Source organism: Pseudomonas sp. KBW05 (assembly GCF_003852405.1).
Classification (GTDB): Bacteria; Pseudomonadota; Gammaproteobacteria; order Pseudomonadales; family Pseudomonadaceae; genus Aquipseudomonas.
Window position 1 is genome coordinate 266,387 of the sequence record NZ_QAJM01000003.1, and the last position, 57,671, is coordinate 324,057.

48 protein-coding genes (1 of these 48 cut by a window edge) are annotated in these 57,671 nt (G+C 61.5%); 21 read left to right on the forward strand and 27 right to left on the reverse strand.

Annotated features, from left to right (window positions below):
• Positions 1 to 278: 278 nt before the first annotated feature.
• Together mprF and DBR46_RS03260 are read left to right on the forward strand one after the other, a co-directional pair.
• Complete coding sequence (gene mprF, locus DBR46_RS03255) at positions 279 to 2,921, forward strand: bifunctional lysylphosphatidylglycerol flippase/synthetase MprF (protein ID WP_124525012.1); 2,643 nt, start codon at positions 279 to 281, stop codon at positions 2,919 to 2,921.
• The gene (locus DBR46_RS03260) at positions 2,921 to 4,207 is read left to right on the forward strand and encodes a virulence factor family protein (RefSeq protein WP_124525013.1); all 1,287 of its coding nucleotides are present in this window, start codon (positions 2,921 to 2,923) and stop codon (positions 4,205 to 4,207) included. The genes mprF and DBR46_RS03260 overlap by 1 nt, the downstream gene beginning before the upstream one ends.
• 139 nt (positions 4,208 to 4,346) lie before the next feature.
• On the opposite strand, the gene recJ is transcribed toward DBR46_RS03260, so the two are convergent.
• Together recJ and DBR46_RS03270 are read right to left on the reverse strand one after the other, a co-directional pair.
• Positions 4,347 to 6,056 (reverse strand): single-stranded-DNA-specific exonuclease RecJ, encoded by a 1,710-nt coding sequence (gene recJ, locus DBR46_RS03265; protein WP_124525014.1) that lies wholly within the window; start codon positions 6,054 to 6,056, stop codon positions 4,347 to 4,349.
• A gap of 192 nt (positions 6,057 to 6,248) precedes the next feature.
• Entirely contained in the window at positions 6,249 to 6,791 is a 543-nt protein-coding gene (locus DBR46_RS03270; protein ID WP_016977727.1) for a YaeQ family protein, read from the reverse strand.
• A 148-nt stretch (positions 6,792 to 6,939) separates the two neighbouring features.
• Here DBR46_RS03270 and DBR46_RS03275 point away from each other — a divergent pair, with 148 nt between their 5' ends.
• Both DBR46_RS03275 and DBR46_RS03280 read left to right on the forward strand, forming a co-directional pair.
• The gene (locus DBR46_RS03275) at positions 6,940 to 8,139 is read left to right on the forward strand and encodes a CaiB/BaiF CoA-transferase family protein (RefSeq protein ID WP_124525015.1); all 1,200 of its coding nucleotides are present in this window, start codon (positions 6,940 to 6,942) and stop codon (positions 8,137 to 8,139) included.
• On the forward strand, positions 8,139 to 9,026 hold the full coding sequence (locus tag DBR46_RS03280; RefSeq protein ID WP_124525016.1) for a TIGR02285 family protein: 888 nt from the start codon (positions 8,139 to 8,141) through the stop codon (positions 9,024 to 9,026). Before DBR46_RS03275 ends, DBR46_RS03280 begins: the two co-directional genes overlap by 1 nt.
• Positions 9,027 to 9,196: 170 nt before the next feature.
• Here the strand turns inward: DBR46_RS03280 and DBR46_RS03285 are convergent, their stop codons facing one another.
• Positions 9,197 to 9,481, reverse strand: coding sequence for a DUF3509 domain-containing protein (locus DBR46_RS03285; RefSeq protein WP_124525017.1), 285 nt, complete (start codon positions 9,479 to 9,481; stop codon positions 9,197 to 9,199).
• 312 nt (positions 9,482 to 9,793) lie between these two features.
• On the opposite strand from DBR46_RS03285, the gene DBR46_RS03290 reads away from it, so the two are divergent.
• Both DBR46_RS03290 and DBR46_RS03295 read left to right on the forward strand, forming a co-directional pair.
• Positions 9,794 to 9,994 (forward strand): hypothetical protein, encoded by a 201-nt coding sequence (locus DBR46_RS03290; protein ID WP_124525018.1) that lies wholly within the window; start codon positions 9,794 to 9,796, stop codon positions 9,992 to 9,994.
• A gap of 149 nt (positions 9,995 to 10,143) precedes the next feature.
• Positions 10,144 to 10,797, forward strand: a complete 654-nt coding sequence (locus tag DBR46_RS03295; protein ID WP_124525019.1) for a response regulator transcription factor — start codon at positions 10,144 to 10,146, stop codon at positions 10,795 to 10,797.
• Here the strand turns inward: DBR46_RS03295 and DBR46_RS03300 are convergent.
• From DBR46_RS03300 to ffh, 12 genes are all read right to left on the reverse strand, one after another.
• Positions 10,766 to 12,010: an EAL domain-containing protein gene (locus DBR46_RS03300; RefSeq protein WP_124525020.1), complete on the reverse strand. Its 1,245-nt coding sequence runs from the start codon at positions 12,008 to 12,010 to the stop codon at positions 10,766 to 10,768. The genes DBR46_RS03295 and DBR46_RS03300 overlap by 32 nt on opposite strands.
• A gap of 73 nt (positions 12,011 to 12,083) precedes the next feature.
• A complete protein-coding gene (locus tag DBR46_RS03305) occupies positions 12,084 to 15,665 on the reverse strand; it encodes a transporter substrate-binding domain-containing protein (protein WP_124525021.1) in 3,582 nt (1,193 codons plus the stop codon).
• Between the two features lie 109 nt (positions 15,666 to 15,774).
• Complete coding sequence (thrC, locus tag DBR46_RS03310) at positions 15,775 to 17,184, reverse strand: threonine synthase (protein ID WP_124525022.1); 1,410 nt, start codon at positions 17,182 to 17,184, stop codon at positions 15,775 to 15,777.
• A gap of 67 nt (positions 17,185 to 17,251) precedes the next feature.
• Positions 17,252 to 18,556, reverse strand: coding sequence for a homoserine dehydrogenase (locus DBR46_RS03315; protein WP_010207988.1), 1,305 nt, complete (start codon positions 18,554 to 18,556; stop codon positions 17,252 to 17,254).
• A 129-nt stretch (positions 18,557 to 18,685) separates the two neighbouring features.
• A complete protein-coding gene (locus tag DBR46_RS03320) occupies positions 18,686 to 19,417 on the reverse strand; it encodes a thioredoxin fold domain-containing protein (protein WP_124525023.1) in 732 nt (243 codons plus the stop codon).
• A 139-nt stretch (positions 19,418 to 19,556) separates the two neighbouring features.
• On the reverse strand, positions 19,557 to 20,453 hold the full coding sequence (xerD, locus tag DBR46_RS03325) for a site-specific tyrosine recombinase XerD (RefSeq protein WP_124525024.1): 897 nt from the start codon (positions 20,451 to 20,453) through the stop codon (positions 19,557 to 19,559).
• A 152-nt stretch (positions 20,454 to 20,605) separates the two neighbouring features.
• Positions 20,606 to 21,019 carry an acyl-CoA thioesterase gene (locus tag DBR46_RS03330; RefSeq protein ID WP_017736774.1) on the reverse strand — a complete coding sequence of 138 codons (414 nt, stop codon included), beginning with the start codon at positions 21,017 to 21,019 and terminating at the stop codon, positions 20,606 to 20,608.
• An 82-nt stretch (positions 21,020 to 21,101) separates the two neighbouring features.
• On the reverse strand, positions 21,102 to 21,452 hold the full coding sequence (gene rplS, locus DBR46_RS03335; protein ID WP_003175895.1) for a 50S ribosomal protein L19: 351 nt from the start codon (positions 21,450 to 21,452) through the stop codon (positions 21,102 to 21,104).
• A gap of 45 nt (positions 21,453 to 21,497) precedes the next feature.
• Entirely contained in the window at positions 21,498 to 22,271 is a 774-nt protein-coding gene (gene trmD, locus DBR46_RS03340; RefSeq protein WP_177413985.1) for a tRNA (guanosine(37)-N1)-methyltransferase TrmD, read from the reverse strand.
• Positions 22,253 to 22,789 carry a ribosome maturation factor RimM gene (gene rimM / locus DBR46_RS03345; protein WP_003175898.1) on the reverse strand — a complete coding sequence of 179 codons (537 nt, stop codon included), beginning with the start codon at positions 22,787 to 22,789 and terminating at the stop codon, positions 22,253 to 22,255. Before rimM ends, trmD begins: the two co-directional genes overlap by 19 nt.
• A 5-nt stretch (positions 22,790 to 22,794) precedes the next feature.
• Positions 22,795 to 23,046, reverse strand: a complete 252-nt coding sequence (rpsP, locus tag DBR46_RS03350) for a 30S ribosomal protein S16 (RefSeq protein WP_003238923.1) — start codon at positions 23,044 to 23,046, stop codon at positions 22,795 to 22,797.
• A 250-nt stretch (positions 23,047 to 23,296) separates the two neighbouring features.
• Complete coding sequence (gene ffh, locus DBR46_RS03355; protein ID WP_003193965.1) at positions 23,297 to 24,673, reverse strand: signal recognition particle protein; 1,377 nt, start codon at positions 24,671 to 24,673, stop codon at positions 23,297 to 23,299.
• A 243-nt stretch (positions 24,674 to 24,916) separates the two neighbouring features.
• Between ffh and DBR46_RS03360 the strand changes: the two genes are divergently transcribed.
• From DBR46_RS03360 to DBR46_RS03370, 3 genes are all read left to right on the forward strand, one after another.
• Positions 24,917 to 25,720, forward strand: a complete 804-nt coding sequence (locus tag DBR46_RS03360) for an inner membrane protein YpjD (RefSeq protein ID WP_177413988.1) — start codon at positions 24,917 to 24,919, stop codon at positions 25,718 to 25,720.
• A gap of 12 nt (positions 25,721 to 25,732) precedes the next feature.
• Positions 25,733 to 26,971 carry a transporter associated domain-containing protein gene (locus tag DBR46_RS03365; protein ID WP_124525026.1) on the forward strand — a complete coding sequence of 413 codons (1,239 nt, stop codon included), beginning with the start codon at positions 25,733 to 25,735 and terminating at the stop codon, positions 26,969 to 26,971.
• A 357-nt stretch (positions 26,972 to 27,328) separates the two neighbouring features.
• The gene (locus DBR46_RS03370) at positions 27,329 to 28,642 is read left to right on the forward strand and encodes an MFS transporter (RefSeq protein WP_124525027.1); all 1,314 of its coding nucleotides are present in this window, start codon (positions 27,329 to 27,331) and stop codon (positions 28,640 to 28,642) included.
• 104 nt (positions 28,643 to 28,746) lie between these two features.
• Here the strand turns inward: DBR46_RS03370 and purT are convergent, their stop codons facing one another.
• The 5 genes from purT to DBR46_RS03395 form a co-directional block, all read right to left on the reverse strand.
• Positions 28,747 to 29,928, reverse strand: a complete 1,182-nt coding sequence (gene purT / locus DBR46_RS03375) for a formate-dependent phosphoribosylglycinamide formyltransferase (protein ID WP_124525028.1) — start codon at positions 29,926 to 29,928, stop codon at positions 28,747 to 28,749.
• Between the two features lie 69 nt (positions 29,929 to 29,997).
• Positions 29,998 to 30,465, reverse strand: a complete 468-nt coding sequence (locus tag DBR46_RS03380) for a VUT family protein (RefSeq protein WP_124525029.1) — start codon at positions 30,463 to 30,465, stop codon at positions 29,998 to 30,000.
• Positions 30,466 to 30,630: 165 nt separating this feature from the next.
• Positions 30,631 to 30,846, reverse strand: coding sequence for a DUF1289 domain-containing protein (locus tag DBR46_RS03385; RefSeq protein ID WP_124525030.1), 216 nt, complete (start codon positions 30,844 to 30,846; stop codon positions 30,631 to 30,633).
• Positions 30,843 to 31,367 (reverse strand): gamma carbonic anhydrase family protein, encoded by a 525-nt coding sequence (locus tag DBR46_RS03390; protein WP_124525031.1) that lies wholly within the window; start codon positions 31,365 to 31,367, stop codon positions 30,843 to 30,845. The genes DBR46_RS03385 and DBR46_RS03390 overlap by 4 nt, the downstream gene beginning before the upstream one ends.
• Before the next feature lie 38 nt (positions 31,368 to 31,405).
• Positions 31,406 to 32,008 carry a CoA pyrophosphatase gene (locus tag DBR46_RS03395; protein WP_017736785.1) on the reverse strand — a complete coding sequence of 201 codons (603 nt, stop codon included), beginning with the start codon at positions 32,006 to 32,008 and terminating at the stop codon, positions 31,406 to 31,408.
• Positions 32,009 to 32,157: 149 nt separating this feature from the next.
• On the opposite strand from DBR46_RS03395, the gene DBR46_RS03405 reads away from it, so the two are divergent.
• The 7 genes from DBR46_RS03405 (at position 32,158) to nagE (ending at position 40,669) form a co-directional block, all read left to right on the forward strand.
• Complete coding sequence (locus DBR46_RS03405; RefSeq protein WP_124525033.1) at positions 32,158 to 32,706, forward strand: NUDIX hydrolase; 549 nt, start codon at positions 32,158 to 32,160, stop codon at positions 32,704 to 32,706.
• A 38-nt stretch (positions 32,707 to 32,744) separates the two neighbouring features.
• Complete coding sequence (locus tag DBR46_RS03410; RefSeq protein ID WP_124525034.1) at positions 32,745 to 33,248, forward strand: murein L,D-transpeptidase family protein; 504 nt, start codon at positions 32,745 to 32,747, stop codon at positions 33,246 to 33,248.
• Positions 33,249 to 33,511: 263 nt separating this feature from the next.
• Positions 33,512 to 34,270, forward strand: a complete 759-nt coding sequence (locus tag DBR46_RS03415) for a GntR family transcriptional regulator (protein WP_124525035.1) — start codon at positions 33,512 to 33,514, stop codon at positions 34,268 to 34,270.
• A 9-nt stretch (positions 34,271 to 34,279) separates the two neighbouring features.
• Complete coding sequence (gene nagA / locus DBR46_RS03420) at positions 34,280 to 35,386, forward strand: N-acetylglucosamine-6-phosphate deacetylase (protein ID WP_124525036.1); 1,107 nt, start codon at positions 34,280 to 34,282, stop codon at positions 35,384 to 35,386.
• Positions 35,379 to 36,389 (forward strand): SIS domain-containing protein, encoded by a 1,011-nt coding sequence (locus DBR46_RS03425; RefSeq protein WP_124525074.1) that lies wholly within the window; start codon positions 35,379 to 35,381, stop codon positions 36,387 to 36,389. The genes nagA and DBR46_RS03425 overlap by 8 nt, the downstream gene beginning before the upstream one ends.
• Before the next feature lie 36 nt (positions 36,390 to 36,425).
• Positions 36,426 to 38,936, forward strand: coding sequence for a phosphoenolpyruvate--protein phosphotransferase (gene ptsP / locus DBR46_RS03430; RefSeq protein ID WP_124525037.1), 2,511 nt, complete (start codon positions 36,426 to 36,428; stop codon positions 38,934 to 38,936).
• 26 nt (positions 38,937 to 38,962) lie between these two features.
• The gene (nagE, locus tag DBR46_RS03435) at positions 38,963 to 40,669 is read left to right on the forward strand and encodes an N-acetylglucosamine-specific PTS transporter subunit IIBC (protein WP_124525038.1); all 1,707 of its coding nucleotides are present in this window, start codon (positions 38,963 to 38,965) and stop codon (positions 40,667 to 40,669) included.
• A gap of 171 nt (positions 40,670 to 40,840) precedes the next feature.
• Here the strand turns inward: nagE and DBR46_RS03440 are convergent, their stop codons facing one another.
• Positions 40,841 to 41,152 carry an NGG1p interacting factor NIF3 gene (locus DBR46_RS03440; RefSeq protein ID WP_124525039.1) on the reverse strand — a complete coding sequence of 104 codons (312 nt, stop codon included), beginning with the start codon at positions 41,150 to 41,152 and terminating at the stop codon, positions 40,841 to 40,843.
• A 4-nt stretch (positions 41,153 to 41,156) separates the two neighbouring features.
• Positions 41,157 to 45,053 (reverse strand): phosphoribosylformylglycinamidine synthase, encoded by a 3,897-nt coding sequence (purL, locus tag DBR46_RS03445; protein ID WP_124525040.1) that lies wholly within the window; start codon positions 45,051 to 45,053, stop codon positions 41,157 to 41,159.
• Between the two features lie 286 nt (positions 45,054 to 45,339).
• Between purL and mltF the strand changes: the two genes are divergently transcribed.
• Positions 45,340 to 46,800 carry a membrane-bound lytic murein transglycosylase MltF gene (gene mltF / locus DBR46_RS03450; RefSeq protein ID WP_124525041.1) on the forward strand — a complete coding sequence of 487 codons (1,461 nt, stop codon included), beginning with the start codon at positions 45,340 to 45,342 and terminating at the stop codon, positions 46,798 to 46,800.
• Positions 46,801 to 46,873: 73 nt separating this feature from the next.
• On the opposite strand, the gene DBR46_RS03455 is transcribed toward mltF, so the two are convergent.
• From DBR46_RS03455 to treP, 5 genes are all read right to left on the reverse strand, one after another.
• Positions 46,874 to 47,146: a PTS transporter subunit EIIB gene (locus DBR46_RS03455; protein WP_124525042.1), complete on the reverse strand. Its 273-nt coding sequence runs from the start codon at positions 47,144 to 47,146 to the stop codon at positions 46,874 to 46,876.
• A gap of 2 nt (positions 47,147 to 47,148) precedes the next feature.
• Entirely contained in the window at positions 47,149 to 49,665 is a 2,517-nt protein-coding gene (gene ptsP, locus DBR46_RS03460) for a phosphoenolpyruvate--protein phosphotransferase (RefSeq protein WP_124525043.1), read from the reverse strand.
• Positions 49,666 to 49,850: 185 nt separating this feature from the next.
• Complete coding sequence (locus DBR46_RS03465) at positions 49,851 to 51,071, reverse strand: carbohydrate porin (RefSeq protein ID WP_124525044.1); 1,221 nt, start codon at positions 51,069 to 51,071, stop codon at positions 49,851 to 49,853.
• A 69-nt stretch (positions 51,072 to 51,140) separates the two neighbouring features.
• On the reverse strand, positions 51,141 to 52,787 hold the full coding sequence (gene treC, locus DBR46_RS03470) for an alpha,alpha-phosphotrehalase (protein WP_124525045.1): 1,647 nt from the start codon (positions 52,785 to 52,787) through the stop codon (positions 51,141 to 51,143).
• 117 nt (positions 52,788 to 52,904) lie between these two features.
• Positions 52,905 to 54,347 (reverse strand): PTS system trehalose-specific EIIBC component, encoded by a 1,443-nt coding sequence (gene treP, locus DBR46_RS03475; protein ID WP_124525046.1) that lies wholly within the window; start codon positions 54,345 to 54,347, stop codon positions 52,905 to 52,907.
• Between the two features lie 216 nt (positions 54,348 to 54,563).
• Between treP and treR the strand changes: the two genes are divergently transcribed.
• The 4 genes from treR to DBR46_RS03495 form a co-directional block, all read left to right on the forward strand.
• Complete coding sequence (gene treR, locus DBR46_RS03480; protein WP_017736802.1) at positions 54,564 to 55,268, forward strand: trehalose operon repressor; 705 nt, start codon at positions 54,564 to 54,566, stop codon at positions 55,266 to 55,268.
• Between the two features lie 89 nt (positions 55,269 to 55,357).
• A complete protein-coding gene (locus DBR46_RS03485) occupies positions 55,358 to 55,858 on the forward strand; it encodes a sigma-70 family RNA polymerase sigma factor (protein ID WP_124525047.1) in 501 nt (166 codons plus the stop codon).
• On the forward strand, positions 55,858 to 56,799 hold the full coding sequence (locus DBR46_RS03490) for a FecR domain-containing protein (protein ID WP_124525048.1): 942 nt from the start codon (positions 55,858 to 55,860) through the stop codon (positions 56,797 to 56,799). The genes DBR46_RS03485 and DBR46_RS03490 overlap by 1 nt, the downstream gene beginning before the upstream one ends.
• Before the next feature lie 115 nt (positions 56,800 to 56,914).
• A protein-coding gene (locus DBR46_RS03495; RefSeq protein ID WP_124525049.1) for a TonB-dependent receptor crosses the window boundary here: on the forward strand, positions 56,915 to 57,671 show its 5' portion. 1,733 nt of this gene lie beyond the right edge of the window; the window shows 757 of its 2,490 coding nt (coding positions 1–757); its start codon is at positions 56,915 to 56,917; its stop codon lies off the right edge, out of view.

Here is a 57,671-nt window from a genome sequence, read left to right on the forward strand (position 1 = left end):
ACATCAAAAAAGGCTACTCGAAAGAGTGGACTTTTTTGTATCCGGTGAAAAAGTCCTTCTGAAACAATGGCATGGCATCTTTCATGAAACCGTACACGGTTTGTAGAGTCCATCTCATTGCAAGCTATGCTCAATGCTCAAGCGCTGCCCTCTACGACCAATGGCCGCAGTCGCCGCCCCCGGCGATCCGCGTTAATATTTGTAATTATTTTGTCCATAGGGATTGGTAACTTGGCTGGATACCTCCATCCTGTCGCGCACAATCCACGAGGTGATTGATGCGCGCCAACTCGTCTGAACCACTAGACACCGTCACAGCAGAACAACCGATCGCTCCCGCCCGTTTGCGCTGGCTGGATCTGTTGAGCAAATACCGCCAGCCCATCGGTTTGGCTGTCACGTTGTTGCTGTTCGCAATCGCCCTGATCGCCTGCCGGCACTTGCTGCTGGAGCTGGACCTTTACGCCCTGCATGACTCAATCCTGGAAGTGCCCAAACCCGCCCTGCTCGGCGCGTTTGCTGCAGCCGTCGCCGGTTTCGTCATTCTGTTGGGCTATGAGTTTTCCGGTGCGCGCTATGCCGGGGTGAAGTTGCCGGCCAAGACCCTGGCCCACGGCGGTTTCACAGCCTTTGCCATCGGCAACGCGATAGGCCTGTCGATGCTGTCAGGCGGTTCGGTGCGATACAGACTCTATGCGCGCCACGGTATCGGCGCTTCGGAAGTCGCCCGCATGACCGTGTTCGCCAGCCTGGCGCTCGGTTGCGCCCTGCCCCCTCTCGCAGCGCTCGCCACCTTGAGCAACCTGCCCGCCGCAGCCACCGCGCTGAATTTGTCGGAAGGTTTGCTCGGCGGCGTCGCCGGCGCAGTGCTGCTGCTGTCAGTGGCATTGTGCATCGGCATCTATCGCCGTCGCTTACCAGAGCAACCCTTCGCCGATAACCTGCTGGTCAAGATCGGCCGTCGCACCCTGCGCCTGCCCGGCGCCCGCCTGACCTTCCTGCAACTGGTCATCACCGCACTCGACGTCGCCGCTGCCGCCACCGTCCTTTATATGTTGTTGCCGGAAGCGCCACCCTTCGGCCCATTCCTGCTGGTATACCTGCTGGCCCTGGCGGCCGGCGTGCTCAGCCATGTGCCGGGCGGTGTGGGTGTCTTCGAAGCCATCCTCCTCGCTGCCTTCGCCGACAAACTCGGTGCCGCACCACTGGCCGCCGCCCTGCTGCTGTACCGCATGATCTATGTGGTGCTGCCATTGCTGATCGCCTGCGTGTTTCTGCTGGTCAATGAAGCCCAGCGCCTGTTCCAGACTCAGCAAAGCCTGCGGGTGGCCTCTGGCCTGGCGGCACCGGTGTTGGCCGTACTGGTTTTTTTGTCCGGCGTGGTCCTGCTGTTTTCCGGCGCCACGCCAGAAATCGACTCACGCCTGGAAAACATCGGCTTCCTGATTCCCCACCGCCTGATTGACGCCTCGCACTTTGGCGCCAGCCTGATCGGTGTGTTGTGCCTGTTGCTGGCCCAGGGTTTGCGCCGACGCTTGTCGGCGGCCTGGATGCTGACCATGGTGTTGCTGCTGGTGGGCGCGCTGCTGTCGCTGCTCAAGGGTTTCGACTGGGAAGAAGCCAGTCTGATGACCATGACCGCGATCCTGCTGGCGATCTTCCGCCGCTCGTTCTACCGCGCCAGCCGCCTGACCGAACTGCCGTTCTCGCCGCTGTACCTGGTGGCCAGCGTCTGCGTGCTCGGCGCATCGATCTGGCTGCTGCTGTTCGCCTATCAAGACGTGCCCTACAGCCACCAACTGTGGTGGCAGTTCACCCTCGATGCCAATGCCCCGCGCGGCCTGCGTTCGTTGCTGGGTGCCGCCGTGCTGCTGGTGATCGTGTCGCTGACCTGGCTGCTGCGCACCGCACGCCCGATCATCCACCTGCCGACCCCGGAAGAACTGGAGCGCGCCAGCAAGATCCTGATGGCCTCGTCCCAGCCCGACGGCGGCCTGGCGCTGACCGGCGACAAAGCGCTGCTGTTCCATCCCAATGATGAAGCTTTCCTCATGTACGCCCGTCGCGGCCGCAGCCTGGTAGCCTTGTATGACCCGATCGGCCCGACCCAGCCGCGCGCCGAGATGATCTGGCAGTTCCGCGACCTGTGCGACATCCACCATGCGCGCCCGGTGTTCTACCAGGTGCGGGCGGAAAACCTGCCGTACTACATGGACATCGGCCTCACCGCGATCAAGCTGGGCGAAGAAGCCCGCGTCGATCTGAAACGCTTTGACCTGGAAGCCAAGGGCAAAGAGATGAAGGATCTGCGCTACACCTGGAACCGTGGCACCCGGGACGGTCTGTCCCTGGAGATCCATGAACCGGGCACGGCGCCGATGGATGAACTCAAAGTCATCTCCGACGCCTGGCTGACCGGCAAGAACGTGCGGGAAAAAGGCTTTTCCCTGGGACGATTCAGCGACGACTACCTCAAGCACTTTCGCATCGCGATCATTCGCTTCGAAGGGCGCCCGGTGGCCTTCGCCAACCTGCTCGAGACTTACAACCACGACCTGGCCAGTCTCGACCTGATGCGTGCGCACCCGGACGCGCCGAAGCTGACCATGGAGTTCATGATGGTCGGCCTGATTCAACACTATAAGAGTCATGGCTACGCCCGCTTCAGCCTCGGCATGGTGCCGTTGTCGGGCCTGCAACCACGACGCGGCGCCCCACTGACCCAACGCCTGGGCTCGATGGTGTTCCGCCGTGGCGAGCAACTGTATAACTTCCAAGGTTTGCGCCGCTTCAAAGACAAGTTCCAGCCTGACTGGGAACCCCGTTACATGGCCGTGCCCGCAGGACTTGATCCGCTGGTGGCACTGGCCGATACCGCCGCCCTGATCGCGGGCGGCTTGACTGGATTGGTGAAACGCTGATGATTCGACGTTCCTGGCGGTATGTATTGGTCGCTGTAGTGCTGCTCGCCCTGATCGCAGGGGGTGGCTTTTGGTACTGGAACCGCCCTGCCCCGCAGCCGACCCTGGCGCAGTTGCCCCAGGCCGATGGCTCGGTGATGACGCTCGTCACCCCGAACGGCACGCCTAAAGCCCGCGTCGCGGTGGCCGTGATGGCCGATGAAACCCTGACCGACAGCCAGTTGATCGCCCTGAGCCAGGGCGGCAAGGCACAAATCGTTCAAGTCGTCCTGCCAAAGGATGACTGCAAGCTGCAGGAACAAGCGCTGCAAAGCGCCCTGGTTCAGCTCAAGGGCCCGGCAACGCTGGTCAGCGGCATCGGCCCTGGCGCAGGCCTTGCCTGGCGCTGGCTGGCCACCCAGAACGACGACAAGGCCAATGCCATCTCCGTCGGTTTCGCCCTGGTGCAGGAAGGCTGCAAGGACCCGCTGCCGAAAACCTCGGCCCATGGCAACTGGCTGGTGGCGTGGAACGACAACCCTGACGATGAAAGCGCCAGTTTCGTACGCGACACACCGCGCGCCACCACCAGCATCAGCGACTACGACATTCACTACCCGCAAGTGCTGAACAACGAACTGCGCAAGCAACTGGTGGGTTCGGACAACGGCGGCCTGGCCATCCCGGTGGTCGAAGTACCGGCCGGCCAAGCCAAGGACACCGTGACCCTGTTCCTCTCCGGTGACGGCGGTTGGCGCGACCTGGACCGCGACGTGGCCGGCGAAATGGCCAAGATCGGCTACCCGGTGGTCGGCATCGACACCCTGCGCTACTACTGGCAGCACAAGACCCCGGAGCAAAGCGCCAAGGACCTCACCGAACTGATGCAACACTACCGGCAGAAGTGGGGCACCAAGCGCTTCGTCCTGACCGGTTACTCGTTCGGCGCCGACGTGCTGCCCGCGATCTACAACCGCATGCCGGAAAACGAACAGCAGCGGGTCGATGCGATCATCTTGCTGGCGTTTGCGCGTACCGGCAGCTTTGAAATCGAAGTGGAAGGCTGGCTGGGCAACGCCGGCAAAGAAGCGGCGACCGGCCCGGAAATGGCCAAGCTACCGCCGGAGAAGGTGGTGTGCATCTACGGTGCGGAAGAAGTCGACGAGAGTGGCTGCACCGACAAGACGGCGGTGGGTGAAGCGTTGAAGCTGCCTGGTGGGCATCACTTTGACGAGAACTACCCGGCGCTGGCGCAGCGGTTGGTGGATATCATCGTGAAGCATCAGGCCAAGGACAAAACCGAGTAACTTAAGGCGGTACGCGGATCAAAAATGTGGGAGCGGGCTTGCTCGCGAAAGCGGTGAATCAGTCACAGCAACATTGACTGACACTCCGTATTCGCGAGCAAGCCCGCTCCCACATTTGGTTTTGCGGTGTTAGTTAGATTTAGCGTGGCTCGATGTGCGCAATCATCAGTTGCACCGTCTCATTACCCCGAAACTCATTCACATCCAGCTTGTAGGCCAACTCCACCCACTTCACCGTCGGGTTTGGCCAGACTTCACGGTCCACGCCAAACGCAATGCCATCGAGCTTCACCGACCCGCATTCACTCTTGAGCACCACCTTCAGGTGCCGCTCCCCTACCACGCGCTGCTCCACCAACTGAAACACCCCGTGAAACAACGGCTCAGGAAAGTGCTGCCCCCACGGGCCGGCGTGACGCAGGGCGCGGGCCAGTTCCAGGTGGAACTCTTCCACCGCCAGGGTACCGTCAGACAATAGACGACCGGTGAGGTCTTCCTCACGCAATTGCCGACGCACTTCAGCATCAAAAGCTTCGGCAAACAGTGGGAAGTTTTCCTCGTGCAGTGTCAGCCCCGCCGCCATCGCGTGGCCGCCGTATTTGGCGATCAGGTCGGGATGCTGGCTCGCGACCACCGCCAGGGCGTCACGGATGTGAAAGCCCGGTACGGAGCGCCCTGAGCCCTTGAGCAAGCCATCACCGGCGTCGGCGAAGGCGATGGTCGGGCGGAAGTAACGCTCCTTCATGCGTGACGCCAGGATGCCGATCACACCTTGGTGCCATTCCGGGTCGAACAGGCACAAGCCGAACGGCATCGACTCCACCGGCAAGTCCTTGAGCTGGGCCAGGGCCTCGCGCTGCATGCCTTGCTCGATGGACTTGCGGTCCTGGTTCATGCCGTCCAGTTGTGCGGCCATTTCCCGCGCCGCGGCGACGTCGGTGGTGAGCAGGCATTCGATGCCCAGACTCATGTCATCCAGGCGCCCGGCGGCGTTGAGCCGTGGGCCGAGGATGAAACCGAGGTCGGTGGAGGTGATACGCGCCGCGTCACGCTTGGCCACTTCCAGGATGGCCTTGATCCCCGGCCGTGCACGACCGGCACGAATGCGCTCCAGGCCCTGGTGCACGAGGATGCGGTTGTTGGCGTCCAGGGGCACCACGTCCGCCACGCTGCCCAGGGCCACCAGGTCGAGCAAGTCGCCGATGTTCGGCTGCGGTTTGTGGGTGTACCAGCCCAGGTCGCGCAAACGCGCACGCAGGGCCATCAGCACATAGAAGATCACGCCCACGCCGGCCAGGGCCTTGCTCGGGAAGCCACAGCCCGGCTGGTTGGGATTGACGATGGCGTCCGCCGCCGGCAATTCATCACCTGGCAAGTGGTGGTCGGTGACCAGCACTTGCAGCCCCGCCGCTTTCGCCGCCGCGACGCCTTCGACGCTGGAGATGCCGTTGTCCACGGTGATCAGCAACTGCGGCTCGCGTTGCAACGCCACCGCGACGATTTCCGGGGTCAGGCCGTAGCCGTACTCGAAGCGGTTGGGCACCAGGTAATCCACATGGGCCGCGCCCAGCAAGCGCAAACCCAGGGTGCCCACGGTGCTGGCGGTGGCGCCATCGGCGTCGAAGTCACCGACGATCAGAATGCGCTGGCGTTGCTCCAGGGCCGTCACCAGCAAGTCCACGGCCGCGTCGATCCCTTTGAGCTGCTGATAGGGAATCAACCGCGCCAGGCTTTTATCCAGCTCGGCTTCTGACTGCACGCCGCGAGCGGCATAGAGACGGGTCAACAGCGGTGGCAATTCACCGAGAAACGGCAAGACGGCGGGCAACGGGCGGGGATCGATACGCATGGGGTGAGGAAGGCTTCTCTTCGATACAACGGTTAAACAGGAATAGTGAAAACGATGCAGATCTAATGTGGAAGCTGGCTTGTGTGGGAGCGGGCTTGCTCGCGAAAGCGGTGTGTCAGTCAGTGCATTTTTAACTGATCGACCGCATTCGCGAGCAAGCCCGCTCCCACACAAGCTCGCGCCTATAGAGGTTCAGCCGCGCTCGCCGACCAGCCATTGCAGCTGCACTTCGTGCTGGCCACGGTCGTCGGTGACGAACATGGTGCCTTCGCTGATCATCACATCCCACTTGATCACGCGCGGCATGTCCTTGGCCAGGGTCTCCAGGACCTCCTGCGGCACCGCTGCGATATGCACGTTTTTCAGGTTGTTAGCCACCGGCACCACCTTGCCTTCCCACACGCGCAGGCTGCCGTAGGCCAGCAGGCTGGTGCGCTCGGTACGGCGTGAGCACCAGGTCAGGCGATCTGCATCCGGCTGGCCGACTTCGATCCAATGCAAAACCCGATCATCCAGGCTTTTTTCCCACAGGGCTGGCTCGTCTACATCTGACAGGCCACGGCCGAACGACAACTGCTCGTTGTACCAGAGGGCGTAGGCCAGCAGGCGCACGGTCATGCGTTCTTCGGTTTCCGAAGGATGGCGGGCGATGGTCTGTTTGACGCTCTCGTACACCGAACGATCGAGGTCGGTGAGGTTGAGTTCGAATTTGTAGGTCGTGGACGGCTGGGCCATGAACGGGCTTCTAGAGACAGGGAAAGGCGGCCAGTCTAACCGATGGCGAGGTCATTCAACGAATACTGCGCTGCATCATCCTTATCCATGGGCCGCTCGCCTATGTTAAAAGGCATCACACCACCGTCCCGTGCTTGTAAGGATCCCCATGTCGCTTAATGCCAAACCACTTGCCGGCCTGAAAGTCATCGAACTGGGCACCCTGATCGCCGGCCCGTTTGCCTCGCGTATCTGCGCCGAGTTCGGTGCCGAGGTGATCAAGGTCGAATCCCCAGACGGCGGCGACCCGCTGCGCAAATGGCGCAAGTTGTATGAAGGCACTTCGCTGTGGTGGTTTGTGCAGGCGCGCAACAAAAAATCGCTGACGCTGAACCTCAAGCACCCGGACGGCCTGGCCATCCTCAAGCAGTTGCTGGCGGATGCCGACATCCTGATCGAGAACTTTCGCCCCGGCGTGCTGGAAAAACTCGGTTTGAGTTGGGAGACGCTGCACGCACTGAACCCGAAGCTGGTGATGGTGCGCCTGTCGGGGTTCGGCCAGACCGGGCCGATGAAGGACCAGCCGGGGTTTGGCGCGGTGGGTGAATCCATGGGCGGGCTGCGCTATATCACCGGTTTCGAGGACCGCCCGCCCGTGCGCACCGGGATCTCCATCGGCGACTCGATTGCCGCGCTGTGGGCGGTAATCGGCGCGCTGATGGCCCTGCGGCATCGCGAGGTCAACGGCGGATTGGGCCAGGTGGTGGATGTGGCGTTGTATGAAGCCATCTTCGCCATGATGGAAAGCATGATTCCCGAGTTCGACGTGTTCGGGTTTATCCGCGAGCGAACTGGCAACATCATGCCCGGGATCACGCCGTCGTCGATCCACACCAGCGCCGACGGCAAGCATGTGCAGATCGGCGCCAACGGGGATGCGATCTTCAAGCGCTTCATGCTCGCCATCGGGCGCGAAGACCTGGCCAACGACCCGGCACTGGCCAGCAATGACGGGCGCGATAGCCGTCGTGATGAGCTGTACGGCGTGATTGATCGCTGGGTCAGTTCATTGCCGCTGGAGCAGGTGGTCGAGGCCTTGAATAAAGCCGAAGTGCCCGCCAGCCGGATCTACAGTGCCGAAGACATGCTGGGCGACCCGCAATTTCTCGCCCGGGAAATGTTCCTCAAGGCGCAACTGCCCGGCGGCAAGGACTTCAAGATGCCCGGCATCGTGCCCAAGCTGTCGGACACCCCGGGCAGCTGCGAGTGGGTGGGCCCGCAGTTGGGTGAGCACAATGGCGTGCTGCTGGAGAGCCTGGGTTACGACTCCGCCGCCATTGCCCGTTTGCGTGAGGAAGGCGCGATCTGATGGTGCTTCGGTGCAAACGCGGGTGGGTGCAGTTCTGCCTTGTCGCCTCGATGCTCAGCGGCTGGCCTCTGTCGGCCCACGCCAGCGAGACGTTGACCTGGTTGTTGCGCGACCTGCCACCGCTGACCATTTTCGAGGGGCCGCGCAAAGGCCAGGGCGCACTGGACCAACTGTTACCGATCCTCATCGAACACCTGCCGGACTATCAACATCAGGTCCTGCACGTCAATCGCGCGCGCGGCATACAGATGATGCGCGAGCCAACAACGCTTACCTGCGATCCCTCATTGCTGTGGACGGCGGAGCGAGCCAAATACATCGTGTTCTCCAGCCAGGCATTTGTGGTCGCCAGCAACGGCATCATGATCCGGCATAGCCAGGAGGACACGATGGCGCCCTATATCGTCGATGGCCAGTTTGACCTGCAAGCCTTTTTCGATGCCCCTAAAGCACGGGCGGGCGCCATCGCCGAACGCAGCTACGGGCCGGTCGTCGATCAACAACTCAAGCTGGCCGATGCGCATAAGCTCGCCCTTCATTACGGCAACGATGCCCTGGGCAGCCTCCTGCAAATGCAACGCCTGGGGCGACTGGAGGCGGTGTTGGGGTATTGGCCGGAAATCCGCTATCACGCCATGCAACAGGGCATCCCGGCTGCGGACCTGAGCTTTTATCCGATCAAAGGCTCAGCGCCCTACCAACGCACCCATATCGGTTGCTCGGATACGCCTCGTGGGCGTCAGATCATTCAACGCATCAATCAGGTGCTGCTGGACATCCCACTGGAACAGGTGCAGCAGTCCTACGCTTCATGGCTGGACCCGGTGATGCGCGAGCATTATCTGCGGGATAACCCAAGCTTCTTCCAGGATTCGCCAGAGCCCTGACAATTCGCAGGCAAAAAGAAACCCCGAAGAGTGGGGAGACACTTCGGGGTTAAACGTGGCCTACAAAGACCAGTACAACAAGGCACAAACACCGGAGCACAATGTTTGCTCTTGCTGTTACAAAATCTGACCGGCCATGTTGTAGGAAGTTTCCATGATTAAACAATTCTTCATGCAGCGGCGGCGCTGCGGGTCTGGGCAGCGTTGCGCAACGCCGCAATGACCGAGGGTTCCAGACGCCCTTCGGCAATCTTGATGTCACGCAGCAGGCAATCCACCACATCCACCAGCACGCGTTTATCCATCAACTGTGCGCGGTCCACTTCTCGCTCGACCATGATGGCGCCAGCAGGGTTCTTCACGGTGACCAGGCACTCGTCCTGCACACCGGAGGTGGTCAGCGTAACCTGATAAGGGCTCAGTGCTTCTTCGAGCAATAGGCTGATACTTTCCATCTCGATCACCACTCAATAGTTCAGGAACAATCGGTTCAACGGGAGCTGCATCTATCCTAAGTGACTGTTTGTGACGTAGGAAAGTTCGCTTTATCGTCTTTATGGGGCCGTCAGGGGTGACGGATTCCAGCATGCGCTTGCAACATGACAAGCAAAAAACGGCGCACATAAATGCTTACGCAATGGGCGACTGTTTTGCGGTTTGCCGACGGCTCGGATCAGAGGTGAATCCTATACTCGGTGAGCGCTGGAGACGCGGCTACGCAGATGAAAGCGCATGTCAAAAGGCCCTTATTGCGAAGGATGAAGACGATGTTGGAACACGACAAAGAGCAGGCAGCATTAGAGAAGATTCATGCTGACATATCACGCATCTATGCGGAGCAACGCAAACTCAACGCCGAAGCACACAAGATAACCCGTGAAAATTTCTGGTATCCCTTGGGTGTCGTCATGGCTATGTTTACAGTTTTCACCAGTGTTGTGGCCCTGGCAGTAAAAATACTCGCATAGCTCATTCGCGCCGCCCGGGCCTGCCAAAAACAAAAAACGCCGCTAACCCAAGGAAGGCAAAGCGGCATTTTTGTGCACCGTTAAAACCCTACGTTCAACCATCCCAGGGTTAACAGGCTAGAATCCCCGAATTGCCCGGGGAACCTATCTTGAGAAGCGCACCTGAAAAACCCTTGCGCATCATCCTGGCCGACGACCATCCGATTTTCCTGATTGGTCTGCGGGCGGTCCTGGAGCGCGATGAACAACTGGAAATTGTCGGCGAAGCCAACTCTCCCCAATCCCTGACCCAATTGCTGCAACACTGCGCCTGCGACCTGTTGATCACCGACTTCATGATGCCTGACGAACCCCAGGCCGACGGGTTGCGCCTGATCGACCAACTGCGCCGCCATCACCCGACGCTGCCCATCGTCGTGGTGACCATGCTCAACAATGCAGGGTTGTTTCACGCCATCCTGGAGCTGGGTGTCATGGGCTTGCTGAGCAAAGCCAGCCTCGCGAATGAACTGCCTGAAGCCGTCCGCCAGGTACGCCAGCAGCGCTGCTATGTGGCCCACACCATTCGCCAGGCGCTGAGCGCGCTGGGCACTGATCGATTGCAGTCCCACGAGCAGCTATCGCCCCGCGAGCTGGAGGTGATTCGCCTGCTGGCGAGAGGGCTGACCGTGGGCGAAATCGCGGCACATCTGCATCGCAGCAAGCAGACCGTCAGCGCGCAAAAAGTCAGCGCCATGCGCAAGCTCGGGCTCAGTACCGACGCGTCACTGTTTATCTACGTGCAGGAGCATGGGTTGGCCTGACCTGGCTGCCGATCCACGCTTTCAATGCCTGAGCGTCCATCGGTGGTGCAATCAGGCAACCTTGCAGCCAGGCTGGGCCCAGCAAAGCGACCGCATCACGATCGGCAGGGGTTTCGATTCCCGTCACCACCACGTTCATGCCCATGCGGCTGGCCATGCTCATGGCGCCCGCGACGACAGCCACTTTGCGCTCATCACCGGCCATGCCACAGGCAAAGGCCGGGGGTATTTTCAGCTCAGTGAACGGCAGCTCCAGCAAACGCTGCAAACTGGTGCCGCCGATACCGAAGTCACCGATAGACAACTTGCAACCGATCATCCTTAAACGCAGCAAGCTGCTGACATGCGCGCTGTCGGTGTTCAATCGCGTGGTTTCGACCAACTCCAGCGTCAGGCTATGGGCTGGCACGGCGTGGCGTTGCAGCAGGCGTTGCAGCGCCTGGGGAAAATGCGCATGTTCGAGCATCCGCCCGGGAATGTTCACCGCCACCGGCAAGATCTCCCCCGTGTCCCACGCGATCTGGCTGACAAAGCCCAGGGCCTCTTCCAGCACATGCCAGGTAAACGCCTCCTCCATGCCGGCAAACTCCAGCACCGGCAGGAACTCATGGGGCAGTAACACTCCCCCGTCAGGCAGATACCAGCGCGCCAGCACCTCAACGCCCTGCAATACACCTGCCTGGCAAACGATAGGCTGGAAACTCGCGCTGGCGTAACGCGCGATGGCCACCTGACAGGCATCCACCGAAGGTGGCAACTCATCCAGCTCATTCAAGCCCAGCAGTTGGCGCACCTTATCCCAGGACACGACCTGCGGCCCCGGACGCAAATGTTGCAGGCAAGCCGTCAGCAGTTGCCCAACCAACTGCGCCGAGGCTGGCTTGGGCAAGCACCGGAGGACATTCAGCCCAGCCTGGCGCGCCATGCTGGCGACCCCTTCCAATACGTCAGGTTGAGCACTGCTTAACAGGATCAGCACCTGAGCCTGGCGCAGTTCGCCCAATTCGCGAATCAGTTCAAGGGCATCGCCCTGTTCCAGATAGAGGTCGCAAATGGCAATGTCCACCGGCCCCTTGCTCGCCAACGACTGCCGGGCGGCCTCTACGGTTTCGGCGGTTATTACATTGAAGACACCGTTGGCATTGAGCATCTGGTGCAGGGCCATCAGTTGGAATGGGTGATCTTCGAGGATCAAGACATTGAGGGAGCGCATGGCAAACTCTGAGACGCAGAAGCAAGGTTGCGCAGGCTACGCAAAAGGTCATGCGCGCCCCATAGGACGCGTCCTATTCTTGCGGACTCAAATGGGTGCCCAGCTCAACCCTGAATGCTGCCAGCGCTTCATTCAGCACGCGCCACAGCGCTTCAACCTCGTCAATGCGCTGCTCACGCAGGCAGCCCTCAAGCCCCACACACGCCTTGGCCAGCGGCAGCGCATCCACCAGGCAGCAAATCCCCTTGAGGCGATGCAACGAGGCCATTACCCCTGGAAAGTCCTGACACGCCAACGCCGTCTTGATCCCATCGTGCTCTTGTTCAAGACTCTTCGCCAACTCCTCCAACATGCGCTGCAGGACCGGCCCATCGGCCTGGGTCATCACCTGCAAGGTCTGGATATTGAAGGTGCGCAATGGGGCCAAGCGGGTGAGGACCGTGGCCCACTGCTCAAGGGTCACCGGTTTGACCAACAACTCATCCATTCCCGACGCCAGGCAACGCTGACGCTCATCCTCCATGGCATTGGCGGTGCACCCCACCAGCGCAGTGCGCGATCGTTGCTCTTGGGTTTCAATACCGCGCACGGCTTCGCTCAAGGCGTAGCCGGACATGCCCGGCATATTGCAATCCGTCACCAGCACGTCAAAGGCGTCATCGCGCCAGCGCTGCAAGGCCAACTCCGCCGAGTCGAAGGCCACCACCCGGTGGCCGAGGAATTGCAGTTGCTGAGCCAGCACCAGGCGGTTGGCCGGCAAGTCATCGACGATCAGCACCGACAAACGGCGACCGGCAGCCGGCAGGACCGCCGCAGGCTCAGTTGGCCTGTCGTCGCCTCTGACCCGCTGCAGATACAGGTCAATGCAAATCGTCGTGCCCTCACCTGCCGCGCTGCTCAGGGAGATCGTGCCGCCCATCAACTCCACCAGTTGTTGGCAAATGCTCAAGCCCAAGCCGGTCCCGCCATGTTGAGCCGCCGTCAGCGGGCTGACCTGGACAAACGGCTTGAACACCCGAGCCTGTTGTTCAACACCAATCCCTGGCCCGCTGTCTTCGACACACAGGTGTAGGTATTCAGCCCCGGCGTCATCGCGCTGAGTCACCACGCTGAGGCGGACCTCACCCTGCTCGGTAAACTTCAACGCATTGCCCACCAGGTTATGCATGACCTGCCGCAAGCGCAGCGGGTCGAACCAATAATCCCCTTGCGCCGCTGGGTCGAACGCCAGGGTCAAACCCAGGCCTTTTTTACTCGCCGTCGCCGCAAACAGCCGCTGGATGCCGTCGAAAAAAACCTTCAGGTCTGTGGTCTGCGGCACCAGTTGCAAATGGCCTGCTTCGATCTTGGCCAGGTCCAGGCTATCGCCCATCAACTCAATCAGCTCACGTGCGGAGCGATGCGCCACCTGCAAGGCTTCGGAGACGCGCTTGCCCTCAGCCAGGGCGCGTTCTTGTTCCAACTCAAGCAGGCCGATGATGGCGGTCATCGGGGTGCGAATTTCATGACTGAGGGTTGAGAGAAACGCACTTTTTGCGTAGTTCGCGTCATCGGCGGCCTGGCGTGCGTCCATCAACTGATGCTCCAGGACTTTGCGCTCATTGATGTCGATCCAGCCGCCCAGCAGCCCCTGCAATTGGCCGCGCGCATCGAAAAACGGCACCGTCCATTGGTAAACGTGGAAAGTCCCGCCGTTGAACTCCAGTTGCCGATCAACAAACAACGATTGCTGTGTCGCCAACTGCTCCATGTGCCCGGCATGCAGGCGCGCGGCCGTGGCCTCTGGCAGCACGCCGCTTTCCATCAAGGTCAGGCCCTGGATCAGCTCCCGTCGGGTGGCCAACTGCTGTTCGTAACGGGTGTTACACGTCACCAACCGGCCGGCCAGGTCCCGTACGAAGACCGGGTTGGGCATGCCATCCAGCAGGGCACGCTTAAAGGCCAACTGATCGCTCAACCGTTGCTCGGCCACCAGGCGCTGCTGGATCTGCCGCTTGAGCCGGCTATTCCAGACCAACGACACCAATACACACAACAGCGCCATGGCAACCGTCCAATAGGCCCATGGCGGCACACGTTGCCAAGCCGACGTCGGGATCGGCACCGTGCCCAGCCAGCGCAAACGCAACGCGCTCAACTCTGCCACCGGCATCGCTTCCAAGGCCTTGTTCACAATGCTCAACAGCTCGGGCTGGTCCTTGCGTACCACCAGGCTGTTGGACGACCACTTGCCCTCCACGCTGCGCCCGATGCGCAAGCCGTCGGACGGGTAGCTCTGCACCTCCACTTCATTCTGGATCGTCGCCGCCGCATGCCCCTGGATCACCTGCTCACGGGCCTGGGTATAGTTATCGACGGCGAGAATCTCGATGTCCGGGTGTTCACGGCGAATGAAATTCTCCAGCACATGCCGGGCCGGCAACGCCAAGACCTGGCCAGAGAGCTCACTCAAACTGGCCACTAACGGCGTGTCGCTGCGCTGGACAAACACCCAACCGGCGCCGCCAAAACCATGGCTGAAATCCAGGAATTGCCTGCGCTCCCGATTCTCCGCCAGCGTGGTGTTCATATCCGCCCTGCCCGCTGCCAGTAACTCCAGGGTCTGCGCGGTGGAAGACACCTCCTCCATCACGAACTGCAAGCCGGTCATGCGGGAAATCCGGTTAAGCAGATCGACGTTCAAGCCGACCCATTGACCGTCCTTGTCCTTGAAGATGTACGGCGACTGTTGCTGGGACACCACCACCACATGGGGATGGTGCAACAACCAGGCTTGCTCCTGGGCCGACAACACAATGCGGTCGGCGGCGATGCCCACTCCCAGGCCGGTGGTCCAGCGCGCGAGGATTTCACGTTGTATCGACTCGTCGATACTCGCCAGCGCCCGGTCCATCATGTCCCCCAACAGCGGGTCGGCCGTACGGGAAGCAAAGGCAAAGCCAATCGGCGCCAGCCGGCTCTCCACGTTGATCTGCAAACCGAGGTAAGGACGCAGTGACTTGTAGGCCCGCACAATCACTTCATTGCCGATAAAGGCGTCGGCATCCCCCTGGTTCAACGCTTCCAGGCCACTGTAGAGGTTCGGAGCCAGCATGATATGGCTGGCGGGATAGGCCCGATGCACGTTGCCGACATTGGCATAGCCCTCCAGCAAGACCACCTTCTTGCCCTCAAGGCCTTCGTTCTGCGTGGTGTCGTCGCGACGCACGACGACTACCGAACGATCCGGCATGTAGTCGCGAGTAAACCGCAACCCAGGCACATCCCGCTCATAGCCGTTGGCGCTGGTCAGAATATCGATGGCGCCACTGCGCAAGGCTTCCACCGCTTGCGCCCGCTCAGCGAAGCCCATCACCTGCATAGGCACATCGAGGCGCGCGCCGACCAGGCTCAGGTAGTCGGCGCTGATGCCTTGGTAGCGATTGTGGTCACGGGTGATATCGATCGGCTGGTAGTCATCAATGGAAATGCCGACCTTCAGCGTTCGATGGCTCGCCAGCCATTGCTGCTCGCCGGCCGTCAGCGGCAAGGGCGCCAGCGGGGTGAACGCCGGCACCAGTTTGAACGGCAGGCTGACGGCGGCCAGGCTTGCCGGGGATTGACCAAGCAAGAGCAAACACAGCAGCCACACGCACCTTCGGCTCAATAAACGCACCGGGTTGGTTTCCTCTCTTTTTTAGTCGATTGCCCACTGGAGTATGGCGTGCCCCAATGAAAAAGCCCGTCACGAAGACGGGCTTGAGCAACCTCGCAAAGCCGTTGAATCAGAGCGGCTTGCCACGATTGCCGTGCTGGCTCACAAACGCCTGCACGGCTTTCAGATCATTGGCCAACACGGTGCAACGCTCTTCACGCTCAAACAGGTCTGCCAAATGCGCTGGCAATTCCAGTGCCTTGCCAACACCGGCCTTCTCCACCGCTTCCGGGAATTTGACCGGGTGCGCGGTGCCGAGGATCACCATCGGGATGTCCAGGCTGCGACGGCATTCGCGGGCGGCCTTCACACCGATAGCGGTGTGTGGGTCCAGCAACTCGCCAGTCTGGGCGTAGACTTCGGCGATGGTTTCGCAGGTTTCTGCGTCGTCCACGGCCAAGGAGTCGAACAGCTTGCGGGTTTCAGTCCAGCGCTCTTCTTCAACGCTGAAACCGCCACCGCTCTTGAAGGTGTCCATCAAGCCGGCAATCGCCGCGCCGTTGCGCCCGTGCATGTCGAACAGCAGGCGTTCGAAGTTCGACGAGACCATGATGTCCATCGACGGCGACAGCGTGGCGTGCAGGGTTTCCTTGACGTACCTGTTGCCGCTCATGAAGCGGTGCAGGATGTCGTTGCGGTTGGTGGCAACAATCAACTGGTTGATCGGCAAGCCCATGTTGCGCGCCAGGTAGCCGGCGAAGATGTCGCCGAAGTTGCCGGTCGGCACCGAGAACGACACCGAACGCGCCGGCCCGCCCAACTGCAGCGATGCATGGAAGTAGTAGACGATCTGGGCCATGATCCGCGCCCAGTTGATCGAGTTCACCGCTACCAGACGCGTGCCTTTGAGGAAGCTCTGGTCAGCGAAGCTGTTCTTGACCATTTCCTGGCAGTCATCGAAGTTGCCTTCGATGGCGATGTTGTGGATGTTCTCGCCAAAGATGGTGGTCATCTGGCGACGCTGCACTTCCGACACACGCTGGTGCGGGTGCAGGATGAAGATGTCGACGTTTTCGCAGTGCTTGCAGCCTTCGATGGCGGCCGAACCGGTATCACCGGAGGTTGCACCGATGATCACCACACGCTCGCCGCGCTTTTGCAGCACGTAGTCCAGCAGGCGACCCAGCAGTTGCAGGGCGAAGTCCTTGAACGCCAGGGTCGGGCCGTGGAACAGTTCCAGCACCCACTCGTTGCCGTTCAGTTGGCGCAATGGTGCGATGGCGCTGTGGGAAAACACGCCGTAGGTCTCTTCGAGGATCTTCTTGAAATCCGCATCCGGGATGCTGCCGGTGACGAACGGGCGCATCACCCGGAACGCCAGCTCGTGGTACGGCAGGCCGGCCCAGGACGCGATTTCTTCCTGGGTGAAGCGTGGCAGGTTTTCCGGCACGTACAGGCCGCCGTCGGTGGCAAGGCCTGCCAGCAGGACGTCTTCGAAATTCAGGGCCGGTGCCTGGCCGCGGGTGCTGATGTAACGCATGACTGGCTCCTCTAAAACATTCTCGAACAGGGGCCGCCGCACACACGGGGCCCCTGGAACAAATCGGTTAGTTCAAGTGCTCGACGCGGATGCGCACCACTGGGCCGACCACGCCTTGCAGGGCTTCCAGGGCGGCGATGGCATCGTTGATGTGCTGCTCGAGCACGCGGTGAGTCAGCAGGATCATCGGCACCTGGCCGTTTTGCTCCTCGACTTCCTTCTGCATGATCGACTCTATGTTGATACCGCGCTCCGACAGGATGCTGGCAACCTGGGCCAACACGCCCGGGTGGTCCTGGGCCTGGATGCGCAGGTAGTAGGCGCTTTCGCAGGCCTCAATCGGCAGGATCGGGTGGGCCGACAGCGAGTCCGGCTGGAAGGCCAGGTGCGGCACGCGGTTTTCCGGGTCGCTGGTCATGGCACGAACCACGTCCACCAGGTCGGCGATCACCGACGAAGCGGTCGGCTCCATGCCGGCGCCGGCGCCGTAGAACAAGGTCGAACCCGCAGCATCACCGTTGACCATCACGGCGTTCATCACGCCATTGACGTTGGCGATCAAGCGGTCGGCCGGAATCAGCGTCGGGTGCACACGCAGCTCGATACCGGCTGGGGTGCTGCGCGCGACACCGAGGTGCTTGATGCGGTAGCCCAGGGCTTCGGCGTAGTTCACGTCGGCGGTGGTCAGCTTGGTGATGCCTTCGGTGTAGGCCTTGTCGAACTGCAGCGGGATACCAAAGGCGATGGACGCCAGGATGGTCAGCTTGTGCGCCGCGTCGATGCCTTCCACGTCAAAGGTCGGATCGGCTTCGGCGTAACCCAGGGCCTGGGCTTCGGCCAGCACGTCTTCGAAGGTACGGCCCTTCTCGCGCATTTCGGTGAGGATGAAGTTGCCGGTGCCGTTGATGATGCCGGCGACCCAGTTGATGCGGTTGGCAGACAGGCCTTCGCGGATGGCCTTGATCACCGGGATACCACCGGCCACAGCGGCTTCGAACGCCACGATCACACCCTTCTCGCGGGCCTTGGCGAAGATCTCGTTGCCGTGCACGGCAATCAGCGCCTTGTTGGCGGTAACCACGTGCTTGCCGTTCTCGATGGCCTTGAGCACCAGCTCGCGGGCCACGGTGTAGCCGCCCACCAGCTCGATGACGATATCGATTTCAGGGTTGGTGGCAACGGCGAAGACATCGTTGGTAATCGCAATACCGGTCGTTTCGAACTGAGGCTTTGGCGAACGCGTGGCAATTTGCGCCACTTCAATCCCGCGACCTGCGCGGCGGGAAATTTCTTCAGCATTACGCTGAAGTACGTTGAAGGTGCCGCCACCGACGGTCCCTAACCCACAGATGCCTACTTTGACCGGTTTCACTGAAGAACTCCCCATGAAACGGCCGACGCTAGGTCGGCCGTGGAAAACAGCCGCACGACTGCGGCTTGCAATTAACGACCCGCCGACGTGTCAGCGAGCCTTGATCGTCGATGCTTCGACGATGCTGGTTTATTTGGCACCGAGCGCCAGTTTGGCAACTTGTGGTGCCGGCTGGTAGCCCGGAATCACTTGGCCGTCAGCCAAAACGATGGCCGGTGTACCGTTCACACCGATGGACTGGCCGAGGGCGAACTGCTTGGAAACCGGGTTGGCGCATTTGGCCGCCTTGATTTCCTTGCCATCGACCATCTTGTCCATGGCCGCCTTCTTGTCGGCCGAGCACCACACGGCTTGCAACTGCTCGTCACCCGGCGAGCCCAGGCCCTGGCGCGGGAACGCTACGTAGCGTACTTCCACGCCCAGCTTGTTCAGCGCGGGCACTTCGGCGTGCAGCTTGTGGCAATACGGGCAGGTGGTGTCGGTGAACACGGTGATGTGGGTCTTGGTCTCGCCAATGGCCGGGTAAACCACGGTCTCGGCCACCGGAATACCATTGATCAGCTTGGACACGCCCAGGCGCTCGGCTTTCTCGGTGAGGTTGACCGGCTTGCCGTCTTTCAACTGGAACAGGTAGCCCTGGACGATGTACTGGCCGTCGGCACTGGCGTACAGCACACGACTGCCCTTGAGCTTGACTTCATACAGGCCGGCCATGGGGCTGGCGCTGATGCTTTCGATTGGCGTGTCTAGCTGCAGGTTGGCCAGGCTCTTGCGGATGGTCTGCTCGGCAGCGTCATCAGCGAAGGCAAAGGTGGAAACCAACGCAATGGCTGCGGCGGCAATAATCTGGGTCAAGCGCATGGGAACTCCTGAAGGCAGATGCAGGGACGGGCATTGACGCCGCTTGGAAACACAGGCCTGGGCCGTCCCCTTTGCTAACCGGCAAAGCCTACCACAGTTGGGCGCAAGGGCAGCCCGCAGCGGGACAAATTGGCGGTTTTCAGCCTCGCGGATGGTGCTTGGCGTGCATATCCTGCAAACGCGCACGTGCCACGTGGGTGTAGATCTGGGTTGTGGATAAGTCGCTGTGACCGAGCAGCATTTGTACGACGCGCAAATCTGCCCCGTGGTTGAGCAAATGGGTGGCAAAAGCGTGACGTAATGTGTGGGGCGACAGGCTCTTGCCGATACCCGCGACCTTGGCTTGATGCTTGATGCGGTGCCAGAACGTCTGACGGGTCATCTGCTCGCCACGCTGGCTGGGAAACAGCACATCGCTGGGGCGCCCGCCGAGCAACTCACTGCGCCCATCGCGCATATAACGCTCGACCCATACGATCGCCTCCTCCCCCATCGGCACCAGCCGCTCCTTGCTGCCCTTGCCCATCACCCGCAACACGCCCTGGCGCAGGTTGATCTGTTCCAGGGTCAGACTGATCAACTCCGTCACCCGCAGGCCGCAGGCGTACAACACCTCCAGCATGGCGCGGTCGCGCTGGCCGATGGCTTCGCTCAGGTCCGGGGCGGCGAGCAACGCATCGACGTCGGCTTCCGACAACGACTTGGGCAACGGCCTGCCGAGTTGTGGCATATCGACTTGCAGGGTCGGGTCGAGGGCGATCAGTTTTTCCCGCAACAGGTAGCGATAGAAGCCACGCACACCGGAGAGAAATCGCGCAGTGGAACGCGGCTTGTAGTTCTGCTCAAGGCGCCAGGCCAGGTGATCGAGGATCAGCTCGCGGCCGGCGTTGAGCAGTTCGAGGTTTTTTTCCTGTAGCCAGCCATTGAACAGCGCCAAGTCGCTGCGGTAAGCCTGGCGGGTGTTGTCCGACAGGCCTTTTTCCAGCCAGAGGGCGTCGAGGAAGCGGTCGATCAAGGGGTGGTCGATGGCGGGCATGGGGGCTCAGGCGGGTTTCCGTAGTGTCTGTTAGATCCTATCGCAGGCAAGCCAGCTCCCACAGGGGTTTTGTGTTGGGCTAGTGATTTGTGCCCAACACCGATCAAATGTGGGAGCTGGCTTGCCTGCGATAGCCGCAACTCGGTCTCAAGTCAGTCAACAAACCCAGGCAATACCGGCACCGGCCGCTTGTCCGCATCAATCGCCACAAAACTGAACACGCCCTGGATCGCCCTTTCACGGCCATCGGCACTCATGCTCTCGACAAACACTTCCACTTCAACCTTGAGGCTGGTGTTACCCACTTTGATCACACGGCCGATCAGCTCAACGATGGAGCCGGCAGGGATCGCATGATTGAAGTCGATACGGTCGGTGGAAACCGTCACCAACGGCAATCGGCAAAACCGCGTAGCCGTGATGAACGACACTTCATCCATCCAGGCCAACGCCGTGCCACCGAACAGCGTGTTGTGGTGGTTGGTGGTCGGCGGGAACACCGCCTTGGTCACATGGGTCACGGAAAGGTCGGTGCGGCGCTGGATTTCTTCAAGGCGAGTGGTCATTAACAAATACCGGCAAATAGACAAATTTCAGGCACAAAAAAGCAGCCCGTAGGCTGCTTTTTTCTGCATCGGGAAGCTGGACTTAAGCCAGTTTTTCCTTGATGCGAGCTGCTTTACCGGACAGGTCACGCAGGTAGTACAGCTTGGCTTTACGTACGTCACCGCGACGTTTAACGGCCATGCTGTCGATTTGCGGGCTGTAGGTCTGGAAAGTACGCTCTACGCCAACACCGTTGGAGATTTTACGAACAGTGAAAGCACTGTTCACACCACGGTTACGCTTGGCGATTACCACGCCTTCGAACGCTTGCAGACGCGAACGGTCGCCTTCCTTCACTTTCACCTGAACGACAATGGTGTCGCCCGGGGCAAAGGTAGGGATCTCTTTGGTCATCTGCTCTGCTTCGAGTGCAAGGATGATTTTGTTAGTCATGCTGTGCTCCTAAGGTAAGTCAATGGACCTACCATCGATACGTTGTTAACTATCGTCCCGCGCGAGGATGTATTCCTCGAGCAGCTTCTTCTCTTCTCCAGAAAGCGAGCGGCTTTCCAGAAGATCGGCGCGTCGTTCATAGGTCCGACCAAGGGACTGCTGTAAACGCCAACGCCGGATGTGTGCGTGATTGCCACTTAGCAATACGTCGGGAACACGCTGATCCGCATACACCTCCGGGCGGGTGTAGTGCGGGCAATCCAGCAAACCATCCGTGAAGGAATCTTCCTCCGCGGAGTCCGCATGCCCTAAAGCTCCAGGCAGCAGTCGTGTAACCGCATCTATCAGGACCATCGCCGGCAGCTCGCCGCCAGACAGGACATAGTCCCCAATCGACCACTCTTCATCGACATGAGCATCAATAAAACGCTCGTCAATGCCTTCGTAGCGACCGGCAATCAGGATCAATGCTTCCTCATTCGCCATGTCGCGTACCGCAGCCTGTTTCAGCTGACGGCCTTGAGGGGACAGGTAAATTACCTTCGCCTTCTCCCCGGCTGCGGCCTTGGCCTGGGCCAACGCGTCTTCCAGGGGCTTGATCTTCATCACCATGCCCGGGCCACCGCCAAATGGGCGATCGTCCACAGTGTGATGTCGATCCGTCGTGTAGTCTCGCGGGTTCCAACAGGTGAGCTGCAACAGCCCCTGTTTCACCGCCCGACTGGTGATGCCGTACTCGCTGATGGCGGAAAACATCTCGGGAAACAAACTGATCACTTCAATGCGCAAATTAGCCACGCTTAGAAGTCCGCATCCCATTCCACCTTCATCTCGCCTGCGGCCAGGTCGACGGCCAACACGCATTGCTCCGTATAGGGCAACAGGCGTTCGCGATCATCCAGGCTGCCAGCGCAAGGCTTGACCACCATTACATCATTGGCGCCGGTTTCCAGAAGATGATCGATTTTCCCGAGCAATTGCCCGAGTTGATCAATAACCTTCAGACCTTCCAGCTGGTACCAGTAGTACTCGCCGTCGGTCAATTCAGGGAACAGGTTGCGCGGCACGCAGATCTCATAACCGGCCAGAAGACGAGCTTCTTCACGATCATCAAGACCCTTGAGCTTTGCGACCAGGAACTTGTCGCTCCCGCGTCCACTGACCAGCTCGACCTGTTTCACACTACCTTCGCGCTTGAGCGTCCAGGTTTTGTACTGCAACAGGTTTTCAGTCGGATCAGTAAAGGAATACACCTTCACTTCGCCGCGAACGCCATGAACAGAGTAGATCTTGCCGATAACGATCAAATCATCAGCAACAGCTGGCGTCGCGTTCATATTGCTCAGGCTGCGGCCTTAGCCGAGTCTTTCAACAGCTTGGCAACGCGCTCGGATGGCTGTGCGCCAACGCTCAGCCAGTAGGCTACGCGCTCTTGGTTCACGGACAGACGAACTTCTTGACCACGAGCGATCGGGTTGAAGAAGCCAACTTGTTCCTTGTGAGAGCCGTCACGTGGGTTGCGGCTGTCAGTTACGGTCAAGTGGTAAAACGGGCGCTTTTTGGAGCCGCCAAGGGCAAGACGGATTGTTAGCATGTGAACATCGTTCCTGTAGTCGGTGCTGCAAATCTAAATGCACAGCGGGCATAGGTGCCCGAAAGGCCGCATATTCTAAGGAATATCCGGACTTTTGCAAATGTCTTTTTCTGGCGCCTATCGGCGTGCCATTCAGATCTGCTATAGAGCCGTCGGTTAAAACGGCAAGTCAGCTCCCGCTAACCGCGGGTTTGCTGGAGATCCCACATCCCTGTGGGTCGGAGCACAAGCGTGCTTGCGCTCGAATACTTTACATTTTCGGCATCCCGCCGCCGGGCAACATACCGCCCATGCCGCGCATCATCTTGGCCATTCCGCCTTTTGCGGAGAATTTCTTCATCATCTTCTGCATCTGCTTGTGTTGCTTGATCAAGCGACCGATGTCCTGCACCTGGGTGCCGGAACCCATGGCGATCCGACGCTTGCGCGAACCGCTGATCAGCTCAGGGTCGCGGCGCTCGGCCGGGGTCATGGAGTTGATGATGGCTTCCATCTGCTTGAACTGCTTCTCTGCCGCGCCCTGGGCATTGCCCATTTGCGCCAGATTCACACCGCCGATGTTCGGCAGCTTGTCCATCAGGCCGCCGAGACCGCCCATGTTCTTCATCTGTTGCAGCTGGTCGCGGAAGTCTTCGAGGTCGAAGCCCTTGCCCTTCTTCAGCTTCTTGGCCAGTTTGTCGGCCTTGTCCTTGTCGAGCGTGGCTTCGGCCTGCTCGATCAGGCTGAGCACGTCGCCCATGCCAAGGATGCGCGAAGCGATACGCTCCGGGTGGAACGGCTCGAGCGCTTCGCTCTTCTCGCCCATACCGATGAACTTGATCGGTTTGCCGGTAATGGCACGTACCGACAGCGCGGCACCACCACGGGCGTCGCCGTCGACCTTGGTGAGGATCACGCCGGTCAGCGGCAGTGCATCACCAAAGGCCTTGGCGGTGTTGGCCGCATCCTGGCCGGTCATGGCGTCGACCACGAACAGCGTCTCGACCGGGTTGATCGCGGCATGCAGCGCCTTGATCTCGCCCATCATCTCTTCATCGATGTGCAGGCGACCGGCGGTATCGACGATCACGACGTCGATGAACTTGAGCTTGGCTTCTTTAATAGCCGCGTTGGCGATATCGACCGGCTTCTGGCTCAGGTCGGACGGGAAGAAGGTCACGCCCACTTCGCCCGCGAGCATTTCCAGCTGTTTAATCGCCGCCGGACGGTAGACGTCGGCCGACACCACCATCACGGACTTCTTCTTGCGCTCTTTAAGGAAGCGCGCCAGCTTGCCGGCGGTGGTGGTCTTGCCCGCACCTTGCAGACCGGCCATCAGCACGACGGCCGGTGGCACGGCGCTGAGGTTCAGGTCTTCGTTGGCCGCGCCCATCAGGCTTTCGAGTTCGGCCTGGACGATCTTCACGAAGGCCTGGCCCGGCGTCAGGCTGCGGGACACTTCGGTGCCCACTGCGCGCTCTTTGACCGAGTTGACGAAGTCCTTCACCACTGGCAAGGCCACGTCGGCTTCCAGCAACGCCATGCGCACTTCACGCAGGGTGTCTTTGATATTGTCCTCGGTCAGCTTGGCCTTGCCGGTTACGTGGCGCAGCGTCTGCGAGAGACGGTCAGTCAAGTTTTCAAACATGCGCGTTCCTTTCAGGCCCTACTCATCGAAATGCAGTGGTAGACCGAGGTAATGACGGCCCAGGCTGTGGTAAATCGCTATTAAAAACAGCGCTCGGCGAGCCTGCGGCGTGGGCAGGTCGCGGATTATAGCGAAGACTGCCGCCATGCACACCCGCTGTCTGGCCTGAGAGTCTTTCGTGTTACGCGGGGGTATGCCAAACTCAGCGCCTTTCGGGCTTGCCTAACAGGATTTATGCTCCCTTTGTCACCCAGTTTGCTACCCAGCCTCGCCGCCGCCCTTTTGTACGCCGCTGCGACTCTCTATCAGGGCACTCGTCTGGCCCAAGGCACCAAGGCGGACAAACGCCTGCTGGTCGGCCTTGGCGTCGCTGCCCTGCTGGCCCACGCTGCCAGCCTGTTTACCCACCTGATGACGCCGGTCGGCCTGGGCCTGGATTTTTTCAGCGCGGCCAGCCTGATCGCAGCGGCCGTGATCGCCTTGACGCTGATCGCCTGCTCGCGCATCCCGGTGGAGAACCTGCTCGTCCTGCTATTCCCCCTGGGCGTGCTGACGGTGCTGCTGTCGCAATTCGCCCCCACCGGCACCGTCCAGGTGATCGATGAGGAGCCGGGCATCCTCGCGCACATCCTGCTGTCGATCCTGGCCTACGGCATGTTCACCATCGCGGTGTTCCAGTCCCTGCTCCTGCTGTTGCAGGACCACCAGCTCAAGCACAAGCACCCGTCCGGGCTGATCAAGAACTTCCCGCCGCTGCAAACCATGGAAAGCCTGCTGTTCGGCTTCCTCTGGGCCGGCTGGACGCTGCTGTCGCTGTCACTGATCTCCGGCTGGCTGTTCGTCGAAAACCTGTTTGCCCAACACCTGGTGCACAAGACCCTGCTGGCGTGCCTGGCCTGGGTGGTGTTCAGTGTGCTGCTGTGGGGCCGCAACCGCCTTGGCTGGCGCGGGCACAAGGCGATCCGCTGGACCCTGGCCGGTTTCTGCCTGCTGATGCTGGCCTATTTCGGCAGCAAGCTGGTCCGCGAATACATCCTGCATATCTGACGGGCAGCGATCATGGACAACTTGCCCCTGGGGCCGATGCTCGCGGTAGTCGCCTTGCTGGTGTTATGGGCGGCGCTGTTTACCGCCATCGAAGCCGCACAACAACACCTGCTGGCCCTGCGCCCCGGTACACGCCAGGGTGACAAGGCGGCGGCGCGCCTGAACTTCCCGCGCAACAGCCTGATCCTGTGCAACAGCGTGTGCCGCGCGGCGGTGGTGATCCTCTGCACGCTGCTGGCGATCTACGCCTGGGCGCAAAACGGCCCCTGGCTGGGCTGGATGATTTCCTGCGCGATCCTGCTGATCCTCGCCGACTACCTGCCCCGTGCCCTCGCCACGCGCTATCCGCAGGCAGTGCTGGGCTTTGGCAATACGCTGCTGGGCGTCCCCCTGAAAATCCTTTACCCCCTGGCCTGGCTGCTCAACGGCATCAGCCTGTTGCTGCTGCGCCCGTTCGCCCGCAAGTCCGGCGTGGTGAAAAAGAGCGACGAGCCGCTGCCGGATCATGATGACGAACCCGAGCCCCAGGCCGACGAAGGCCGCACGCCCGGCATGCCGGGCATCCACGCCTTGGACAACATCACCGTCAACGACATCCTGGTACCGCGCAGCGAAGTGGACGGCATCAACCTGGATGACCCGATCGACGAGATCATCGAGCAACTACGCACTTCCCAGCGCACCCGCCTGCCGGTGTTCCACAGCGATATCAACCAGGTCGAAGCCGTGCTCAACACCCGGCAGATCCAACACCTGCTGCCCGACGCCAGCCTGACCAAAGAGGCATTGCTCGCCGCCTGCCACGAGCCCTACTTCGTCCCAGAAAGCACGCCGCTGCAACTGCAACTGCTGAACTTCCACAAGCAACAGCGCCGCCTGGGCATGGTTGTGGACGAATACGGCGAAGTGCTGGGCATTGTCACCCTGGAAGACATCCTTGAAGAAATCGTCGGCGAATTCGAAAACGAACAGGGTGCGGACAACCCTCACATCGAAGCGCAGCCCGATGGCCGCTACATTGTCGATGGCGCGGCGTCGATCCGCGAACTGAACAAGAGCCTGAACTGGCACCTGCCCAGCGACGGCCCCAAGACCCTCAATGGCTTGGTCACCGAAGCGCTGGAGACGATTCCCGATTGCGCGGTGTGCCTGAAGATTGGGCGTTACCGCCTGGAAATCCTCGAGACCGAAGACAACCGGGTCAGCAAAGTGCTGATCTGGCACACCAGCCGGGTGCCTATCGCCGCCTGACTATCTGGCACAACGCGGTAAAAATGTGGGAGCGGGCTTGCTCGCGAATGCGGTGTATCAGGCAACTTATCAGCGACTGACCCACCGCTTTCGCGAGCAAGCCCGCTCCCACATTTGATTTGCGGTGCATCAGTCCCTCTTGTTGTATTTCAAAACCCCTTCCTATAATCCCTGCGGCTTACCAAAGCCCCGCCCGTCCGCGTGCTACCCGCACTTCCAGCGTCCAGGCACCGCTTTACCGTGTCTGACCGGTGTTCGCTCCCATCCCGAGCCGCCCCGCGCACAACCCATGATCCATGGGTGTTCGACCCATAATAATCCGCGTCCAAACGCGCAATCACCGCTAGGGATACCGCCATGAGCACCACCTATAACGAGGCCGCGACAGACGCCGCCCCGACCAACTCGACCGCACGGGTTGCTACGGCCAGCATCGTCGGCACCGCCATCGAGTTCTACGACTTCTATATCTACGCCACCGCCGCCGCGCTGGTGATCGGCCCGGTGTTCTTCCCGCAGACCTCCGGCACCGCGCAGATGCTGGCGTCGTTCCTGACCTTCGGCATCGCCTTTATCGCCCGCCCGCTGGGCTCGGCGTTGTTCGGCCACTTTGGCGACCGCATTGGCCGCAAATCCACCTTGGTCGCCTCGCTGCTGTTGATGGGCGTGTGCACCACGCTGATTGGTTTGCTGCCAGGCTACGACAGCATCGGGGCCTGGGCGCCGATCCTGTTGTGCATACTGCGCTTCGGCCAGGGCCTGGGCCTTGGCGGGGAATGGGGCGGTGCCGCCTTGCTGGCCACCGAGAACGCGCCGAAAGGCAAACGTGCCTGGTTCGGCATGTTCCCGCAATTGGGCCCCTCGATTGGCTTCCTCGCGGCCAACGGCCTGTTCCTGATCCTGGCCATGAGCTTGAGCGACGAGCAGTTCCGCAGTTGGGGCTGGCGTATCCCGTTCATCCTCAGCGCAGCCTTGGTGATGGTTGGCCTGTACGCCCGCCTGAAACTGCATGAAACCCCGGTGTTCGCCAATGCCGTAGCCAAGGAAGCCCCGGTCAAAGTGCCGCTGGTGGAGCTGTTCAGTCAGCACTGGCTGCCGGTGCTGCTGGGCGCGGCGTCGATGGTGGTGTGCTATGCGCTGTTCTACATCACCACCGCGTTTTCCCTGAGCTACGGTGTGTCGACCTTGGGTTATAGCCGCGAGACATTCCTCGGTTTGCTGTGCTTCGCCGTTCTGTTCATGGGGCTGGCCACACCGCTGGCAGCCTTGGCCAGTGATCGCTACGGGCGCAGGCCGGTGCTGATCGTCGGCGCGATCCTGGCGATCCTGTCTGGCTTTACCATGGAGCCCCTGCTGACCCACGGTTCAACCTGGGCCGTGGCGTTGTTCCTGGCGCTGGAGCTGTTCCTGATGGGCGTGACGTTTGCACCGATGGGCGCGATGCTGCCGGAACTGTTCCCGACTCGCGTGCGTTATACCGGCGCATCGGCGGCGTATAACCTGGGTGGGATCGTGGGCGCGTCAGCGGCACCGTTCTTCGCGACCAAGCTGGTGGCGATGGGTGGGCTGAGTTATGTCGGCGGGTATGTGTCGGCGGCAGCGTTGCTTAGTTTGATTGCGGTGCTGTGCCTGAAAGAGACGCGGGATAATGATTTGAACAAGGTCGCCTGATAGACCGCCTTCGCGAGCAAGCCCGCTCCCACATTTAACCGCATTTTCATGCTGGAACTCGGTCAAGTGTGGGAGCGGGCTTGCTCGCGAAGGGCGCGACTCGGTTACAGCTCTACAACAACAGCCTTCGAAGCACGGGTAGCTTTAGCCCGAGCCGCTTCAATCGACTCATCCCGCGCCAACGCCACACCCATCCGACGCTGACCATTCACTTCCGGCTTGCCAAACAAACGCAACGCCGTGTCCGGCTCGCTCAAGGCCGCGCCAAGGTTGGCGAACGCAGTCTGGGTCGACTGCCCTTCCACCAGAATCACCGCCGAAGCCGAAGGCCCGAACTGGCGGATCAACGGAATCGGCAGGCCGAGAATCGCGCGAGCGTGCAAGGCGAACTGCGACAGATCCTGAGAAATCAGGGTCACCAAACCAGTGTCATGGGGCCGCGGCGACACTTCGCTGAACCACACCTGATCGCCCTTGATGAACAGTTCCACGCCAAACAGACCGCGACCACCCAGGGCCTCGGTCACCGCTTTGGCAACGCGCTCGGATTCAGCCAGGGCAATCGGGCTCATGGCCTGCGGCTGCCAGGATTCCTGGTAATCGCCCTTCTCCTGACGATGGCCAACCGGCGCACAGAAGGTGGTGCCGCCAATGTGGCGCACGGTCAGCAAGGTGATTTCGTAGTCGAAGTCGATAAAGCCTTCGATGATCACCCGGCCTTTACCGGCACGCCCGCCTTCCTGAGCGTAATCCCAGGCTGTCTGCACGTCATCGGCGCTGCGCAGCAGGCTCTGGCCCTTGCCCGACGAACTCATTACCGGTTTGACCACGCACGGGAAGCCCAGGTCTTGCACGGCCTTGCTGTAGTCTTCGAAGGTATCGGCGAAGTGGTACGGCGAGGTTGGCAGGTCCAGTTCTTCGGCAGCCAGGCGACGGATGCCTTCGCGGTTCATGGTCAGCGAAGTGGCACGCGCCGTCGGGATCACAGTGAAGCCTTCGGCTTCCAGTTCCACCAGGGTGGCGGTGGCGATGGCTTCGATTTCCGGCACGATGAAGTGCGGCTTCTCGGCTTCGATCACTGCACGCAGGGCGGCGCCGTCGAGCATGTTGATCACGTGGCTACGGTGCGCAACCTGCATGGCAGGGGCGTTGGCATAGCGATCCACGGCAATCACTTCAACGCCCAGGCGTTGCAGTTCGATTACCACTTCCTTGCCCAGCTCACCGCAGCCACACAGCAAAACGCGGGTCGCGGTTGGCGACAATGGAGTTCCGATTCGGGTCATCTCAGGTCCTCAGGGGAGCGGATCATGGGGAGAAAGGCCGGCATTTTACATGAACTGTAAAAATTGGCCTCAGTTGACGACGGCGCGCTTGCGCACGCGCCAGGCCATGACCAGCCACACCACCGTGACCCCGGCGAATTTCGACGCCAGCGCAGTGCCGGCCACGGCCGGGGTGAGTGCGCCGATCAGGCCGAAAAAGATAAACGTGTCGAGGGGAATGCTCAGCGCCGAACTGATCCACAAGCGGTCGTGGAGCGGGCGCTTGGTGATGCTGAACACCAGCCAGTCGATGCACTCGGACACGGCGAACGCCGTGGCGCTGGCAAGGGCGATGGCCGGATCGGACGTTACATACGACAGCACCAACGCCGCCAGCATGGCAACGATTGCGCCGTGGCCGAAGCGGGTTTGCACCATGTCGCGCAGGATAAAGACCAGGCCACCCCAGGCGGACCAGATGACATCCAGGTGCGGGGCGGTGGAGAAGGCGAAGTTGATCAGCACGACGCTGCTGATGTAGGCGATCAGGAAGAGCATGGGAAAGTGGACCTGTGGGTTATGCCGCACAGGGTACTTCACAATTGGAAATATGTCGTCGGGAAGGGCCCCTTCGCGAGCAAGCCCGCTCCCACAGTTGACCGCGTTTTTCCTGTAGGAACACGGTCCAAATGTGGGAGCGGGCTTGCTCGCGAAAGCAATCTATCAGGCGCTAGATTTCCCCGGAACCATAAACACCATCCCCCCCGCCACCGCCCGCTCATGACACAACCCCAACACCACCCGGCGCTCGGCATTGTCCATGCGCCCCCAGCGCGTGATCTCATCCACCGTACGCTGGCAACCGGTGCAGATATCGTCGTCATCCAGCGCACAAATACTCACGCACGGCGAGGCAACGGGGCGTTCAATCGGGTTCATGCTTCCTGCTCAACCAAGTCACGCGCGTAACGCTGCGAGTTATGCACATAGTGCGCGGCGCTGGCTTCGAGCATCTTCTTCTGCGCCTCGGTCAGCTCACGCACCACCTTGCCCGGCGAGCCCATCACCAGCGACCCGTCAGGAATTTCCTTGCCCTCGCCGATCAGCGAGTTGGCGCCGATGATGCAGTGCTTGCCGATCTTGGCGCCGTTGAGGATCACCGCGTTGATGCCGATCAGGCTGTAGTCGTCCACCGTGCAGCCGTGCAGCATGGCGTTGTGCCCGATGGTCACGCCGGTGCCCAGGGTCAGCGGGTAGCCCATGTCGGTGTGCATCACGCTGCCGTCCTGCACATTGCTGTTCTTGCCGATCAGGATCAGTTCGTTGTCGCCACGCAACACCGCGTTGAACCAGACGTTGGCACCCTCCTCCAGCTTGACCTTGCCCACCAGCGTGGCATTGGGGGCCACCCAGCTGTTGGGGTGCGTCTCGACGCGGGCGTCGCCCAGGCGGTATTTCATGGTTTTTCCTCACGGCTCGCCATTCAAACGATGGCTTATTAGATGTTGATGAAGCTTTTCGGTGGCTGGTGCAGGCTGATCTTGGCATCGTCATAGAGCAGGTTGATCAACTCGACGATCATGATGGCTGTCAGGCCCCAGATCTTGTATTCACCAAACCGATAGCTGGGCACGTACCAACTGCGGCCCTGGTAATCGATCCTGTGGGTATGTTCGCGCGGGTCCTGTCGGAAAAACTCCAAGGGCACGCTGAACACGGCAGCAATCTCGGCATCGTTGGCCAGGTACTCGACGTAATCGGGGATAACGCCGACATAGGGTGTCACCCGAATGCCATGCAGGGAGATCAGTGGACTCAACGGGCCAATCACTTCCACCAGGCCGGGCGGCAGGCCGATTTCTTCTTCGGCTTCACGCAGCGCGGTAAAGATCAGGTCCGGGTCTTCGGGATCGCGGCGCCCGCCGGGGAAGGCCACTTCGCCGCCGTGGGTCGACAGGCCACTGGCGCGCAGGGTCAGGATCAGCTCAGGTTCGTCACTGCGGGTAATCGGCACCAGCACCGCGGCCTCGGGGAAACGCCCGTCGGTCTCCAGGGTGTGGGGAGTGTGATTGCTTACCCGGCGAAGTAGCTCGTCCAGCATGAGTCATCTCGGTCTGTTGGCTACCTTGCATCATGCACCAAAGCGTGCGGGCGCCCAACCCCAAAACCCGGGGGGTGTCGCTAAACGACAACTTGTTGCAGCGCCCTGCCCGCCAAGCCAAGATAGACGCACTTTCCAGGAACCCCAGCATGAATTTCTGCAGCCAGTGCGGTAAACCGGTTACCCAACGCATCCCCGAAGGCGACGGCCGCCTGCGTTTTGTGTGTGATCACTGCTCGACCATTCACTACCAGAACCCCAATATCGTCGCCGGCACTGTGCCAGTATGGGGCGACAAAGTGCTGCTGTGCCGCCGCGCCATCGAACCGCGCCTGGGTTACTGGACCCTGCCCGCCGGCTTCATGGAGAACGGCGAGACCGTCGAACAGGCCGCCGCCCGCGAAACCCTGGAAGAAGCCTGCGCCCGCGTGCGCAACCTGAGCATCTACACCTTGATCGACGTGCCGCACATCAACCAGGTGCACATCTTCTACCGCGCCGAACTGGTGGACCTGGACTTCGCCGCCGGCCCCGAAAGCCTTGAAGTGCAGCTATTCGACGAAGCCGACATCCCTTGGTCCGAGCTGGCTTTCCGCACGGTCGGGCGTACCTTAGAATGCTTTTTCGCTGACCGCCGGCAACAGCAGTTCCCGGTGCGCAGCGAAGCGGTGCCGCCGATGATGCCATCGCCCAAATAACACTCCAGGCTGCACCTTTTTTCAGGGAAGTCGTTTTAATGCGTCTGTTGCTCGCCCTTATCTGCCTGTCGTTCGCTACGTTCTCATCAGCCTCCACGGTGGAAACCCTCGGCGGTAAAACCGTCGAAAAAGTCCTGGTCCTCAAGTCCGCCCACCAATTGCAGCTGATCAACGACGGCAAGCCCCTCAAGACCTACCGCATTTCCCTCGGCAAGAACCCCAAGGGCCACAAACTGATCGAAGGCGACCGCCGCACGCCAGAAGGCCTGTACTGGCTCGACTGGCGCAAGACCAGCGACCGCTTCAACCTGGCCATGCACATTTCCTACCCCAATATCAGCGACGCCGCCCGCGCCCGCCGTGAAGGCGTAAAGCCCGGCAGCATGATCATGATCCACGGCACCCCCGACACCGAGGAATACCCAGAGCAGTGGTTCCACACCCTGGACTGGACCGACGGCTGTATCGGCATGCGCAACGTGGACATGCGTGAGGTCTGGAACCTGGTCAAGGACGGCACCCTGATCGAGATTCGTCCGTAATCTCGTACCGTTCGTAAAATAATTCAAAAAAAATCCCCCCTCCCGAACACGTCTGCCGGTGAATACCAGTTCACCGCGTCGGGCTGCGCTGTTGTGCGCGCGATAAAGACCTCTCTAATACCACTTGATACCAGACCCCATTACAGGGCGTTAAAACCTTGGCCTACACCGTTTTGACTGCATTGACATGGTATTTAAGTGGTATTAATTTCCGGCCATTACCGGGCGACAACACTCCAATAACCGCATCGGAAACCCAACAGATGAACCCCATCCTGGCCCTGCGCCCCGACGACACACAATCCACGCCGCTGTACCTGCAACTGGCGCGCAAACTGGAAGCGGCGATCCATGCCGGCCAGTGGACGTCCGAACAGGCGCTGCCGTCGGAACGTGCGCTCTGCGAGCAGTTGAGCATTTCGCGGGTCACCGCCCGCAAAGCCCTGGAAGTGTTGTTTGCCCAAGGCCTGATCCGCCGCAGCCAAGGCTCCGGCACCTTTATCACGCCGCGCCTGGAACAGCCGCTGTCGCGCCTCTCGGGTTTCAGCGAGATGTTGCGCCTCAAGGGCTTTGTACCCAGCTCCCAATGGCTGGAGCGCGACATCACCCCGCCGACCCACGAAGAACTGATCCGCCTGTGCCTGTCGCCCACCGACAAAGTGGCGCGCCTCAAGCGCCTGCGCAAAGCCGACGACACGGTGATGGCAATTGAAATGACCGCCATGCCCGCCGCCATCTTGCCCAACCCACAGGCCGTCGGTAGTTCGCTGTATGAATACCTGGAAGGCATCGGCAAACCCATCGTGCGCGCCCTGCAACATATCCAGGCGATCAACGCCTCGGACGAATTCGCCAAGCTGGTGGGCATCGCCCCCGGCACCGCCATGCTGCTGATGACCCGCGTGGGCTACACCGCCGACAACACGCCGATTGAAATCACCGACACCTATTGCCGCAACGACTACTACGACTTTGTCGCAGAGCTGCGCCGCTATGACTTTGCCGCCGAGTTGCGGCCCTAGAGAACTGCCATGTCCGAAGACAATATCCTCACGCCCCACGGCTGGATGCGCGGCCGCCTGGTGCACGAACACGGCAAGGTGATCGCCATCGAAGGCACGCCTTGCGACCCGGCCGACAACGATTTGCCCTACCTGCTGCCGGGCTTTATCGACCTGCACGTACACGGCGGTGGCGGCAAGGACATCATGGAAGGCTTCGCCGCCTTCGAGACCATCACCCGCACCCATGTGCGCTTTGGTACCACGTCACTGCTGGCCACGACCATGACCGCGCCGGTGGACGAGATCTCCAGCGTGCTCGATCAACTCGGCACCTTTTGCGAGCAACGTCCTACAGGCTGCGCTCGGGTTCTCGGCGTACACCTGGAAGGGCCCTACATCAATCCGGGAAAACTCGGCGCCCAACCCAACTTCGCCCACACCGCGCTGATGGATGAAGTGGAAGCCTACCTGCGCCTGGCGCCGATCCGCGTGATCACCATCGCGCCGGAAATCGCCGGCCATGACGCGTTGATTCGCGCCCTCAGCCAACGCGGCATTCGCATGCAGATCGGCCACACCCTGGGCAGCTATGAAGAAGGCGTCGCCGCCCTCGCCGCCGGCGCCACCAGCTTCACCCACTTGTACAACGCCATGAGCCCGCTGCATCACCGCGAGCCGGGCATCGTCGGCGCCGCGCTGGCCCACGCCAAGTACGCCGAGTTGATCCCCGATTTGCTGCACGTGCACCCCGGCGCCATGCGCGTGGCCTTGCGCGCGATCCCGTGTTTGTACTGCGTCACCGATTCCACCGCCGCCGCCGGCATGCCCGACGGCGAATACAAGCTGGGCAGCCACACCGTGACCAAATGCCTGGGCGGCGTGCGCCTGGCCGACGGCACCCTGGCCGGCAGCACCCTGACCATGGATCAGGCGTTGCGCAACCTGGTGAAAATCGGCCTGCCGATCAGCGAAGCCTCACAACGCCTATCGCAATTTCCTGCGGACTACCTGGGCCTGGAAGAACGCGGCCGCCTGCAACCCGGCAGCTTTGCCGACTGCGTGCGCCTGGACCGCTCCCTGCAACTCACCGACGTAATGGTCGAAGGAGAAACCATTGACTTCAAAAATGCTTGAAGAGGCCCTGGCCTCCTGCGACGCCGTCGCGGCACAGCTGCAACGCCTGGAACCACAGCTTGCAGAAATCGCCGGCCGCCTGCGCCGCCAACCACCGCAAGTGGCGATGACCATTGCCCGCGGCAGTTCGGACCACGCCGCCAGCTACTTTGCCTATTTGGCGATGCAGCACGTGGGCATCCCCGTGGCGTCGTTGCCGATGTCGGTGGTGACCTTGTTGCAGGCGCCGATGAAAGTCAGCGGCCAAGTCGCGTTCGGCTTCTCCCAATCGGGCCAGAGCCCGGACCTGGTCAACAGCCTGCGCCTGCTGCGCAAACGCGGCGCGCTGAGCATCTCGATGGTCAACGCCGAAGACTCGCCGCTGGAAGCCGCCTGCGAGTTTCACGTACCGCTGTGCGCCGGCCCGGAACAGAGCGTGGCGGCGACCAAGAGCTTTATCGCCACCCTCAGCGCCAGCGCGTTGTTGGTCGGCCACTGGAACGGCGAAGCCGACTTGCTGCAAGCCTGCCAGGCCCTGCCCGACGGTCTGCGCGAAGCCGCCAAGCAAGACTGGAGCGCCGCCATCGACGCCCTGCGCGGCTGCCAGCAACTGATGGTGATCGGCCGTGGCGCCGGGTTTGCCATCGCCCAGGAAGCGGCGCTCAAGCTCAAGGAAACCTCGGCGATCCAGGCCGAAGCCTTCAGCAGCGCCGAAGTGCGCCACGGGCCAATGGCCTTGATCGGCGCCGACTACCCGCTACTGGTCTTCGCCCCACGCGGCGCCGAACAGGCCGGCCTGTTGAGCCTCGCCGCCGATATGCGCCAACGCGGCGCCCGCGTGTTGCTGGCCGCACCGGACGATATCGCCGAGCGCGACCTGACCCTGAGCCGAGCCGAACACCCAAGCCTGGACCCGATCCTGGCGATCCAGAGCTTTTACGTCATGGCGGCCGGTCTAGCGGTCGCGCGGGGCATGAACCCCGACCAGCCGCGCCACCTGAGCAAAGTCACCCGCACTCACTGAGTCGGTTGCCGTGTTTTCCTGATGAGTACCGTGCCCATGTCCTACAACAATAATGAATTGACCCTCAGCGCCCCGTTAAGCGGGCCGGTGCTGACCCTGGGCAACGTTCCTGACGAAGTGTTCGCCAGCGGCGCCATGGGCGACGGCATTGCCATCGACCCGCTGAACGATTGCCTGCACGCTCCCTGTGACGGCGTGATCATCCACGTCGCCCGCACCGGGCATGCGCTGACGATTCGCGCCGAAAACGGTGCCGAAGTATTGATGCATGTAGGCATCAATACGGTGGAGTTGAACGGCGAAGGGTTCGCGTTGTTGGTCAAGGACGGCGCGCGGGTGAGCCAGGGGCAAGCGCTGGTGCAGTTCGATCTGGACCGGATTGCGCGGCAGTGCAAAAGCCTGGTCAGCCTGATCATTCTCACGAATGGCGAACACTTTGAACTACGGTCGGTGGCGGGAAAAACCGTTAAGGTCGGTGAGCCGTTACTGCAGATCGTCGCGCGCTCGGCGGCCTCGATTGAGGCGCCTGTGGATAACTCCACTGCGCAAGCCAGCGCCCACGTGCGCATCACTCATCGTGGCGGTTTGCATGCGCGCCCGGCGGCGTTGATCCGCAAGACCGCCCAGGGTTTCAGTAGCCAGGCGCAGCTGCATTTCGCCGGCAAGTCGGCCGCGTGCGACAGCCTGATCGGCTTGCTGGGCTTGGGCATTGGCGAAGGCGACGAGGTGCGTGTCACCTGCCGTGGCAAGGATTGCGAGGCGGCGCTGCAAGCCCTGGTCGCCGCCTTGTCAGTGGCCGTTGGCGAAGAACCCCACGCGCCCATCGTGGCCGCACCTCGCCGCGCGAATAGCGAAGCCGGTGTGCTGCAGGGCGTCTGCGCAGCACCCGGCCTGGTGTGCGGGCCACTGGTGCGCCTGACCGGCATCGACCTGCCGCAAGACACCGGCCAGCATTCAGCCGACGAACAACTGCAACAGTTGGACGTCGCCCTGGAACAGGTGCGCAGCGAAATCCGCAGCACCCTCGCCCATGCCCGCCAGCGCAAGAACGTCGAAGAAGAAGACATCTTCGCCGCCCACCTCGCGCTGCTTGAAGACCCGACACTGCTGGACGCAGCCACCCGCGCCATCGAACTCGGCAGCGCCGCCACCCACGCCTGGCGCGATGCAATCCAGGCCCAGTGCGAGGTCTTGCTGGCCCTGGGCAAACCGTTGTTTGCCGAGCGCGCCAACGACCTGCGCGACCTGCAACAACGGGTGCTGCGTGCATTGCTGGGCGAAGCCTGGCATTTCGAATTGCCGGCCGGGGCGATTGTCAGCGCCCATGAACTCACCCCATCAGACTTGTTGCAGCTGAGCGCGCAACAGGCCGTCGGCATCTGCATGGCCGAAGGTGGCGCGACGTCCCACGTGGCAATCCTGGCGCGCGGCAAAGACCTGCCGTGTGTCGTAGCGTTGGGCAGCGAAGTACTCGACGTGCCCCAAGGCCAACGCGTGGTGCTGGACGCCGCCAATGGCCGACTGGAACTGGCCCCCAGCGCAGCGCGCCACGCCGAGGTGCACCAGATTCGTGACGCGCAGACACTGCGGCGCCAACAGCAACAGACCCAGGCACAATTGCCAGCCCGCACGGTCGACGGCGTGACGATCGAAGTGGCCGCCAACGCCGCCTCCAGCAGCGAGGCCCAGGTGGCGTTTGAAAATGGTGCAGACGGCGTCGGCCTGCTGCGCACCGAATTCCTCTTCGTCGACCGCCGCACCGCGCCGGATGAACAGGAACAACGCCAGGCCTATCAAGCGGTGCTCGATGCCATGGGCGACAAGGCGGTGATCATCCGCACCATCGACGTGGGTGGCGACAAGCAGCTCGATTATCTGCCGCTGCCGGTCGAAGCCAATCCGGTGCTGGGTTTGCGCGGTATCCGCATGGCGCAGGTGCGGCCCGAGCTGCTCGATCAACAACTGCGTGCGCTGCTGCAAGTCTCGCCGCTGGAGCGTTGTCGCATCCTGTTGCCGATGGTCAGCGAAGTGGATGAGCTGCTGCAGATCCGCCAGCGCCTGGATGAGTTATGCGTGGAGCTTGAACTGACCCAACGCCCGGAACTCGGGGTGATGATCGAAGTGCCCGCCGCCGCGCTGCTGGCCGAGCAATTGGCCAAGCACGCGGACTTCCTCTCCATCGGCACCAACGACCTGTCCCAGTACACCCTGGCCATGGACCGCGACCACGCCGGCCTCGCCGCCCGCGTCGATGCCTTGCACCCGGCGCTGCTGCGGCTGATCGCCCAGACCTGCGCGGGCGCAGCCAAGCATGGCCGTTGGGTTGGCGTGTGCGGCGCCCTCGCCTCCGACCCACTGGCCACGCCGGTGCTGATCGGCCTGGGCGTCAGCGAGCTGTCGGTGAGCCCGCCGCAGATCGGCGAAATCAAGGACCGCGTCCGCCACCTGGACGCGGCGCAATGCCGGCAACTGAGCCAGGGCCTGCTCGACCTGAGCAGCGCCAAGGCCGTGCGCCAAGCCTGTCAACACCACTGGCCGCTGAGCTGAAAACAACAAGAATAGGGAGACACGCCATGTACCAACACTTTATCGAAGGCCTGCAACGCCTCGGCCGCGCGCTGATGCTGCCGATTGCGATCCTGCCCATCGCCGGCCTGCTGCTGCGCCTGGGCGACACCGACCTGCTGAACATCGCGGTGATGCACGACGCCGGGCAGGCGATCTTCGCCAACCTGGCGCTGATCTTCGCCATCGGCATTGCCGTGGGTTTCGCCCGCGACAACAACGGCACGGCGGGCCTGGCCGGGGCGATCGGTTACCTGGTGATGATCTCCACCCTCAAGGTGATGGATACGAGCATCAACATGGGCATGCTCGCGGGTATCGCCAGCGGCCTGATGGCGGGCGGGCTGTATAACCGCTTCAAGGACATCAAGCTGCCAGAGTACCTGGCGTTCTTCGGTGGGCGACGCTTTGTGCCGATTGTCACCGGGTTCTCGGCGGTCGGGCTGGGGGTGATCTTTGGCTTGATCTGGCCGCCGATCCAGCACGGCATCAATGGTTTTGGCGTGTTGCTGATGGAGAGCGGCAGCCTCGGTGCGTTCGTGTTTGGTGTGTTCAACCGCCTGCTGATCGTCACCGGGCTGCACCATATCCTCAACAATATGGCGTGGTTTGTGTTTGGCAGCTTTACCGACCCGCTGACCGGCGCGGTGGTCACCGGCGACCTCACTCGCTACTTCGCCGGCGACCCGAAAGGCGGCCAGTTCATGACTGGCATGTTCCCGGTAATGCTGTTCGGCCTGCCGGCGGCGTGCCTGGCGATGTACCGCAATGCGCTGCCAGAGCGACGCAAGGTGATGGGCGGGATTTTCCTGTCGATGGCGCTGACCTCGTTCCTGACCGGGGTGACCGAGCCGATTGAATTTGCATTCATGTTCCTCGCGCCGTTCCTGTACCTGATCCATGCGCTGCTCACCGGGCTGTCGATGGCGGTGACCAACCTGCTGGATATCCACCTGGGCTTTACCTTCTCCGGTGGGTTTATCGACATGGTGTTGGGTTGGGGCAAGTCCACCAATGGCTGGTTGGTGGTCCCGGTGGGGTTGGCGTATGCGCTGATTTATTACAGCGTGTTCAGCTACTGCATTCGCCGGTTCAATCTGAAGACGCCGGGGCGTGAGGATATCCAGGTGGTGCAGGCCGAGGTGATGACCGATAACCAGCGGGCCAGCGCGTACATCCGTGCATTGGGCGGTGCTTCGAACCTGTTGAGTGTGGGCGCGTGCACGACGCGCCTGCGCCTGGACATGGTGGATCGCAACAAAGCGGTGGATACAGAGTTGAAAGCATTGGGCGCCATGGCCGTGGTTAGGCCTGGGAATGGCGGCAGTTTGCAGGTCGTGGTCGGGCCGATGGCCGATAGCATTGCCGATGAGATTCGCTTGGCCATGCCTTCATTTGTCGCCAGTGCGCCGGTGATCGTTGCGCCTGTGGATAAGCCGGTGGCGGTGAATGTGCAGGAAGCCGAGAAATGGCTGAATGCCTTGGGTGGCCGGGCAAATGTGCGGCAGTTGGAAGCGGTGGCGATGACGCGGTTGCGGGTGGAACTGGGCGATGACTCGGTATTGTCCGAAGCGGATCTGACTGCACTGGGTTGCCAAGGTGTGAGCCAACTGGACAGCGGTGTTTGGCACTTGCTGATTGGTGACAAGGCTTCGGGATTGGGTGAGGCGTTGGAGCGGTTGGTCAGTGGTCGGCAGGTTGGGGCTGGGGCTTAAATCCTGGGTGCCTGAACTGCCGCATTCGCGAGCAAGCCCGCTCCCACATTTTTGATCTGTGAATACGGTCAAATGTGGGAGCTGGCTTGCCTGCGATGAGGCCCTCACAGCCAACAAAAAACCCGCTGGCCAAACTGGCCCAGCGGGTTTCTTGTTTTTGCAGCCTGCGAATCAAAAATCCGCCAACTGCCACACTTCATACGCCGGTGTCTCATACGGGTGGCTGAATTTCAAAGCAGCCACGACAGCCACAATCAACTCATCCGCCACCACCAGCTCCACCTTCCATTCTTCAACCACTTCAACCTGGCCCACCTGCCCGATAAACGGCTGGCTGCCGTCCATCGCGCGGAATTGGCCCTGGCCCAGCACTTGCCAAGCGCAGCTGTCGTAACTGCCGATGCGCCCGCCGCCAGCGGCAAAGACGGCGGTTTTCACCGTCTCCACATGGCTGTCGGGCACAAAGAAGGCGAGCTTGTACACCGTCTTAGTTCACCCACACGCGAGCGTTACGGAACATGCGCATCCAGGCGCCGTCTTCGTTCCACTCTTCCGGGCGCCACGAGTTCTGCACGGCGCGGAATACACGCTCCGGGTGCGGCATCATGATGGTGACGCGACCGTCGCGGCTGGTGAGGCCGGTGATCCCGCGCGGCGAGCCGTTCGGGTTGGCCGGGTAGGTCTCGGTGACTTTGCCGTGGTTGTCGACGAAACGCATGGCCACGCAACCGGACAGGTCGGCTTCCAGCAGCGCTTCTTCGCTTGCGAACTCGGCATGGCCTTCACCGTGGGCGATGGCGATTGGCATGCGCGAACCTGCCATGCCTTGCAGGAAGATCGAGTTGGATTCCTGCACCTGCACCATGGCGACACGGGCTTCGAACTGCTCGGAACGGTTACGCACAAAGTGCGGCCAGAACTCGCTGCCCGGGATCAGTTCGCTGAGGTTGGACATCATCTGGCAACCGTTGCACACACCCAGGGTGAAGCTGTCGTTACGCTCGAAGAAGCCTTGGAACGCGTCGCGGGCACGGCTGTTGAACAGGGCCGACTTGGCCCAGCCTTCACCGGCACCCAGCACGTCGCCGTAGGAGAAACCGCCGCAGGCCACCAGGCCTTTGTACTCGTTGAGGTCAACGCGACCGGCGAGGATGTCGCTCATGTGCACGTCGATCGCATTGAAGCCCGCACGGTCGAATGCGGCCGCCATTTCCACCTGGCCGTTGACGCCCTGCTCACGCAGTACCGCAACCTGTGGGCGGATGCCTTTCTTGATGTAAGGCGCGGCGATGTCCTGGTTGACGTCGAAGCTGAGCTTGGTGCTCAGGCCCGGGTTGTCTTCTTCCAGGATCACGTCGAATTCCTGCTCGGCGCACTCAACGTTGTCGCGCAGACGCTGGATCTGGTAGCTGGTTTCGGCCCACTGGCGTTGCAACAGACGGCGCTGGCCGGCAAACACGGTGTCGCCGTTGAACGAGATGTTGATCTCGCCGTTGTTGATCGGCTGGCCGATCACCGCCACGCAGTCATCCAGGCCGGCAGCGCTGAACTGCGCAAGTACGTCTGGGGTAGCGTCCTGGCGAACCTGGATCACCGCACCCAACTCTTCGTTGAACAGGATGCCGTTGATCTCGGATGCATCCTCGGCAACGCTGTCGAGCACGATGTTCAGGCCGCAGTGACCGGCGAAGGCCATCTCGACCACGCTGGTCAGCAAACCACCGTCGGAACGGTCGTGGTAAGCCAGCAGGTGGCCGTCGGCGTTGAGGCCCTGGATCACGGCGAAGAAGGCCTTGAGGTCTTCAGCGTCATCGACGTCCGGTGCCTGGCTGCCGAGCTTGCCATGGGTTTGCGCGAGGATCGACGCGCCCATGCGGTTCTGGCCACGACCCAGGTCGATCAGGATCAGGTCGGTGGTGCCCTTGTCCATGCGCAGTTGCGGGGTCAGGGTCTGGCGGATGTCGGTGACCGGTGCGAAACCGGTAACGATCAGCGACAGCGGCGAGGTGACGCTCTTGTCGGTGCCGTCTTCGTTCCAACGGGTGGCCATGGACATGGAGTCCTTGCCCACCGGAATGGTGATACCCAGCTCCGGGCACAGTTCCATGCCGACCGCTTTGACGGTGTCGTACAGCCGCGCGTCTTCACCTGGGTGACCGGCAGCGGACATCCAGTTGGCCGACAGTTTGATGTCAGACAATTTACCGATACGCGACGCGGCGATGTTGGTGAGGGTTTCACCAATGGCCATGCGGCCCGACGCCGGGGCGTCCAGCAGGGCCAGCGGCGTACGCTCGCCCATGGCCATGGCTTCACCGGTGTAGACGTCGAAGCTGGTGGCGGTGACGGCAACGTCGGCCACCGGAACCTGCCACGGGCCGACCATTTGATCACGGGCCACCAGGCCGGTGATGGTGCGGTCGCCGATGGTGATCAGGAAGCTTTTGCTCGCCACGGCCGGGTGGTGCAGCACGCGCTCGATGCTGTCGGCCAGTTCCAGCTTGCTTGGGTCGAAGTCATCGCCCAGCTCGGCTTCACGCACGGCGGATCGGTGCATACGCGGGGCTTTGCCCAGCAGCACTTCCAGCGGCATGTCCACCGGGCTGTTGCCGAAGTGGCTGTCGGTGACGGTCAGTTGCGGCTCGGCAGTGGCTTCGCCGACCACGGCGAACGGGCAGCGCTCGCGTTCGCAGATGGCCTGGAAGCGTGCGAAATCTTCAGCACCAACGGCCAGAACATAACGTTCCTGGGATTCGTTGCTCCAGATTTCGTGCGGGGCCATGCCCGGCTCGTCGTTTGGAATGTTGCGCAGTTCGAAACGGCCACCGCGGTCGCCATCGTTGACCAGTTCCGGGAAGGCGTTGGACAAACCGCCCGCGCCGACGTCATGGATGAAGCTGATCGGGTTCTTGTCACCCAACTGCCAGCAACGGTCGATGACTTCCTGGCAGCGACGCTCCATCTCTGGGTTTTCGCGCTGTACGGAAGCAAAGTCCAGGTCCGCCGAGCTGGTGCCGGTGGCCATGGAGGAAGCGGCGCCGCCGCCCAGGCCGATCAACATCGCCGGGCCGCCGAGCACGATCAGCTTGGAGCCGACCAGGATCTCGCCTTTCTTGACGTGTTCTTCGCGGATGTTGCCCATGCCGCCAGCCAACATGATCGGCTTGTGGTAGCCGCGCACTTCATCGCCACGCGGGGTGGTGATGGACTGCTCGAACGTACGGAAGTAGCCGGTGAGGGCCGGACGACCGAACTCGTTGTTGAACGCGGCGCCGCCCAGCGGGCCTTCGATCATGATGTCCAGCGCGGTGACGATGCGCTCAGGCTTGCCGTACGGCACTTCCCACGGCTGTTCGAAGCCCGGGATCTGCAGGTTGGACACGGTGAAACCGGTGAGGCCCGCCTTTGGCTTGGCGCCACGGCCGGTAGCGCCTTCGTCGCGGATCTCGCCGCCGGAACCGGTGGCTGCGCCCGGGAACGGGGCAATCGCGGTCGGGTGGTTGTGGGTCTCGACCTTCATGAGGATGTGCACCGGCTCCTGCACCGCGCCGTACTGGCGGGTTTCAGGGTCCGGGAAGAAACGGCCAGCGACGGAACCGACGATGACCGAAGCGTTGTCTTTATAAGCCGACAGAACGCCTTCGCTGTGCATCACGTAGGTGTTCTTGATCATGCCGAACAGGCTTTTTTCCTGGCTTTGGCCGTCGATGTCCCAACTGGCGTTGAAGATCTTGTGACGGCAGTGCTCGGAGTTGGCCTGGGCAAACATCATCAGTTCGATGTCGTGCGGGTTGCGCTGCAAGCCGTTGAAGGCGTTGACCAGGTAGTCGATTTCGTCGTCGGCCAGGGCCAGGCCGAGTTCGGTGTTGGCCTTCTCGAGGGCGGCGCGACCGCCACCGAGCACGTCAATCGCGGTCAGCGGCTTGGGTTCGGCGTGGCTGAACAGGCCGGCAGCCTGTTCCAGCTGGCTGACGATGATCTGGGTCATGCGGTCGTGCAGGCTGCTGGCGATCAGCTCGGCTTCGGCATCGCTGAACTGGCCAGCGACATAGAAGGCAATACCACGCTCCAGGCGCTGGATTTTCTCCAGGCCGCAGTTGCGGGCGATATCGCTGGCCTTGCTCGACCAGGGCGAGATGGTGCCGAACCGTGGCAGAACCAGGAACAAGCGGCCGGTCGGCTCTTGAACGGGAACGCTTGGGCCGTACTTCAGAAGGCGTGCCAGCACTTGCTGTTCGTCGGCGGTCAAGACGCCGGTGGTTTCGGCGAAGTGAGCAAATTCAGCATACAGGCCTGTAACCGCTGGAACCTTCTGGCTCAGTTGTTCAAGGAGTTTGCTGTGGCGAAAGGCAGAAAGGGCAGGAGCGCCGCGCAGGATCAACATCTTCGGGACAGCCTCGGGAAGGGGTGTGCTTTGAGGCCGTGCATTCTAGCGTAAACCGTCGCCAACGGCACCCGAAACGGCACCGCTGGCGGCTGCCGAACGTCAGTTGGCCGGCTTTGCACGCTATCGGGGCAAAATCCGCGGTCGGTCGCGCAGTTATTTTAACCGTCACAATCCCTCGCCAAGCCCCATTTCTGCGGGCTGCAGCACGCTTTTCCGGCGTCTAGCAGACAACGCCAATGCTGTCGAGATATGGCGCCGTGGGCCGTTTGCGTATACTGCGCAGATGTTCTCCCCAACTGCTTTGCGCCCGCGATGTGCCAAATGGCTCTTCGCAACCGGACTCTTCCTGCTGCTCAGCGCCTGTGTTGATAAACCCAGCACGCTCGAGCGAATCAAGGAGGATGGCGTATTGCGGGTGATTACCCGGAACAGCCCGGCGACTTATTTCCAGGACCGCAATGGTGAAACCGGTTTCGAATACGAACTGGTCAAGCGCTTTGCCGATGACCTGGGCGTCAAGCTGGAGATCGAGACCGCCGACAACCTCGATGACCTGTTCGGCCAGTTGGGCAAGACCAACGGCCCGGTGTTGGCTGCCGCTGGCTTGGTCAGCAGCGAGCAGCGCCAGCAGCAGGTACGTTTCTCCCATCCTTACCTTGAAGTGACCCCGCAGATCATCTACCGCAACGGCCAGTCTCGCCCGACAAACGCAGCGGACCTGGTGGGCAAGAAGATCATGGTGCTCAAGGGCAGCACCCACGCCGAACAACTGGCGGCGCTTAAAAAGCAGAATCCTGCAATCGAATACGAAGAGTCCGATGCCGTTGAGGTAGTCGACCTGCTGCGCATGGTGGACGAGGGGCAAATCGACCTGACCCTGGTGGACTCCAACGAAGTGGCGATGAACCAGGTGTACTTCCCCAACGTGCGCGTGGCGTTCGACCTCGGCAACGCCAGCAACCAGAGCTGGGCCGTGGCCGCCGGTGAAGACAATAGCCTGCTCAACGAAATCAACAGTTACCTGGACAAGGTCGAGAAAAACGGCACCTTGCAGCGCCTGAAAGATCGCTATTACGGGCACGTTGATGTACTCGGTTATGTAGGTGCCTATACCTTCGCCCAGCATTTGCAGCAGCGCCTGCCCAAATACGAGAAGCACTTCCGCGCCTATGCCAAGGAAGAAAAGGTCGATTGGCGCTTATTGGCCGCCATCGGCTATCAGGAATCGCTGTGGCAACCGGCGGTCACCTCCAAGACCGGCGTGCGCGGCCTGATGATGCTGACCCAGAACACCGCCCAGGCCATGGGTGTGTCCAACCGTCTGGACCCCAAGCAAAGCATCATGGGTGGCGCCAAGTACCTGGCCCGGATCAAAAGTGAACTCGACGACAGCATCGCCGAGCCGGATCGCACCTGGTTCGCCCTCGCCGCCTACAACGTCGGCGGCGGCCATCTGGAAGATGCGCGCACCCTGGCCAAGCGCGAAGGCTTGAACCCGAACAAGTGGCTGGATGTGAAGAAGATGCTGCCACGCCTGTCGCAGAAGCAGTGGTACAGCAAGACCCGCTATGGCTATGCCCGTGGTGGTGAGCCGGTGCACTTTGTGGCGAACATCCGGCGCTACTACGACATTTTGACCTGGGTGACCCAGCCGCAGTTGGAAGGCAACCAGGTGGTCGAAGGCAACTTGCATGTGCCGGGTGTGGATAAAACCAAGCCGCCCGAAGACAACCCGAAACTCTAAGACGACTATCTTTCGAACACTGCAAAACCCATGTGGGAGCAAGCCCGCTCCCACATTTGAATCTCCATTGGGCTTAGAGGCCGGTGAGCAGATGCACCACCCCGCCCGTCAGCACCATCACCCCCGGCACACCCGCCGCCTGCAACGCCGCATCATCCAACTTCGTCCCATCCTGCAACTGCACCCGCACCCGCGTCAGCGCAACCCGCTGCTGCGACTTGAGGTTATCCGCGCCACCCAATGCCTTCAGCACCTGCGCCGACAACAACCCCGGCGTTGCCACCGTCTCGGCCACCAGGTCCGGGGTCAAGGCCTTCCAGAACGCCCGCTGTAATTTCTCGAACATGCTCAAAGCTCCACGACAGATGAGGTTTCAACGGTAGCCGCGTGGTACTGGCGCAGGGCCTCACGCACTTGGGCGGCTTCTTCCAGGCCCAGCACCTGGCGGGCGATGATCTGGCAATCGGTCAGGTCCAGCTCGCGCACGGTGGCCTTGATGGTGGGGATCAACGGCACGCTGACCGACAACTCATCCACCCCCATCCCGATCAACACCGGCACCGCCAGCGATTCGGAGGCCAACGCGCCACACACACCGACCCACTTGCCATGGGCATGGGCGGCCTTGACCGTGGTGGCGATCAGGCGCAGTACCGCCGGGTGAAAGCTGTCGGCCTGGCTGGCCAGGCGCGGGTGGTCGCGGTCCATCGCCAGGGTGTATTGGGTCAGGTCATTGGTGCCGATGGAGAAAAAATCCACATGGGGCGCGAACACATCCGCCATCAGGGCGGCGGATGGGACTTCGATCATGATGCCCAGCTTGGGCAGCTCGGTGAGCCCCAGCGCCAGCGCTTCCTCTTGCAGAATTTGCCGCGCCTGGTGCAGCTCCGACAGCAGGCTGACCATCGGCAACATGATATGCAGGCGCGCAAAACCCGCGCTGGCGAGGATCGCACGGAACTGTTCGCGCAACAGTTGCGGGCGTTCCAGGCACAGGCGAATGCCGCGCAGGCCGAGGAAGGGGTTGGTCTCGGCATCCATCGGCACATAGGCCAGCGGCTTGTCGCCACCGACGTCCAGGGTACGCACCACCAAATTGCGCTCGCTGCCCAGGGCACGGGCGATATCGGTGTAGGTCGCCGCTTGTTCTTCGGGGCTTGGCGCGCGATTGCGGTCCAGGTAGAGGAATTCGGAGCGCAGCAGGCCGACGCCCTCGCCGCCCAACGTCAACGACTGCTCGACCTCATGTAGCGAGGCGACGTTGGCGCTGACGTCGACGTGATGACCATCGCGGGTCGTCGCCGGTAAAGCAGCCTGCGCCACCTCGCGCTGACGTCGCAGGATGTGCTGTTGACGTGCCGTTTCCAGCTGTTCGATTTCCGCCAGGTCGGGGTCCAGGTGCAGTTCGCCTTTGTCGGCGTCCAGCAGCACCTGCTTACCGTTGGCGAGTTCCAACACCTGCACCGGCACGCCGCAAATTGCCGGCAAACCCAGGGCACGGGCAAGGATCGCGACGTGGCTGGTGGCACCGCCACCGACGGTGACAAATCCCAACACCTTGCGCGTATCCAGGCTGGCAGTTTGTGAGGGTGTGAGTTGATCAGCGATCAGGATCGCACGCTCCGGCAAGTCCCAGGCGCTGTCTTGAAGGCCAAGGATCAGTTTGAGCACGCGCTGGCCGACATCGGCCAAGTCCGCCGCACGTTCGGCGATCAGCGCATTGCCCAGGCCCTGGAACAGTTTGACGGTGGCCAGCGTGGCGCTGTTCCAGGCAAAGGCGGCGCTCTTGCCTTGCGCCAGCAGGTCGTGGGCATGTTCCAGTAAGGTCGGGTCTTCGAGCAATTCTTGATGAGCGCGGAAAATCTGCGCCTGGGCGCTGCCGCTGGCCTTGTCTTGCAAGGCTTGCAGGGCTTCGCTTGCCGCCAGCAGGCCGCGCTGCAAAGCGCCACGCTCAGCCGCTTCACCGCTGCCCGGTTCCGTGATGTTCAGCACGGGTTCGGTCACTTGCACCACTTGGCCAAACGCCGAGCCCGGCGATGCGCACACGCCGCGCAATAACGTCGACGACGACACCGGCTCAATCACTTCAGCCGGTGCCGCAACCGTCTCGCCGCAGCCTTGCGCCAGCAATTCGACCAAGGCCTTGATCGCGGCGTCGGCATCCGTTCCCGCCGCGCTCACTTGCAGGGTGTCGCCCTGCACGGTTTGCAGGGCCATGATCGCCACCAGCGACTTCGCGTTGGCGCTCTGGGTTTGCTTGTGCAGGTAGATGCTCGCGTTGAAGCCTTTCGCCGCCTGGGCCAATACCGCCGCCGGACGCGCGTGCAGGCCATTGGCGTTGGGCAACGTCAGCGGCTTGGAGAACAGTGCATCACCCTCCTCCTCATCCACTGCGTCAACTGCCGCGCCTGGGGATAACTGCATCAATGACTGGCCTACCTCGACCAGACCGTTCGCCAGCAAGGTGAACGGCTCGCCGCTGACTACCAGCATCAGGGTCAGCAAACTGCGCGCATGCAGCGCCACGTAGTCGGCATCGAATTCGATCAGCGCTTGCCCGGCCTCCACCTGCTGGCCTTCCTGCACCAAGCGGGTGAAGCCTTTGCCTGCGAGGTTCACGGTGTCCAGGCCGATGTGCAGGAGCACCTGCACGCCGTGGTCGTTGGTGATGCTGACGGCATGCCCACTGTCCTGGATATTGCTGATCACCCCGGCCAGCGGCGCGCAGAGGGTCTGCGAAGTCGGGTCGATGCACAGGCCGTCGCCGATCAGGCGGCTGGAGAATACCGGGTCGGGCACCGAGTCCAGCGCCAGCAGCACACCGGACAACGGTGCCAGCAGTTCCAGGGGGTTGGATGGGGTCATGACTTCACCTGTTGTTGTGTTCTGTAAAAATCATAGGGTGGAAACATATTTCAGATTCAGCGAGGGCCCCTGTGGGAGCCGGGCTTGCCCGCGATAGCGGTACATCAGACAAAACACTGCTGGCTGACACACCGCCATCGCGGGCAAGCCCGCTCCCACATAAAGCTCATCCACTTGAGTCCGCGTTACTTCCACCAGTATTCGACTTGCACACCAAAGTTCGACCCATGCCGCGCCGTACCGTACGACCCCGTATCGGACAACGCCGAACCCGCCGCCAGCTCATTCGCCGCACGCTTGGCCGCTTCGTTCCAGGTTGCATAGGTGTAGTACAAACGCACTTCCGGGCGCGCCCAGAAATCCGGGCCTTTGGGCGACCAGGTCGGGGCAAAGGTAAATTTGCTCAGCTTGCGCGTGCCGCCGCTGGCATCAACTTGATCGTGCCCAAGCTCGGTCACCAGCTTGAACTGCTCGCTGATGGCATACGCCGGGCGCACGCCGAGGGACATCCAGGTCTGGTCCTGGCTGCCGGGGCGAATATCCTTCTGGTACACCGCCTCGATCTGCCCACCGAAACGTGGGGTCACCTGCCAGTCGAAAAACTCCACGGCGCGATAACTTTTGCTGCTCTTGTCCAGGAAGGTATCGCCGGTATAACCGAGCCCGGTGCCGGGGCCTTCGCCGTACTGCAAGGCGAACTTGTTCTTGCCGCCGAGGAAGGGTTTTTGCACGTGCTGTGCGGTGATCGCCCAACCGCTGTTGGTGTCGCGCCCGCCGGCTTTTTCGATGTAGCTCAAGCCCAGCTCCAGCTCGCCGCCGGGGTTGGTCTTGAAGCCGGCGACGTTGAAGTCGTGACGGGTGGCGTATTCCTTCTGGTACAGGTTGTCCTTGCGGGAAATCGCGTAGCTGTACTTGAGGTCGCCGATCAGCACGTCCTCGATACCGCCGCCCGTGGCGCTCTGGTTCCAGTAGTAGAAGTCGGAGATATGGATGTCGTTACGCTTGTAGTAACGCCGCCCGGCCCAGATCGAGCCGCCGTTGAGGCTGGGCAGGTTGGACCACTGCGCATACATCTGCGGCATGCGCGCCGAGCCGTTGTTCTCGCCCTGGAATTTCAGCTCGCGGTCGTACTTGTTGTACAGCGACGCCATCGCATCGACGCTGAGCACCGAGCCGTCGTCGAGGGTCAACAGGTCTTGGCGCAATTCCAGCTCGGCGTATTGCTCACATTCGTTGCCCAGGCGGTATTTGGATTGCGCCCCCGGCAACTGGAAACATTGCTGCGGGCCGCTGCCCGTTGACGTCCCCGCGCCACTGCGCAAGTAACCGGCAAATTCCAGGGCCTGAGCGCCAAAGGGCAGGCTCAGACAGGATGCAACGAGGCCCAGCTTTATAGTTGTTTTCATGAAGCACTCCGATATTTTTATTATGGTTTTTGCAGCGCCCCGTGCTCCCACACGGGGGTACAACGGGTCTCAATCCTTGAGGTGCAGCACAAACGATTCGTACGGGCGCAACACCACCGTCGCGGTTTGCCGTGGGCAGTCGGGGTAGTTGCTGATCAACAGGCGTTGCTCGGTTGCCGCGTTGATCACGTCAGCGGGCAGTTGGATTTCGCACGGCGTGCCATAGAAGTTGTTCAACACCAGCAGGCGCTCGCCGTGGCCTTCGCGCAGGTAGGCCCAGACCTGAAGGTGGTCGGCCAGGAGTTGGCGGTAAACACCGTGCTGGATCAGCGGTTCATGGCGACGCAAGGCGATCAGCGCGCGGTAGTGATGCAGCACTGAATCCGGGTCATCCAGTTGGTTTTCGACATTGATGGTCGAGGCGTTGGCCGGGATACCAATCCACGGCTCGCCGGCGCTGAAACCCGCATTGGCCCCGGCATTCCACTGCATCGGCGTACGCCCGTTATCCCGCGACTTCTGCATGATCGCGGCCATGCTCGACGCCTCGGACTCACCCGCATCACGCTTGAGGCGGAAGATATTCAGGGTCTCCACATCGCGGTACTGCTCGATGCTGTCGAAGCCCGGATTGGTCATGCCCAACTCTTCGCCCTGGTACACATACGGCGTGCCCTGGAGGAAGTGCAGCGCGGTGGCGAGCATCTTGGCCGAGACCACGCGGTACTTGCCGTCATCACCAAAGCGCGAGACCACCCGTGGCTGATCGTGGTTACACCAGAACAACGCGTTCCAGCCGCCGCCGGCCTGCATGCCCAGTTGCCAGTCGGAAAAGATCTGCTTGAGTTGGAGAAAATCGAAGTCGGCTTTCACCCATTTTTGCAGGTTCGGATAATCGACTTTCAGGTGATGAAAGTTGAAGGTCATCGACAGCTCTTTCGACGCTGGATTCGAATAGCGAATGCAGTGTTCCAGGCTTGTGGACGACATCTCGCCGACGTTGATCAGGTCGTGGCCGTCGAAGACTTCGCGGTGCATTTCCTGCAAGTATTCATGCACATTCGGACCGTCGGTGTAGAAGCGGCGGCCGTCGCTGTTGTCTTCGGGGAAATCGGCGGGCTTGGAGATCAGGTTGATCACGTCCAGGCGGAAACCGCCGACGCCCTTGTCACGCCAGAAGCGCATCAGCTTGAACACTTCGGCGCGCACCTTGGGGTTGTCCCAATTGAGGTCGGCCTGGGTGTGGTCGAACAGGTGCAGGAAATACTGGCCGGTTTGCGCCTCGTATTCCCAGGCTGAGCCGCCGAACTTGGATTCCCAGTTGTTCGGCTGGTCGCGCCAGATGTAGAAGTCGCGGTACGGGTTGTCGAGGCTGCTGCGCGCCTGCTGGAACCATTCGTGTTCAATGGAGGTGTGGTTGACCACGATGTCGAGCATCAGCTTGATGCCGCGCCTGGCGGCTTCGCTGATCAGCAAATCGCAGTCGGCCATGGTGCCGTAGCTGGGGTCGATGGCGTAGTAGTCGCTGATGTCGTAGCCGTTGTCGCGCTGCGGCGAGCGCAGGAACGGGGTGATCCACAGGCAATCGACGCCCAGCCACTTCAGATAATCGAGCTTGTCCACAATGCCCAGCAGGTCACCGGTGGCGTTACCCGCGTGGCTGTGGAAGCTTTTGGGGTAGATCTGGTAGATCACCGAGTGTTGCCAGTTTTGCATGGGGATTCCTTCAATAAAGTTTTGTACTGGCCTTGAGGGCCTCTTCGCGAGCAAGCCCGCTCCCACATTTGAAATGCATTCCCATGTGGGAGCGGGCTTGCTCGCGAAGGCGATAGATCAGGCGACGCGATAACCCGGCCGAACAATCTTCATGCTCAACCCACAGGTCAAAACAAACGGCACCACGATCGCAATCACCATCCCGATCACAAAACTCGGGATGTACTGCGGAATGATCGAGATAAACCCAGGCAAGCCACCGACACCAATGGCCGACGCCTGCACCTTGTTCAGCGACAGGAAAATACTGCCCAGCGCCGAGCCCAGCAGCGCGGCATAGAACGGAAACTTGAAGCGCAGGTTCACGCCGAACATCGCCGGTTCCGTGATGCCGAAGTACGCGGAAATCGCCGAAGTGGACGCCATGCTTTTGTCCCGCGCATTGCGAGTCATGTAGAACACGCCGAGTGCGGCGCTGCCCTGGGCCAGGTTGGACATGACGATCATCGGCCAGATAAAGGTGCCGCCTTGGGTGGAGATGAGTTGCAGGTCCACCGCGAGGAACATGTGGTGCATGCCGGTGATCACCAGCGGCGCATACAGCAGGCCGAAAATCGCCCCGCCGACCATTGGCGCCAGGTCGAACAAGGTGACCACGCCTTCGGTGATCAGGATGCCGAGGTGACGGGTCACCGGGCCGATGATCGCCAGCGCCAGCACACCGGTAACCACGATGGTGGTGATGGGCACGACCAGCAGCTGGATCGCATTGGGCACCCGCGCCCGCAGCCATTTTTCAATGACGCTCATCACATAGGCGGCCATCAGGATCGGCAGGATCTGCCCCTGGTAGCCGACTTTTTCGATCTTGAACCAGCCGAAGATATCGAAGTACGGCAGGCTCTGGCCGTCGAGGCCGGCGACGGCCTTACCGTAGTTCCAGGCATTGAGCAGGTCCGGGTGCACCAGCATCAGGCCGAGCACGATGCCGAGGATTTCACTGCCGCCAAAGCGCTTGGCCGCCGACCAGCCCACCAGCGCCGGCAGGAACACAAACGAGGTGTTGGCCATCAGGTTGATCAGGCTCCACAGGCCGTCCAGGTTCGGGTACGCCTCCAGCAGCGTCTTGCCCTCGATGAACATGCCCTTGGCGCCCATCAGGTTGTTCACGCCCATCAACAGGCCGGCGATGATCAGCGCGGGCAGGATCGGCATGAACACATCGGAAAAGACCCGCACCAGACGCTGCATGGCGTTCGTCTTGTCGGCGCCCTTCTTCTTCACATCGGCGATGGTGGCGGCGGCGAGGCCGGTCTGTTCGCGCAGGGCGGCGTAGACCTTTTCCACTTCGCCCGGGCCGATGACCACCTGGAACAGGCCGCCGGTAAAGAACGAGCCCTTGACCAGATCGACCTGGTTCAGCGCACTGCTGTTGACCCGACTCGGGTCCTTGAGCGCCAGGCGCAGGCGCGTCACGCAGTGGGCGGCTTGCTCAAGGTTGTCGCTGCCCCCGAGGTGTTCGAGGATCTCGCGGGCAATATTCGAATAGTCGTGGCTCATGCTTGGTTTCCACTTTGATTTTTTTATTTGGGGGCAGTCATTGGCAGCACGCCGTGGGCAAAAGTACTCGTCTGTACGAGTTAAAGCAACAACTCGTACAGACGAGTTTGAAAAAGTTTATTCCGTGTAGGACCTGGCTGACTGTAGGTCGAATGGACAAACCCCACCCATGCCACTAAGGTTCCTGCCTGAACGCAAAGGCACAGAGCCATCCCCATGAGCAAATACAACCAGATCTACACGGATCTGCTTGCCAGCATCACCACTGAACGCCTGCAACGCGGCACGCGCCTTCCCTCCGAAACCGAACTGATGCACAGCTACCAGGCCAGCCGTGGCACCGTGCGCCGGGCCATCGAGCAGTTGCAGGAGCGTGGGTTCGCGCAAAAGATCCACGGCAAGGGCACCTTCGTGTTGTCGCCCAACCCCATCGAGTTCCAACTGGGCGGCATCGTCAGCTTCTACGAAACCCACGCCGACCTGGGCGATGACGTACGCACCGAAGTAGTGGAATTTACCCAGTTCCCGCTGGAAGGCTCACTGCAGCAACATATCGAAGCCGAGCCGGGCACCCTGATTACCCGTATCAAGCGGGTGCGGCGCATTGGCGGCAAACGGGTGATCCTCGACATCAACCACTTCGTCGCCGAGCTGATTCCGGGGCTGGACCGCGAGATTGCCGAGCAATCGATCTACGCGTTTATCGAACAGACCCTGCAACTGCAAATTGCCTACGCCCAGCGCACGATCGAAGCCCTGCCCCGCAGCAAGGACGACCAGGCGCACCTCGACCTCGAAGGGCAAAGCCATGTGATCGTGGTGAGTAACCAGACGTTTTTGCAGGATGGCCGGCAGTTCGAGTACACCGAGTCGCGGCATACGTTGGATAAGTTTTACTTTTCGGATATTGCGCGGCGCTGACGGCGTTCCTTCGGGAATGATCTTGCGCAAATCCATCGCGGGCCAGACAATGCGATTCATTATCAATTGAACCGTTGGTTTTGCCGCTCATGCCCGCTCCCGATCCTTGCGCCCTGCACGTGCTGTACAGCGAACACAATGGCTGGCTGAAAAGCTGGTTGCGCGCCCGCATGGGTAACGCCAGCGATGCGGCGGACCTGGCCCAGGATACTTTCGTACGCCTGTTGACCTCCCGCGATGTCGAACAGATCCGCGAGCCGCGCACCTATCTGAGCGCCATTGCGCGCGCGCTGATGATCGACAAGTTCCGCCGACGCGCCCTGGAGCAGGCATACCTCGAAGCCCTGGCCTTGCGTGCGGAGCCGCTGGATGTCTCCCCCGAAACACGCCTGCTGATTCTGGAAACACTCGTGGCGATCGACAGCATGCTCGACGGCCTCGGCGAGCGCACACGGCAGATTTTCCTTGCCGTGCAGTTGGAAGGTTTGAGTTATGTGGCCACCGGCGAACGCCTCGGCGTCTCGGTGACCACCGTCAAGAAACACGTGATCCGTGCCATGACCCACTGCCTGCTGCTGACGGAAGACTGATGGCCGCGCCCCTGGACCTGCCCACCCTCGAAGCCGCTGCCACCTGGTATGTGCGCCTCAACAGCACGCCGTCGAACGAGGCCGACCACCAGGCCTGGCGTCAGTGGCTGGCGGCCAATCCGCAACACGCACGGGCCTGGGCCCGCGTGGAAAAACTGCAAAGCCAATGGGCCAGGCTGCCGGCCGATGTTTCCCTATCGACCCTGGCCGGGGTCAAGGCGCGCCGCCGCGCAGTGCTCAAGACCCTTGGCCTGTTGCTGGCAGTGGGTGGCAGTGGCTGGCTGGCCGCCGGGCACCTGCCGTACCCGACGATGCTGGCCGATCAACGCACTGCCACTGGCCAACGCCGCCATTTGGGCCTGGACGACGGCAGCCAGTTGGACCTCAATACCGACAGCGCCATCGACATTGCCTTCAACGCCGAACTGCGTCTGATCCGCCTGCATCGCGGCGAGATCCTCGTGGAGACCGCCCGCGACAGCCGCCCGTTTATCGTCGAGGCGCCCCAAGGCAGCGTACGCGCGCTGGGCACCCGCTTTATCGTGCGCTGCGGGCCGACTGTCACCGACGTGTGCGTGCTGGATAAAGCCGTAGAGCTGCGCCCGTTGAATCATCCGTCACGCGTGCTGCGCCTGGATGCTGGCCAGCAGGCCCATTTCGACCGCGACCAGACCAGTGTCGTAACCCCAGTCCCCGCAGGTGCCGGCGCCTGGAGCCAAGGCATGCTGACGGTGATCGACTGGCGCCTGGAGGACTTTATCGCCGAGCTCAGCCGCTATCGCCCGGGCGTGCTGCGCTGTGCACCGGCGATTGCCAACCTGCGCCTGAGTGGCGCGTTCCGCATCGATGACACCGATACCATCCTGGAAAACCTCAGCCAGTCGCTGCCGGTGAGCGTGCGTTTCGTCACGCGGTATTGGGCCAGCGTCGAAGCCGCCTGAAGTTTTTTGCGAATAATTCCCATCAAGGGTTGCCGATTCCAGTTTTCGTTCGGCCATGTACAGGAAAGCAGCAATCACGACTGCTCCCCTGCCCTGCCAACGGAAGGAAACCTGTATGTCACGATTCACCCTCAACGCCGCCCGGCCGCTCGCCCACGCCGTTCACCTGGCGGTGGCGCTCGGTGTCTTTTCGGCCTTGAGCCTGGCACCGACCCACGCACTGGCGCAAAACCAGAGCCATGCCTACCAGATCAATGCAGGGTCGCTCGGCGCGGCCCTGAGCCTGTTTGCCACGGCGGCGAATGTCACGTTGTCGTTCAGCGTCGAGCAGACCCAGGGCATGACCACGCCAGGGTTGACCGGCACTTACAGCATCGACGAAGGCCTGGCGCGCCTGCTCGCCGGTAGTGGCCTGCAAGCGCAGCGCCAGGCCAATGGCGCGTATGTGCTGGTGCCGGCCGCCAAGGGTGACGCGCTGCAACTGGGCGCCACCACCATCTCCGGGCTGGGCTTGGGGGCGATCAGCGAGAACAGCGGTTCCTACACCACCGGGTCCACCAACACGGCGACCAAGCTGAACCTTAGCCTGAAAGAAACACCGCAGTCGGTCAGCGTCATGACCCGCCAACGCATCGACGACCAGAACCTCAACAGCATCGGCGCGGTGCTGGAACAGACTGCGGGGATCAACGTGCAAAGCCCCGGCAGCGACCGGCTGTATGTGTTCTCCCGTGGCCTGGCCATCGACAACTACCAATACGACGGCATGCCCACCACCTCATTTGCGTTCAGCCAAGCCTTGCCGCAGGCGCTATCGGATATGGCGATCTACGACCACGTCGAAGTGTTGCGCGGCGCTTCCGGTTTGCTGT

Bases quoted from the DNA above. Each gene is read 5' to 3' on its own strand.
- purL (WP_124525040.1), bottom strand. From the start codon at position 45,053: ATGTTGATCCTGCGCGGCGCTCCTGCCCTTTCTGCCTTTCGCCACAGC.
- treC (WP_124525045.1), bottom strand. From the start codon at position 52,787: ATGCAAAACTGGCAACACTCGGTGATCTACCAGATCTACCCCAAAAGC.
- mltF (WP_124525041.1), top strand. From the start codon at position 45,340: ATGTTCTCCCCAACTGCTTTGCGCCCGCGATGTGCCAAATGGCTCTTC.
- DBR46_RS03425 (WP_124525074.1), top strand. From the start codon at position 35,379: ATGCTTGAAGAGGCCCTGGCCTCCTGCGACGCCGTCGCGGCACAGCTG.
- DBR46_RS03270 (WP_016977727.1), bottom strand. From the start codon at position 6,791: ATGGCCCAGCCGTCCACGACCTACAAATTCGAACTCAACCTCACCGAC.
- thrC (WP_124525022.1), bottom strand. From the start codon at position 17,184: ATGCGTTACATCAGCACCCGCGGCCAGGCACCGGCCCTGAATTTCGAA.
- DBR46_RS03415 (WP_124525035.1), top strand. From the start codon at position 33,512: ATGAACCCCATCCTGGCCCTGCGCCCCGACGACACACAATCCACGCCG.
- DBR46_RS03405 (WP_124525033.1), top strand. From the start codon at position 32,158: ATGAATTTCTGCAGCCAGTGCGGTAAACCGGTTACCCAACGCATCCCC.
- recJ (WP_124525014.1), bottom strand. From the start codon at position 6,056: ATGCGTATCGATCCCCGCCCGTTGCCCGCCGTCTTGCCGTTTCTCGGT.
- DBR46_RS03490 (WP_124525048.1), top strand. From the start codon at position 55,858: ATGGCCGCGCCCCTGGACCTGCCCACCCTCGAAGCCGCTGCCACCTGG.
- DBR46_RS03485 (WP_124525047.1), top strand. From the start codon at position 55,358: ATGCCCGCTCCCGATCCTTGCGCCCTGCACGTGCTGTACAGCGAACAC.
- DBR46_RS03320 (WP_124525023.1), bottom strand. From the start codon at position 19,417: ATGCGCTTGACCCAGATTATTGCCGCCGCAGCCATTGCGTTGGTTTCC.
- DBR46_RS03455 (WP_124525042.1), bottom strand. From the start codon at position 47,146: ATGTTCGAGAAATTACAGCGGGCGTTCTGGAAGGCCTTGACCCCGGAC.
- nagA (WP_124525036.1), top strand. From the start codon at position 34,280: ATGTCCGAAGACAATATCCTCACGCCCCACGGCTGGATGCGCGGCCGC.
- DBR46_RS03395 (WP_017736785.1), bottom strand. From the start codon at position 32,008: ATGCTGGACGAGCTACTTCGCCGGGTAAGCAATCACACTCCCCACACC.
- DBR46_RS03285 (WP_124525017.1), bottom strand. From the start codon at position 9,481: ATGGAAAGTATCAGCCTATTGCTCGAAGAAGCACTGAGCCCTTATCAG.
- DBR46_RS03365 (WP_124525026.1), top strand. From the start codon at position 25,733: ATGGACAACTTGCCCCTGGGGCCGATGCTCGCGGTAGTCGCCTTGCTG.
- rplS (WP_003175895.1), bottom strand. From the start codon at position 21,452: ATGACTAACAAAATCATCCTTGCACTCGAAGCAGAGCAGATGACCAAA.
- DBR46_RS03390 (WP_124525031.1), bottom strand. From the start codon at position 31,367: ATGAAATACCGCCTGGGCGACGCCCGCGTCGAGACGCACCCCAACAGC.
- trmD (WP_177413985.1), bottom strand. From the start codon at position 22,271: ATGGGATGCGGACTTCTAAGCGTGGCTAATTTGCGCATTGAAGTGATC.
- DBR46_RS03380 (WP_124525029.1), bottom strand. From the start codon at position 30,465: ATGCTCTTCCTGATCGCCTACATCAGCAGCGTCGTGCTGATCAACTTC.
- DBR46_RS03300 (WP_124525020.1), bottom strand. From the start codon at position 12,010: ATGCGCTCCCTCAATGTCTTGATCCTCGAAGATCACCCATTCCAACTG.
- rimM (WP_003175898.1), bottom strand. From the start codon at position 22,789: ATGAACGCGACGCCAGCTGTTGCTGATGATTTGATCGTTATCGGCAAG.
- DBR46_RS03410 (WP_124525034.1), top strand. From the start codon at position 32,745: ATGCGTCTGTTGCTCGCCCTTATCTGCCTGTCGTTCGCTACGTTCTCA.
- mprF (WP_124525012.1), top strand. From the start codon at position 279: ATGCGCGCCAACTCGTCTGAACCACTAGACACCGTCACAGCAGAACAA.
- treR (WP_017736802.1), top strand. From the start codon at position 54,564: ATGAGCAAATACAACCAGATCTACACGGATCTGCTTGCCAGCATCACC.
- DBR46_RS03280 (WP_124525016.1), top strand. From the start codon at position 8,139: ATGGTGCTTCGGTGCAAACGCGGGTGGGTGCAGTTCTGCCTTGTCGCC.
- purT (WP_124525028.1), bottom strand. From the start codon at position 29,928: ATGACCCGAATCGGAACTCCATTGTCGCCAACCGCGACCCGCGTTTTG.
- ptsP (WP_124525037.1), top strand. From the start codon at position 36,426: ATGTCCTACAACAATAATGAATTGACCCTCAGCGCCCCGTTAAGCGGG.
- DBR46_RS03385 (WP_124525030.1), bottom strand. From the start codon at position 30,846: ATGAACCCGATTGAACGCCCCGTTGCCTCGCCGTGCGTGAGTATTTGT.
- nagE (WP_124525038.1), top strand. From the start codon at position 38,963: ATGTACCAACACTTTATCGAAGGCCTGCAACGCCTCGGCCGCGCGCTG.
- ffh (WP_003193965.1), bottom strand. From the start codon at position 24,673: ATGTTTGAAAACTTGACTGACCGTCTCTCGCAGACGCTGCGCCACGTA.
- DBR46_RS03370 (WP_124525027.1), top strand. From the start codon at position 27,329: ATGAGCACCACCTATAACGAGGCCGCGACAGACGCCGCCCCGACCAAC.
- ptsP (WP_124525043.1), bottom strand. From the start codon at position 49,665: ATGACCCCATCCAACCCCCTGGAACTGCTGGCACCGTTGTCCGGTGTG.
- DBR46_RS03275 (WP_124525015.1), top strand. From the start codon at position 6,940: ATGTCGCTTAATGCCAAACCACTTGCCGGCCTGAAAGTCATCGAACTG.
- rpsP (WP_003238923.1), bottom strand. From the start codon at position 23,046: ATGCTAACAATCCGTCTTGCCCTTGGCGGCTCCAAAAAGCGCCCGTTT.
- DBR46_RS03260 (WP_124525013.1), top strand. From the start codon at position 2,921: ATGATTCGACGTTCCTGGCGGTATGTATTGGTCGCTGTAGTGCTGCTC.
- xerD (WP_124525024.1), bottom strand. From the start codon at position 20,453: ATGCCCGCCATCGACCACCCCTTGATCGACCGCTTCCTCGACGCCCTC.
- DBR46_RS03465 (WP_124525044.1), bottom strand. From the start codon at position 51,071: ATGAAAACAACTATAAAGCTGGGCCTCGTTGCATCCTGTCTGAGCCTG.
- DBR46_RS03290 (WP_124525018.1), top strand. From the start codon at position 9,794: ATGTTGGAACACGACAAAGAGCAGGCAGCATTAGAGAAGATTCATGCT.
- DBR46_RS03330 (WP_017736774.1), bottom strand. From the start codon at position 21,019: ATGACCACTCGCCTTGAAGAAATCCAGCGCCGCACCGACCTTTCCGTG.
- treP (WP_124525046.1), bottom strand. From the start codon at position 54,347: ATGAGCCACGACTATTCGAATATTGCCCGCGAGATCCTCGAACACCTC.